Source organism: Alcaligenes phenolicus (genome assembly GCF_032063905.1).
In the GTDB taxonomy this organism is placed as follows: Bacteria; Pseudomonadota; Gammaproteobacteria; order Burkholderiales; family Burkholderiaceae_B; genus Alcaligenes; species Alcaligenes phenolicus.
In genome coordinates, this window is the sequence record NZ_DAMBOE010000003.1 from 403,512 (window position 1) to 461,182 (window position 57,671).

Below are 57,671 nucleotides of genomic sequence, written 5' to 3' on the forward strand. Positions count from 1 at the left end.
GCGAAGGTCGAGGGTTCAACTCCTTTAGCCGGCACCACGAATAAAACAAAACGCCAAGCTTTCAAAAGCTTGGCGTTTTGTTTTTCTGCTGTCGGAATCTTGCCTTTACTCTGGCGGGAATGCTTCGTACTGAGACAGATCATCAGTAATCTCATGCCAAGATGCTTTCGAACCTACGAACACATGACATGTCGGACGCGCACCAGGGTCATCATCCAATACACCTAGCGCCAAACCTAGCTCTCCGGGTTTCTGATCAAACTTGGTCAAAATATTTGATCCACACCGAGAACAAAAGCCACGGTGTTCCCCTGGCGAGGACTCATAAAAGCGCAACAGCTCCTGCCCGCGAAGCCAATGAAAGTCTTTAGTCTTTACCTTGCCCCGCGCCCTGAACGCAGAACCATGAGACTTGCGACACATACGGCAATGGCAATAGAGCAGATCCGTAATGGAGCCGGTGATATCAAAGACCACGCCTTGGCAAAGACAGCTTCCTTTCACAAATCCCCCCAGGTAAATTTCTCGATGCTGATTTCAGCCAGTGTCTGACACCTTAGTCGGTAGAGGATACAAGACATTGGGCCAAATCTGCCGGACATAAAGCCCCCAACAGAATCATCGTTCGCTCCAGTTCCTGGGCGATCAGGCTAAGCACTTGTGCAACACCCTGTTCGCCGCCTTGAGCCAAACCATAGGCCACGGCGCGCCCCAAGAATGCACCACTTGCTCCGCAAGCAATGGCTTTGGCGACATCCGAACCCCGCCGAAAACCACTATCAATAAACACCGGCATCTGCGTTTTGACGACATCCATGATTTGCGGGAGGACACTGATTGTTGAAGGTGCGCAGTCCAGTTGTCGACCTCCATGATTGGAAACGATCAGCCCATCTACTCCGTAGCGCAGGGCCTGCCGCGCGTCTTCAGGGTGCAGCACCCCCTTGATCAATAAGGGGCCATCCCATTTGGAACGCAACCAGGAAACATCGTCCCACACTAAACGGCGGTCCATGCTCCGAGCCAGCAGTGCCGCCTGCGCCTGGGCAGATGTGGCTCCTTCCGTAGGCATCAGGTTGACAAACTGGGGTTGCCCGGCCAAGGCCTGACGCCACAACCAGCGGGGCTGCGACGCCATATCCAGCAACAAGCGGGGACCGGGACGAAACGGCAATTTGAAGCCATGGCGTATGTCCTTTTCTCTATACCCACCTACGGGCACATCGACGGTCAAAACCAGGGCCTCGAATCCAACCTGGCGGGCACGATCCAGTATGGAATTGGCCATACCCCTGTCTTGCATCACATACAACTGCATCCAGCATGGGCCTTCGCAGACTTCACGCACTTGCTCCAAGGGGCTGTTGGAGGCTGTAGACAAGATGTACGGCAAGCCAGCCTTGCCTGCGGCACGCGCAGCGTGCAGATCTCCCCGAGGGCGCACGACATCGATCAGGCCAACGGGGGCTATACCAAAAGGCGCTGACCATCGTCGCCCAAAGACCTCTATCTCTGTTGAAAGTGCCGAGGTGTCACGCAAACTGCGCGGCGATAAAGTCAGAGCCTGCAAATCTGCCTGATTACGAGTCAAGCAAAGTTCGTCTTCTGCCCCGCCTGCAACATAGTCATAGACAAAACGAGGCAGGCCGCTTTGAGCCGCTAACTGAAAGTCCTGAATACTGAGCCGCATGATGCAATCTGTCTCCCCACCTGATGCCGGGCATTCAAGGCCCGATTCAATTTAATTGTTTAAGCATCAAGTATATGACTGAACGCATCGCTCCATACAAGGAAAATACACCTAATTGACGGGGAAGCTTGTGCCAAGACCAGGGGAACAGAGTAATACGCCATCACCCTGGTTGGCACCAGACGCCCTATCTACATACTCAGCATTGGGTCATCATCTGAAAGCAGAGTTATTGCTCCAAACCTGCCAATGCGTGGTCCTTTACGAACCCTAGAACCCTTATAGCCTCACCGGCGTCACCAGCTCCCCTTCCTTGACGAAGCGCTCCACATTCTTCAACACGAGCTCACACATGGCCGCCCGGGTTTCACGGGTTGCGCTCCCTACATGAGGCAATACCACAACCCGATCATTGCTCAGCAATTCGGCAGGCACTTCAGGTTCGTTCTCGAACACATCGAGCCCTGCTCCTGCCAACAGGCTGTTTTCAAGAGCGGCGACCAATGCTTTTTCGTCCACGACAGATCCACGGGCGACGTTGATGAGGTAACCATCAGGCCCAAGAGCGTTCAAGATCTCGGCAGACACCAGGTGATACGTTTCCGGGCTGCCGGGGCATGCCACGATGAGGAAATCGCACCATTGCGCCAAGGCCAGCAGCGAAGGCTCGTGCTGCCAAGGCAACTCGGGTTTGGCGCTACGTGTGTGATAGCGGATCTCCATGTCAAAGCCGATCGCACGACGTGCAATCACCTGTCCGACTCGGCCCATGCCCAACATGCCCAGACGCTTGCCGCTGACCCGCGTGCTTGGCATGGTGGGGCCGACACGCGGCCAGTCACCACGTCTAACGTGACGGTCGGAAGCAGAGATGCCCCGCACCGTATCGATTAGCAGACCCATGGCCAAGTCGGCCACGCAATCGTTTAGAACATCCGGCGTATTGCTCAGCATCACCCCACGCGCACGGACGGCATCCAGGTCGATGGCATCGTAGCCAACGCCCAGGCTACAAATCGCTTTCAGGTTTGGCAAGGCATCAATCAGTGCCTTGTCTGCGCCCTGCGTTCCGGTGGTGATCAGCACCGTGAATTCAGCTCCACGCTCACGCAAGAACGCCGCTTGATCAGGCGCATCGCTCAAGGTTTCGACGGGGCACAAGGCGGGCAGTTTGCCCGCCAGCGGTGGTGGCAAGGGGCAGGCTTGAAGAATTTTCTGGCTCATGGTCATCATTCGCTTGTAAAAACGTCGAAATCGACTTGTTTCAACAGTGCATTGCTCTGGCGTATGACATGCCCCGCAGCGGCGGCTTTACGGCGATAGGCCAACCAGCGGGGGTCAGCCTCCAAGGCATTACGACGGACTTCCCGGTCGGCCATATCTTCGTATGCCCACAGGTGCACCACCTGATTCAACTCGCCCACTTCCGTGGTGTAGTAACCGTGGCAAGGGCCCAAATGCTCAATCTGTACGGCACGTCCTTCCGTCGCATACAAGGACAGGAAATCGCGAAGCAGGCCGGTGGGAATGGTATAGGTTCTTTGGTCGATAATCATATTGCGAATCCGTTTTTATCCAAGGTATTTGGGCAAAAGCAGCGAGATGACCGGGAAGGCCAAAAGCACGGCCAGGCGGAAAACATCGGCTACCACGAAGGGAGTCACACCCCGATACAGCGTGCTCATCTTCACGTCGGGCAGCAGGCTTTTCAGGACCATCACGTTCATGCCCACGGGCGGGGTGATGAAGCTGATTTCCGTAACCACCACCACGATGATGCCGAACCAGATCAGGTCAAAGCCCAGGTGCTGCACCAAGGGGTAGAAAATAGGCACGGTCAGCAAGACCATGGACATGCTTTCCAACACACTGCCCAGCACGATGTAAATCGCACAAATCAGCAGAATCACCACGATCGGGCTCATGTCAAACTGCTGCACCCAGTCCTGCAAATCACCGGGCATGGAGGTGAAGTTGATGAAGCTGGAAAACAGCAAGGCTCCGATCAGCACCATGAACAGCATCCCCGTGGTACGCGCCGACTCGACCAGCACGTTGGAAAGCACTTGCCAGGTCAAACGGCCACGCAACAGCGCGAACAGAAAGGCACCGCAAGCACCAATGCCCGCCGCTTCGGTAGAACTGAAGATCCCACCGTAGATACCGCCCATGACGATGATGAACAGCACCAGCACGCCCCAGACATCGCGCAACGCAAGCAAACGTTCTTTCCAGCTCATGCGCTCGCCGGGGGGGCCCGCATTGGGGTCACGCCAGATCGTCCAGCGCACCGCCAGAAGATAGAAAATAATGGCCAGCAGGCCCGGCAAAATACCGGCAGCAAACATCTTGCCTATGCTTTGCTCGGTCAAGATGGCATAGACCACCATGACAATCGAGGGCGGAATCAGAATACCCAGCGTGCCACCGGCAGCGATGGAGCCAGAAGCCAGCGCACGGCTATAGCCCAGTCGGCGCATTTCCGGATAAGCCACCTTGGACATGGTGGCCGCTGTTGCCAGGCTGGAGCCACACACGGCACCAAAGCCACCACAGGCCACCACCGTAGACATGGCCAAACCGCCTTTACGATGGCCCAGGAAGGCATACGCCGCGGCATACAGTTCTTTGGACAACTTGGCTTGAGTAATGAAGTTACCCATCAAGATGAACAGCGGCAGTACGGACAGCAAATACTGAAACCCGCTTTCACGCACGACCGCGCCGGTCATGGCATAGGCAGAAGGCCAATTGCGCATGATGCCAACGCCAATAAAGCCCACCAGGGCCATGGAAAACGCCACCGGCACCCGCAGGAAGATCAAGAGGAGCATGGCTGCAAAGCCAATCAGTGCTTCAGTCATTCTGTGCCTCTTCTTCCAGATGGGTGGTGTCTGCGTTCAGATCCCGGCGAAGCTGAGCCAGCTCCACGATGGTGTTGACGAACAGCATGATGCTCATGAAATAAACAACCGGAGCCAATGGCAGCCCCAGCAAGGTGGTCTGATCCAGGTATTCGGCCGCCGACTCGGCTTGTGTCCAGCTGACCATGGCCAGCAAGGCACTGACTCCAGCGGCCAGCAGATGGCTGGTGACATGGACGACACGGACACCCTTCTCCCCACCAGGAATAGGCACTAAATCAACAACAACGTGTTCGCGCGCCATGGTGGCAAACACGATGCCACAGAAAATGACACCTACCATCAGTATTTCGGTCAGCTCTACCGCCCCCATGACCGATACGTTGAAAATGTAGCGCCCCAATACATCAGCCAGAGTCAGCAAGGCCAGCGAGACCATGCATAACTCGGTCAAACGTCGAAGACCCGCTCTTGATAAAGAGAGAATGGAGTTCATGCTTTGTAGCTCCGGGACTGCTGGCGCACGAGGCGCACAGCAGGTTCAAGACAGTCTGCGTGTGCTGATCAATTCGCGCTTTCCCGCTGCTTCAGGTCGGCACGGAACTCGGCCAGTACAGCAGGCCCGTCTATGCCTTTGGCCTTGGCGGCATCCAGCCATGCCTGCTCGAAGGACGCTGTACGCTCTTTGACGGCGGCAATCAGCTCATCGCTGGCAGGGTGAAACTGCACCTTGTGCTCTTCCAGGATCTTCATGGCGGCCACGTCTGCATCACCCCAGGCCTTGCCGCCCAGCCGAGCAATATGCTCACCGGACAGGCTCATCAGGATCTCGCGGTCTTTTTCAGACAAACGATCAAAGGCGCTCGGGTTCATGATGATGCCGTGCAGATCCGCATAGAGGCCACCGGGGAAAACCGTGGCGTGCTTGACCACCGTATCCAGGCGGAAAGAAGCGACGGACTCGGGCGGGAACAGCACGCCGTCCACCACGCCGGTGCTCAGCAGCTCATACGATTCTGAGGCTGGCTTCACAACCGCGTTCACCTTCAGGGCCTTGGACAAGTCGGCCTGCATGCCACCACCAATGCGCAGCTTCAGGCCCTCGAAGTCGGCAATGTTCTGTACCTGCTTGTCAGTGGTGTAGACGCTGCCTGGGCCGTGACCATAAATGCCTAGCAATTTGATACCGCGATGCTCTTTGGCATCTTGCAGGTACTTGCTATAGATGTCCCAGGCCGCCAGCGAAGTAGACTCGGCGCTATTGCCCGAGAACGGCAGCATGGCAAATTTCATCAAATCGAAATTGCCGGGGTAATAGGAGTAGGAAATAAAGGCCAGATCCACAATCCCATTGCGTACCGCATCCAGGTGCCCAACCGGGTTGGTCACGGCCTTGGTCAGAAAGTTGATTTTGACGCGCCCTTCAGTGGCCTGCTCCACCTCTTTGGCCCAGGGCTTCATGAAGTTCGCCACCAGCACATGCGTTTGCGGAATCCAGGCAGAGAAAGTCAGCTCCACAGGCTTGTCCGCTTTTGCGGGACCAGCTGCCACTGCCAGGCTGGTTAAGGCCATACCCAACAGGCGAGAAATCCATCGGTTCTTCATGGGGAAATCCTTTTTTGGTGGTAGTTCGTTATAGGTATAGTTAGCCAGGCCCGTCAGGAGACAAGGGCCTGCTCAATCAAGGTTTCGGCATCGCCGTCATGATGCATACCCAACTGCGTGGCGATTGCCGTTGTCAAAGGCGGCCACTGGGCAAACTGCTGGTCAAACTGAGGGTTGGACTGAAAGCTCAATCCCGCATCGGCCCCCCGGCCATAGCGGGATTTGGCAGCCTGTACCAGCTCTGCCACCTGAAGACGCTGGGCGGGAAGATTCCACACCCGACCAGCAGGCAAGCGAGCCGCTTCCAGGCTCGCTGTTGTCAGAAGGTGCCGCACACAGGCGGGCAAGGAAAGCAGCCAGATCCACCCTTGCGGGCCGATGGGGCACTCGTAGGTGCTGCCCGCAGCCAAGGCATGGATCAAGGAGCTGGCAAAGGAAGACAGCGCCGTTTCGGCAGTCATGGGCCTGGCGACCACGGTAGGCAAGCGAACCGAGCGGCCATCCAGAAAACCCCGGCGGCTGTAATCGGCTAGCAGCAGCTCCACCATCCGCTTCTGCGTTCCATAACTTAAAGTAGGTGCGACGGGCGTGTTGTCATCCACCTGCTGGGGCAGTGGCGTACCAAAGACACCGATACTGCTGGCATACACCACAACGGGACACTGGCCTTGCTGTCGCAGATGCTCAAACAAGCCTATCGTGCCGTCTATATTGACGCGCAAACCCAGTGCAAAATTCTCTTCAGCCAGCCGACTGGTCACCGAGGCCAGATGGAAAACCGTGTCGGGTGCGGGCATCAGCACCGCCTCCAGCACGGCTTTATCAGACAAGTCACCACTAATGCAGCGCAGCCCAGGCAGGTGGTGATAGCCTTGCTCCTCAAAAGCCAGATCCGTCAGCGTCAGGCTTTGAATCTCGTTGGCTTCAAGCAGTTTGGCCGCCGCACGGGCAAGCGCTTGGCCGATGTAGCCGTTGGCGCCGGTAATCAAGACATGCTTCATGGCTTATCTCCCGGCAGCCTGCGTGCAAGCCGCATCACGGCGACGTGGCGCAGCCAGCACACCGCGATCCCGCAAAGGCTGACACCAGGCCAAACCTTCTGAGGGCAACCCACGAGGCTGATACTCGCAACCCAGCCAGTTGTCGTAAGCCAGGGCGGGCAAGACCGCCACGCCTGCCAGAAAATCATGTTGTGCAAGATCCGGCTCGTAGCGCCCATCGGCACCCGCGATCTGCACATAGCCGATCCACGGCGCACAGGCCGCCACACTGGAAGGGACGTCCAGGCTTTCTTTGACGCAGTGGTAGTAGTCAAACTGCAGACGCAGGCGCGGGGAGTTGAAATGCTGGAGCACCTCAATGACCTGCTCGGGCAAATAATAGAAGTACCCGGCCATATCGCTGCGGTTGAGCGCTTCCAGCGTCAGCACCAGATCATCCGCTTCAGCCAGGGCCAAAGCCTGTTCCAGATTGCCAAGCAGTGCAGCCCGGCAATCTTCCTGCGCGAAGGGGCTGACATCGCCCGCCATCACATGGATACGGCGGCAGCCGGTAGCCTGTGCCACAGCACGGGCGCGATCAAAAGCTTCCTGGAACTGTACCTGTGCGCCGGGAATGGCCGCCCAGCCCAAACGGCCTTGCCCCTCGCCTATCGGCGTATTGATCAGTGTCAGCTCCAGCTTGGCAGCTTGCAACTGACTGGCGTACCAGGCGGGTGCATAGTCATAGGGCAGTAAAATCTCGACGCCCTGAAAACCGTCAGCCGCTGCAGCCTCGAAGCGTTCGCTCCAGTCCAGATGCCGATACAACCAGCTGAGATTAGCGGATAGTTGCATGGGGCCGCCTGTCTTATGCGTCTATCTGTCTAAGGAAGGCGTCGCGCTGCTCGGGCAGAACGACGCTGACCACGGCAGACACTTCGGCCTGACCCAAACCCATGGCGCTTGCCACGCGCAACATTTGCTGCACGCTGGCCGCAACCGGCATAGGCGCACCGCTTTGTTGAGCATTGGCGATCAGGGTGTCGATATCCTTGAGCATGGTGGACAGCGCACCGATGCTTTTTGCCTGGGCTTCTATCATGCGCGAAGCAAAGATCTGCAAAGGCTTGGAATCCGCCCAACCGCCCGCCAGCGCGGGCGCCAGCTTGTCCACATTGATGTTATTGCGCTGGGCAAAGCCAATGGCTTCGGCCAGCGCCGCAATCGAGGTCGCCACGATGGCCTGGTTGCACAGCTTGGTCGCCTGCCCGGTACCGGAAGGCCCCATATGCGTAATATTGCCGGCATAGGCGCGCATGGCGGCCTCGGCTTCAGCCATATGGGTTTCACTGCCGCCCGTCATGATGGCCAGCGTACCGGCCTCCACACCTGGAATACCGCCGGACACCGGGGCATCAATCCAGTCAGCGCCGCAGCTTTCCAGCAAGCGGGCGGCCAATTTGCGTGTGGCCTCAGGGTCGATACTGGAATGATCCACCAGCCATTTAAGGCCCACCGCCTGAGCAATACCGTCCGCACCGAACACCACAGCCTCGGCAGCCTTGGCATCAAACAGGCATAACAAGACGCCGTCGGTGCCTTCAGCCGCTTCACGTGGCGTGTCCACAATCTGCGCACCGAGCGCTGCCAGCGGTTCGGCCTTTTCTCTGGAGCGATTCCAGATTTTGACCTCGTGACCCGCTTTCAGCAGGCGCTGCACCATGGCAGCCCCCATCAATCCCAAACCGCAAAAACCGAGTTTCATCTTATACGTCCTCAAGCTGTTCTTGCGGCCACTCGGCAGCACCCGAATGGGTCACTGCCCCTTCATTGGTCGGTCCAACCAGGCGTGCGTACTTCTCCAGCGCGCCAGCCAAACGATCTCGTACGTAGGGTTTCCATTGCTCTCTGCGTGCAGCCAGTTCCTCCTCGGACACATGCAGCTGCATGCTGCTTTGCGTGGCGTCGATGGTGATACGGTCGCCGTCTTTTACCAAACCGATGTTCCCACCGGCTGCTGCTTCAGGGCTGGCATAGCCGATACACATGCCGCGTGTCGCACCGGAGAAACGGCCATCCGTCAGCAGTGCCACTTTTTCGCCATTGCCATGACCATAAATAGCGGCAGTGACACTTAGCATCTCGCGCATACCGGGGCCGCCTTTAGGACCTTCGTTACGGATAATCAGTACGTCGCCAGCCTCATAGGCCTGCTTGGACACCACCGCCATGCAGTCTTCTTCGGTTTCAAAAACGCGAGCGCGGCCTTCAAAAACCAGAGACTTCAAGCCAGCAATCTTCAGCAAGGCACCATCGGGGCACAAATTGCCCTTGAGCACGACCAGGCCGCCCGACGCGTGAATGGGCTGATCGCTGCTGCGCACGATACGACCATCTACATCGGGAAAGTTTTCCAGAGCCTCGGCCAAGGTTTCGCCGGTAATGGTCAAGGCATCGCCGTGCAGGTGGCCGCTCTTCAAGAGGGCCTTGAGCACTACGGGCACCCCGCCGATCACGTCCAGATCACGAGCCAGATAACGGCCACCGGGCTGCAAGTCGGCAATCAACGGCGTGCGATTGAACACCTCGGCCATATCGTCCGTGGTGAAACGAATACCGACTTCGTGCGCAATGGCAGGAATATGCAAGGCCACATTGGTCGATCCGCCAGTCGCAGCAACAGCAGCAGTGGCATTTTCCAGGCTTTTACGGGTGATGAGATCACGCGGCAAAGGACCACCATGTTCCAGAATCTCCATCACGCGACGACCGGCGCGGCGAGCCAGCGCGTGTCGTTGGCTGTATACGGCGGGCGTGGTCGAAGAACCCAGAAAAGACAGGCCCAAAGCCTCTGCCACCATACCCATGGTATTGGCGGTGAACTGGCCCGGACAGGAGCCCACGGTCATGGCACAGGTGCGCTCAATGCCGTGCAGTTGCTCCAGGGAAATCGCACCAGTCTGATAACGACCCACACCCTCAATGGCAGTCAGCACCGTGTTTTCAGTGCCATCGGGCGAGTAGCCCGGCAACATGGAGCCACCGTAAATGAAAACCGAAGGGACATTGAGGCGCGCCATGGCCATCAGGGTGCCGGGCAGCGTCTTGTCGCAACCGCCCAAACCAACCAGAGCGTCATAGGCATGGCCACGCACGGCTATTTCCATGCTGTCGGCAATCATCTCGCGCGAGACCAGGCTCATGCGCATACCAGCGTGGTTCATGGAGGTGCCATCGGACACGGAAATCGTGTTCATCATGACGGGTACACCACCACCTTGGGCTACACCCAGGCGCACGCTGTCTGCTTGCGGGCCCAGCGATTTGGAACAGGGTGTGTTGTCTCCGGCGGTTCCAATGATGGCGACCATCGAACGGTCCAGATCATCATCGTCCAGGCCTGTTGCACGCAGAAAGGCTCGGTGTGGGGTGCGAGTCACGCCCTCGGTCACTGCTTTTGATCTATGTTTTTTTAGCATGGTCTTTGGTGGTGATGAGTAGTTGAGAGATCGACTTAATCGGCCAGGTCCAAGCGGTCGAAGATCCAGGAAACATCTTCCTGAATGTATTGGCGCGCCTGGGCAAACTTGCCCGCGCGCAGCGCTTTGACGGTGGATTCGTGCAGGTGATCGGCAGAGTCTTCGTTGTGCAGCTGCTCGCGGGTTTCACGCAAGTAAGCGCCCGACTGCAGCCACAGGCTCTCGATCATGGCGAGCATGACGGGAGACTGAGCGGCTCCGTAAATCGTGAAATGAAAGATCCGGTTTTTTTCCAGACTGCTGGCCACGCCTTTAGGCGTGCGGCGCTCTTGGGTGATTTCTTGCGCCAGTTGCTCCAGCTGATCCAGCAAGGACGGGGTAAGAAAAGGACCCGCCCATTCGGTGACGGTGCCTTCGATCAAAACACGGGCGCGGCGAATATCGCTCAGGCAAGCTTTGGTGATCAAAGGAACACGGGTGGTGCCATTAGGCAAAGGCTCCAGTCCCTGCTGTGCCACCAGACGGCGCAGTGCTTCGCGCACGGGCATGGTGCTGGTGCCCAGCGCATCGGCCAGGTACTGAATGCCAAGCACTTGGCCCGCACGGTACTCACCGTGCATCAGCTTGTTACGTAGGGCTTGATAGACCGCTTCGTTGACGGATTGCCGAACGATGGGTTGAAAAGCTTCGAGCGGAGCGCTTGTGCTTGCATCATCTGAATGTTTCATTAAATTCCGTCACAACGTGAATTCGAGCAAAGATTTGTGATTTTTGATCAATTCTAAGGACGGACTTCTACGGCAACAAATCAGAGCTAACCCTTAGCCACCTGATTCGTGATGTGCGACTCGACAGGCATGATGAGCGAGCAGCGCATCAAGTTTTGCAGGATACGTAATTAGGCTGCAGGGCCGGCCATTGCTGGGATTGGCAGCTCGTTAAGGCCCTTGAATTCCTGCAAGGAAAAACTGGTCTGCGCTTGCCGAACACCCGGTAAACGATGCAATTTTCGTTGCAACAATTCCGAATAGCTGTCCAGATCCTTGGCCACGACCATCAGCAAAAAATCCGCCGGACCGGCAATGCCGTGGCACATCACCACCTCCGGAATATCACGCACGGCCTCTACAAACTGCACCGAACGTTCTTCATTTTGAAAGTCCACACTGATGCTGACGAAGGCCACCACGCCATAGCCCAGGCCACGACGATCCAGCCGGGCGTGGTAGCCTGAAATAAGCCCGGCTTCTTCCATGCGTCGAATCCGGCGCCAGCAGGGCGACTGCGATATGCCCACTTTTTGCGCCAGCTCGCTTGTTGTGAGCCGGGCGTTTCTTTGGAGCTCGGCCAGCAAACTGCAGTCCACCTCATCCAGTTCTATTTGCATAAAAAAACCCGTTTTTTAAGTTTTTCAGAAAAAGTTATGCTTCTATAAAAAACAGCTTGGCGCAAGACCCTTAAATCCATAAGATCAACGCATAAATTTAAGTGGGATGAAATCATGAAACCACAGAGAAATTTCAGCTTCACCCCTCTGCCCGCCCACTCGGGTGACCGCATCCTGCCGCTGATGGAGACCTTCGGGCAAGATGCATTGCAAGCTCCCCTCGGCGCGCAACGCGACTATGGTTTTCTATCGACCCACGCGACCTGTTTAACAGGTCGCACAGATCATTATTAACGTACCGGGAACAGAACAAATGAATGCTTCCAAAGCATCGGCTGACAAGGGAATCGGCGAGACAGAGCGCATTGTTTCGGAAGAAAAAGCGCAGTTGGATTTCAGCCAATCCATGAGCTATGGCGACTACTTGCACCTGGACGAGGTGCTGGGCGCTCAACACCCGCTCTCGCCTGCCCACGACGAAATGCTGTTCATCATTCAGCACCAGACCAGCGAACTCTGGATGAAACTGATGCTGCACGAACTGAATGCGGCCACCGCATCGGTCGCCGCCGACCGCTATGCCGACAGCTTCAAGATGCTGGCGCGTGTCTCGCGCATCATGGAGCAACTGGTCAGTGCATGGACTGTGCTGTCGACCATGACCCCGCCGGAATACACCGCCATGCGGCCTTATCTGGCCAGTTCCAGCGGCTTTCAAAGCGCGCAATATCGCTGCATTGAATTTGCTCTGGGCAACAAGAACGCCGCCATGCTCAAGCCACATGCACACCGCCCGGACCTGCTCCGCCAAGTGGAAGCGGCCTACCGTGCGCCTTCGCTGTACGACGAATCGCTGCGCCTGCTGGCCCGCCAAGGTTTCCACATTCCCGCTGACTATCTGGACCGTGACTGGACGCAGCCCTACGTGGCCAGCCCCGAGGTCGAAGCCGCCTGGTTGCAGGTTTACCGTGACCCGCATGCACATTGGGATTTGTACCAGCTGGGCGAGAAACTGACCGACATTGAGGACGCCTTCCGTCTTTGGCGTTTCCGCCATGTCACCACGGTTGAACGCGTTATTGGCTTCAAGCGCGGCACCGGTGGCACAGGCGGCGTCAGCTACCTGCGCAAGATGCTGGATGTGGTGCTGTTCCCCGAGATCTGGACTGTTCGGACAGCGCTGTAATGCAGTCTCCACACGACTTACTCTCCGCGCAGGAGCGCGAACGCGAATATTCGCCCAGCTCCTGTATAGGCGGAAACTATGCGCCCTATATCGAGGACTACGCCACGCTTAGCGCAGCGGCCTTGCAAAGCGGAGCTCGGCATGCCGAGCTTGCCTATGGCAGTGCCGCCGCGCATAAGCTTGACCTCTTTTTACCTACGCCCCGCGACTCGGAATCCCTCCCGCCGCTGCTACTGTTTATTCATGGCGGCTACTGGCAGGAACTTTCCAAGGCCTCCTCTTTATTCTCGGCCCCGGACTGCATCGAGGCCGGCATTGCCTTTGCCGCTATCGATTACACCTTGGCACCGCAAGCCTCTGTCCACGAGATGGTACTGGAATGCCGCCAGGCACTGCGTTGGCTGCACCAACACGGCGAAGAGCTGGGCTTTGACCCGCAACGTATCGTCGTGTCCGGCAGTTCTGCCGGCGCGCATCTGGCGGCCATGTGCTGCTTGCGTGGATGGAAAGATGATGCCGATTTACCCGTAGGGGCACCCGCAGCGGCGGTACTGGTTTCAGGCATTTACGACCTGCAGCCCCTGATTGGCACCAGCATCAATGAGGCACTGTCTCTGGACGTGGCGAGCGCACGGGCAATCAGCCCCCAACTCCTTGATCTGACAGGCTTTCCGCCCACCGTCATCAGCTGGGGAGAAATCGAAACCTCGGAGTTCAAACGCCAGAGTCAGGCTTTTGCCGATGCGCTGAATGCAGTGGGAGCCCGGTATCTGCCCCCCATCGAAATGCCAGCACGCAACCACTTCGATGTCATTCTTGACCAGGCTCGTCCCAACACCCGCTTGGGCGATGCCACGCACGCGCTCTTTGCGTCCTTGCCGGTCACCTCTACTCGGAGCAAGTGATGAAACAAGTTGTCGACGTCGGACTGCCACCCCTGAAGCAAGCATTTTCCTGGGCCGTCAAAGCCAAAGGGGAAATGCTGTTTACGGTGAACGGACCTGTGCGGCCGGACGGCAGCATTGATACGGGAAGCATCGAGCAGCAAGCTCGCCTGACCTTTGCCAATCTGCAACGGGCCACGCAAGCGGCCGGTGGCAGCCTGGACAATGTCACCCAGGTGCTGATCTACATGACCGATGTTGCCGACATGGACAGCATCGACAAGGTGTACAGAGAGTTTTTCTCCGCGCCCTTCCCCAACCGCGCCAGTGTTGGCGTTGCGGCCTTGGTGGAGCCGGGCATGAAGCTGGAAGTTCTGGCGTACGCGATGATCCCCTAAGGCCTGCAGAGGCGGACGAGCATCCAGCAAAGCCGCCCAAGCCTTGATCAACAAGCGTGTTGATTACAGCGAGTCAAACGGGTCTTGCGTGCTTGGCAAGCCGGTGTCGTCCCCCAGCACAAAGCGCGGGATGAATTGCAGCACATACTGCCGCATGGCTTCGACCAGGCGCTGCGCATCCGGACGCAGTTCGCGGGATCGCAAGGACACCACACCGACCATATAAGGCACGTGGATATCAATCGGGCGCAGCACGACGTTGGGCAGTGGCAGGCCGTGGGCGGTAAAGGGGTCAATCAAGGACACGCCTACCCCTTGGCTGGCCAGAACCAGACCCTCCAACGAGGAGGCAACCTCGATATGACGGATATCTTCCGGGGCTTCCGGACTGGCACGCAGCAAGGCGGTTGCCAGGGTATGGCGCAAGCGGTGGCGGTTCTGGATGGAAATCAGGGGGGTGCCCTGAATATCACTGAGACGCACCAGTTCCTGTTTGGCCAGGGGATGATTGACGGCCATGCCCAGCAGGCACGGGCTTTGACCTGACCAATGCAAGGTGCAGCCATCAATGTCCAGCGGCAAACTGGTCACCGCCAGATCGGCCCGTCCTTCGTCAATGGCTTGCACCACTTCTTCCGGCTTTACCGTATCAATAATCAGCTTTTGCTTGAAGGCCGGATCGTGCTGCTCCATGATGCCCAGCGCTTGCGGCACCAGGCCAATCGCCAAGGCGTGAGTAGTCACGATGCGCAGAGGTCGCAGGCCCCCACGGGCGATTTCCAGAGCGCGGCTTTGCAGCACCTCCAGATTCATCAAGACGGGCCGGGCTTCCAGATAGAACTCGCGCCCTTGTTCAGTCAAGGTGACCTGCGGACGGGTGCGGGTAAAAAGCCTGAAGCCCAGTTCCTGTTCCAGCTCCTGGATCTGGCGGCTAACCACTGGTTGAGAGCGGTCCAGCAGTCGGCCGGCAGCGGTAACACTGCCAGCAGACATCACCGCTGCAAAGGCTTCTAATTGGCGAATTTCCATGTCGTTCTATGTGAATGCCGCATTTATCAACACGGAATATTCTAATGCGGAATAGTTAGCCGGACTAGCGTTTCACACCGAAACATTGATCCAGCGTGGGGAAAGAACCATCACGCACTTCAGCCGCGTATTGACCGGCTGCCTGGGAGATCAAGGCGCCCACATCCGCGTAAGGTTTGGCGAATTTGGGGATCTTGCCATTGGTCAGACCCAGAATGTCTTCCGTCACCAGAACCTGGCCATCGCATGCGGGGGAAGCACCGATACCGATGGTCGGAATGGCGATGGTTTCAGTAATACGGCGACCCAGACCTTCTGCCACCCCTTCCAGCACCACACCCCAGGCACCCGCCTGTGCGTGAGCCACCGCGTCCTCCAGCACGCGCTGGGCAGCTGCATCTGTCATGCCTTGAGCCTTGTAACCGCCCATGGTGTTGACGTACTGGGGCATCAAACCCACGTGTGCCAGCACGGGCACGCCGCGCTCGACCAGGAAGCGCGTGGTTTCAGCCATGGCCTGACCACCCTCCAGCTTCACCGATTGGGCACCGCTGATGGCGAGCATACGCGATGCATTGGCAAATGCCTGCTGGGGTGATTCCTGATAGCTGCCAAACGGCATATCCACGACAATACAAGCATGTTGAGTCGCACGCACCACGGCAGCAGCATGGGCCGCCATCATATCGACCGTAATGCTTAAGGTATCGGGCATGGCATAGCCCACCATAGCGGTCGAATCGCCCACCAGAATCATATCCAGGTGCTCGTCCAGCATACGTGCGATAGGCGCGATGTAGGCTGTCAATGAAGCAATTTTTTGTTTGCCCTTGCAGGCGATCAAGGCGGGTACGCTAACGCGGACCTGCGTGGTATGTACGCTCATACTTACTCCAGCTGGAATCCCATAGAGCTAAAGCTTATATGGGATTATGAATGATGCAGATTGCAACATCTTAAGAAAAAATCCAGTCGACGCCTCTATAATCGCCGCAGGACAAAAAACAATAAGCTAATTTCCTGCCTACGTACAAGCTTCGCGTGTCCACCCCATGCGGATTCAGGTCCTTTTAAGGACTTTTGCTTTGACACCGCCTGTACTCTAGAGCCCGATCGTTCCCAATGCGCGGTGGTTTCATCAGCCATGTCCTGGCTGTTTTGCCGTGCACTCAACCGAGGAGAGACCTATGTCGACTACCCCCCCAACAATCACCTTCCACGACGATAACCGTGCGCCACAACTGGGCATGGGCGTGTGGCAGGTACCTGCCGAGCAAACGGCCGATGTGGTGTGCAGTGGCATCGAAGCAGGCTACCGCCTGATCGATACCGCCGCCATCTACGGTAACGAGGCCGAGGTGGGCCAAGGGATTCGTCAGTCCAAGGTGCCACGCGAAGAGCTGTTTGTGACCACCAAGCTGTGGAATGACATGCATGGCCACGACAACACCCGTGCTGGCTTTGAAGAAAGCATGGACAAGCTGCAGCTGGATTATGTGGATCTGTACCTGATTCACTGGCCCGTGCCCAAGAACCGCCAGTACATCCAGACTTGGGAGACACTGATCAATCTGCGCAATGAAGGTCGTGTGAAGTCGATTGGTGTGTGCAACTTCCTGCCCCAGCACCTGCAAACCTTGCTGGACAAGACAGGCGTGCTGCCCGTACTGAACCAGATTGAGTTGCACCCCGGCTTTCAGCAGGCGGAATCGCGTCATTACCACGAAGACCACGCCATCCAGACCCAAGCCTGGAGCCCGCTGGGATTGGGCACGCTGTGGGACAACCCGGTGTTGAACAAGATTGCCAAGGAACATGGCCGTTCCGTGGCGCAAATCATGCTGCGCTGGCAGATTCAGCTGGGCAATATGGTGATTACCAAGTCCAACTCCCCCGAGCGCCAGCGGGACAATATGGACATTTTCAGCTTTGAGCTAAGCGAAGCCGATATGGCCGCCATTGCCAGCCTGGATCAGGCCGACGGCCGTCTTGGCCCGGATCCAGAGCTGTTCCGCCTGCCCAAAAGCACCGTCCAGGACTAAGCCTTGGGGCGCACCCGACGCGCAGGCCCGGACAAGAAGGCTGCAAGAAGGGGCGCCAGGGCAAACAACCACAGCAGAGCCTGCGCCGACTGGCGTGCGCCCTGCACCCCACCGGGGTTCACAAAGCCCGAGGCTGTCGTGATGATTCCTGCCAAGGCCGCACCCAATGCCATCGTGAACAACTGCAAGGTGGTAATGGCGGCCGAGGCAATATTCTCCTGCCCCTTGGGCGCGGAATGAAATACCCGCGTCAGCAAATGCGGCCAGGCCAGGCCAATTCCCACTCCGACTCCCAATAAAGACAGGTACAAGGCCCAGGAATAATCCACGCCTTCACTCAAACCCTCCAACGGGATAAAGACACCCAGCGCAACCAGAGACAGGCCCGACAATACAGGCCCGGCAATAATCATGCGATCCCCGGTTTTCAGCCCCCGGCTGGAGCTGGCAATAGAACCCAGGGTCCAGCCGCCTGACATCAAGGCCGTCAGATAGCCTGCCTTCAGCGGGCTCATGTGGTGGATGATCTGCAGGAAATAGGGAATGAAAATTTCCGTTGCCACGGCCACGCTGACCAGACCAATACCGGCATACAGGCTGCCCAAGGCCGTGCTGACGGAGTAAGTGCCCTGCGGAAACAGGCGGCTGGTGGACTTGCTGTCGGCACGCGCCATCAAATAAACCAGAACAGCCCCGCCCAGCACACCGGCCAGATTGATCATCCAGGACGTAGACAGGCTACCCGCCGACATGACCAGCACAGAAGCGGTCAGCAGCAATACCTTGCCCAAAGTGGAACCGGATTTACGGGTTTCAGGCGCACGCGCATCGCGCAATTGCGTCCAGACCAGAATAGCCAGCAAAGCAGCGCAAGGAAGGACACTCCAGAAAGCCAGACGCCACTGTCCCATCTGGGCAAAGACCCCACCAATCGCCGGGCCCGACAAAGTTGCTACGCCCCACATGCTGGACACCAAGGCCATGACGCGCGGCCAAAGTCGCTCTTCAAATACCAGCCGGATCGAAGAATAGCTCAGACCCAGCAGCAAGCCGCCACCCAAACCTTGAATCGTGCGGGCAAAGAGCAGGAAAGGCATGGAAGGCGCTGCCGCGCACAGAGTCGTGCCAATGGCAAAGAACAGCAAGGACATCAAGAAGCTGTGCCGCAGACCCAGTTTTTCCAGAACTTGTGGCGACAGGGCCGAGCCCAGAATCGAGGCCACCACGAACAAGGTCGTATTCCAGGCGTAGTATTCCAGCCCGCCAATATCCTCCACCACCGAAGGCAGGATCGTGGTCGCCACGTACACGTTGATCGCATGAACGGCCACGCCCCCGGCCAAGGCCAGTGAGCGCAAGCCATTACGACCAGACAGGAGTTCAGACCAAGATGCTTCTTGGGTATTTGCCATTTTTCTTTATCCAAACAAAAAGCCGGCAACAGTGCCGGCCCTTCAAACACAGCAGTGCGCCAGTTGCACAGGGCACAACTGACGCACTGTTGGGCGTGCATGCACACGCCTGGGCCTGCTACGGGGCTTACGCCTTCAACAAGCCCCGCAAAACGTACTGCATGATACCGCCGTGACGGTAGTAATGCGCTTCGCTAGGCGTATCAATTCGGACCAGGGCCTCGAACTCGATATCGCCCGCACGCACTTTGACCTTCTCGGGAATCTTGTCCTGATTCAGGGCGGTAATGCCTTCGATATCAAAGACTTCATTCCCCGCCAGGCCCAAGGTTTCGGCGTTTTGACCGGCTGGGAACTGCAAAGGCATCACGCCCATGCCCAGCAGGTTGCTGCGGTGAATACGCTCGTAGGACTCGGCAATGACGGCACGCACGCCCAAGAGCACCGTGCCTTTGGCCGCCCAGTCACGCGAAGAGCCCGAACCGTATTCCTTGCCGGCCAGAATCACCAGCGGGACAGCGGCATTCAAGTAATTGCGCGAGGCATCGTAAATCGTGGCCACTGGTGCGCCATCTTGCGTGAAGTCGCGTGTATAGCCGCCTTCTGTACCCGGAGCCAATTGGTTGCGCAGACGCACGTTGGCGAAAGTGCCGCGAATCATGACTTCATGGTTACCACGACGCGAACCGTAGGAGTTGAAATCCTGCGGTTTGACGTCGTGATCCATCAAGTACGTTGCCGCAGGCGAGGTACGCGCAATCGAACCGGCGGGACTGATGTGGTCGGTTGTCACCGAATCGCCCAGCTTGGCCAGCACGCGCGCACCGCGAATGTCCGAGACGGGGCTTGGATCGCGCATCAGATCAATGAAGTAAGGCGGTTTGCGCACGTAGGTGGAATCATCCTGCCACTCGAAACGATCCCCTTTGGGGGTAGGCAGAGAGCGCCAACGCTCGTCACCGGCGAACACATCGGCATAACCATCACGGTACATATCCGAGGCAATCGCCTTGCTGATCACATCCTGCACTTCAGCGGCAGACGGCCAGATGTCTTTCAGGAATACATCCTTGCCATCGCTGCCCTGCCCCAAAGGCTCGTGGTACAGGTCAATATCCATGGTGCCCGCCAAGGCGTAGGCGACCACCAGCGGTGGCGACATCAGGTAGTTCATCTTCACTTCGGGGTGAATACGGCCCTCGAAGTTGCGGTTACCGGACAGCGTGGACACCACGGCCAGATCGTTCTGGTTAATGGCCTGGCTGACTTCCGGAATCAAAGGACCAGAGTTACCGATACAAGTGGTGCACCCGTAGCCAACCAGATCAAAACCCAGCTTGTCCAGATAGGAAGTCAGGCCTGCACGCTGGTAGTAGTCCGTGACCACGCGCGACCCGGGGGCCAGACTGGTTTTCACCCAAGGCTTGCGGCTCAAGCCCTTTTCCACGGCTTTCTTGGCCAGCAGACCGGCGGCCATCATGACGCTGGGATTGGAGGTATTGGTACACGAAGTAATCGCGGCAATGACGACCGAGCCATGATCCAGCGTGCACTTGCTGCCATCGGCCAGCGTAAACTCCACCGCCGCTTTCCGGGGTGCTGGCGGTTTGTGCGAAGGCACGTCCGAGGCGGGGAAGCTTTCTTCCACGGCCTCATCGTAGGTCGCTACATCGTCGCCCAGCAAGTCGCGCACAGCGGTACGGAATGCAGGTTTGGACGAGGACAGCGCAATGCGGTCCTGGGGACGCTTGGGACCAGCAATCGAAGGAACAACGGTGGACAGATCCAGCTCCAGGCGCTCGGAATAACGAGGCTCGTGCTGAGGATCGTGCCACAGGCCCTGGGCCTTGGCGTAGGCGCGCACCAGTTCGATCTGCTCTTTGCTGCGGCCCGTCAGCTCCATATAACGCAGGGTTTCCTCGTCAATCGGGAACATGGAGATGGTGGAGCCGTATTCAGGGCTCATATTGCCGATAGTGGCACGGTTGGCCAAAGGCACAGCGCTGACGCCGGGGCCGTAGAACTCTACAAACTTGCCGACCACCCCATGCTGACGCAGCATATCGGTAATCGTCAGCACCAGGTCGGTCGCGGTGGTGCCTTCAGGCATTTGACCGGTCAGCTTGAAACCCACGACACGGGGAATCAGCATGGAAATGGGTTGACCCAGCATGGCGGCTTCGGCCTCGATACCGCCTACGCCCCAGGCCACCACGCCCAGACCGTTCACCATAGGCGTGTGCGAGTCCGTGCCCACACAGGTATCGGGATACGCCAGCTGACGGCCTTGTTCATCGCGCGTAAAGACCACGCGGGCCAAATGTTCCAGGTTCACCTGGTGAACAATACCGGTGCCCGGTGGCACGACCTTGAAGTTATCAAAAGCACTTTGGCCCCAGCGCAGGAACTGATAGCGCTCCATATTGCGCTCGTATTCGATTTCCACGTTGCGTTCAAACGAGCTGGGCTTGCCAAAGTCATCCACGATCACCGAGTGGTCAATAACCAGCTCCACCGGTGCCAGGGGGTTGATTTTCTGCGGGTCACCGCCCAAGGCCTGCATGGCTTCACGCATGGCGGCCAGGTCCACAACGGCTGGAACACCAGTAAAGTCCTGCAGCACAACGCGTGCGGGGGTAAAGGCGATTTCACGATCGGGCTCGGCAGCAGGGTCCCAGGCGGCCAGGGCGCGAATATCATCGGCCGTGACATCGCCACCATCTTCGGTGCGCAGCAAGTTTTCCAGCAGGATCTTCAAGCCATAAGGCAGGCTGGCAACATCCAGGCCATCTCCACGAACCGCATCTAACCGATAGTAGTCGTAGGACTGCCCGCCGACATCCAACTGGTGCAAAGCCTTAAAACTATCTACGCTTTTCATATCGGGATCTCCATGGAAAAGTGCCGGCCGATACCATCCAATCTACCCAGCCAGCGATACACATGTGGTAACTGTCTATTGGTCTAGACCATTCCATATCTTACACTCTGGCGTAATCCCCTGCCCTGCGCCGCGTCCCTCCTGTGGCCTTGGGTCACACCTCCTCAAACTCGGAAACATTCTTTACGTATAATGTTTTAGGCGTCTTACGACCGTCTGTTCGGCCTCCCCCGCCCCTCCCTTTACTTCGAGCATTCGCCCATCCTCATGTTTTTTGTTGATCTGCGCCGGCTGATTCTCCTGCTGGCGACTGCCAGCAGTCTGCTGACCATGGGCTACACCTTGTATGGAGCCTATTCAGCGGAACGTTCCTTGCTGATCGAGCAAGCTCTGGAAAAGAACCGCGCCTACGCGTTGAAACTGGCCAGCAGCACCGATGCCTTCATCGCCAATTTGCAACAGCAACTTCGTTATAGCGCCAACGAACTCTCCCGTTCCCTGAACCAGGGCAACGAGCCCATGCTACGTGACGAAGTCAGGCGCCTGAAAGAACAAAACAACAGCTTTAACTCGGTTTTGATTCTGAATACCGAGGGCCGGGTTCTGGCCAATGCTCCCCAACAGCTCAACCTGCTTGGCACGACACTGCGGGGGGAAGGCACGCAACTGGCACTGAAAACCAGGAAACCCGTGGTCAGCCCACCCTATCTGTCCGCCACCGGGCGCTTGCTGATCTTCCTGTCGCACCCGATTTTTGATGCAGAAGGCAATTACAAAGGCCTGGTAGGTGGTTCCATCTACCTGCACGAGCCCAATAGCCTGAACGCCTTGCTGGGCGAGCACTTTTACCGTGATGGTTCTTACATTTATGTAGTTGACCAGCACAAACGGCTGATTTTTCACCGTGACGTCGCCCGGATTGGCGAAGTCATACACGGCAACCCGGCCATTGACGCTGTCAGCCAGGGCGAGAGTGACGCCCTGTCCCTGCGCAACGTGAAGGGCGTAGACATGCTGGCCGGTTTCGCGCCCAGCAACGATGTGAAATGGGGAGTCGTAGTGCAAAGCCCCACCAAAGTGGTGCTGGATGAATTAACAGTCCTGCTGGGCAAGGTACTGCGCAATTCCATCCCCTTTTTCCTGGCCGTGCAGATCCTGATCTGGATGTTGGCCATGCTGATCGCCAAACCTTTGCGACAACTGGCTCGCCAGGCTCCGCACCTGGACTCAGCCAAGGCCAGTTCGCGCATCGAGCAAGTTCACGCCTGGTATTTTGAGTCCCGCCAGATCAAGCTGGCCATGTTACTGGGTTTGAAGCGCGTCAATCGCAAAATGGGCGTCATGGATGTGGAGCGCAATACCGACCCGCTGACCGGTCTGAATAACCGCCGGGGTATGGCTGTTGTGCTGCAACAATGGAAGGAAACGGACACCCCCTTTTCCTTACTGACGGTGGATATTGACCACTTCAAACGCGTGAACGACACCTACGGGCACGATGTGGGCGATCTGGTGCTGAGCTTTCTGGCCGACACCATGCGAGCCTGTACCCGCGATACCGATCTGATCTGTCGGGTCGGGGGTGAAGAGTTCTGTATTTTCCTGCCCGATCAGGATATAGACCAGGCCGTGCAACTGGCCGAGCGCCTGCGCATTCTGATCAGCGAAACCAATAGCCCAACTGGCTCGCCCATTACGATTTCCATTGGGCTGGCGCACTGGCCCTTGCATGCCCGAGAACACAGCACGGTGTTGAAACTGGCGGACGAAGCGCTTTACAAGGCCAAGCGCAATGGACGCAACCGCGTAGAAATTTGCGACCCTGCCGCCAGCGACGCTCAGAGCAGATCAGCTTAAAGACGACGCAAGACCTTGATACGCACATCCACCTGAAGATCCAGGCTCGTCAATTGACGAGCCTGCTCCAGCCCTTGCGCGCTGGCCCGGAACAAATGCGGCGTCATCAAGAGCAGATCGGCAATTTGCTCTTGTGAATCAAGGCTGATCTGACAACGAACACGTTCAACAGCTTCCAGACTGAAACCGGCCGGGGACTGCGGAGTCTCGTCCTTATCGGCTTTCAAGGTCGGATAAATAATGCGGCGCAGTTCCAGCAAATGGTCTGGCCCCGCTTCCACCTGCACCCAGATACCGCCCGGCTTCAACGCCCGCAAGAACTCCTCGGGCACGGCAAAACCAAACATGCACAGCAAGGCATCCAAAGCACCATCCGGCACGGGCAATTGAGCATTGCTACCCACCAGCCAACGTATGTCCGAGGAACTGCGCGCCGCTGCCATGACGGCCCACTTGGAAATATCCAGACCAATCAGGGCCAACTGCCCATCCTGATCCTGCTGACGCAAATAACGCGGGTAATAGCCTTCGCCACAGCCCGCATCCAGACAGGCATAAGGCGCCTCCCCTTCCAGGCCATCCATCAAGGCACGCCACACGCCGGCGGCGATAGGCTCATACACCCCGGACTCCAGATAACGACGACGTGCGGCCACCATTTCCTTGCTGTCGCCCGGATCGCGTGAGCGCTTGTTTTGTACAGGAAGCAGATTGATATAGCCCTGGCTGGCCGTATCGAAACAATGGCCCGAGGGGCAGCGCCAGCTGGGAGCCTCAAACGAGAGCGGCAAGCCGTCCAAAGGACAGCACAGTTTCTCGAACAGGGGCGGGGAAAGGTCAGACATGAATGAATCGCTCTACGGCCACCGTGGCCAAGGCGATAGTGTAGCGCCCCGGCCTGTCTGTGCCGGGGCTCAGGATGAATTTACGACTCGGTCGCAAAGGCCAGCGCGTCGCGCAGCAAGGCCTCGATCAGGGGCTGGATGTTACGGGCCGCCTCTTCCTTGTACTCAAAGGGCCACTGCTCTTCCATATAGCAGCACTGTGCCATTTCCAGCTGCACAGCATGGATGTTCTGCTCGGGACGGCCATAGTGGCGGGTAATGTAGCCACCTTTGAAACGACCATTCAACACGCTGCTGTAATCTTTGTTGGCCGAGGCGGTTTTCATCAGACGTTCGCTCAAGGCTGGATCGCAACTCTGACCATTGGCGGTCCCGAAATTCAGATCCGGCAGACGGCCTTCAAAAAAGCGCGGCACGACCGAACGAATCGAATGCGCATCCCACAGGACCACACGGCCATGCAGGGCCAGCAAACGCGTCAGCTCTTCTTCCAGCTTCTGGTGATACGGCAACCAGATGGTCTCGCGACGCTGGGCAACCTCACGCTCGTCCGGCTCCTGGCCAGGCTGGTAGATGGGTTCATCGCCAAACGTGTCCACGGGACACAGGCTGGTGACACTTTGACCGGGATACAGGCTGGCATTGTCCGGCGGGCGGTTCTGATCCACCACAAAACGCGAATATGTCGCCACCAGCACGGACGCACCCAAGTTTTGGGCACATTCATACAAGCGTGGAATATGCCAATCCGTATCCGGCACCTGACGCGCTGACTCCGTAAAACGCGCCAGCAAGTCCGAAGGCACGTAGGTGCCCGAGTGGGGCATGGAAATCAACAAGGGGGCAGTGCCCGGATAAAACTCAAAGGCAGCAGGTACGGTCATGGCAGACTCCAGTCTGTTTCAGCACACAATCAAGAAGGAATAGGATACAGATCACCCCGGCGGTGCTGCCAGGCCGGAAGTGACTCACGCATGCGCTGCACGCGAGCGGGGTCAAGATCGGCGCAGATATAGCCTGGATGATCAGGCATACAGGCCAATACGGTGCCCCAAGGGTCAATAATCATGCTGCGGCCCAGGCAAGGCATGGCAGGACCGGGACCGCCGATCTGCGCGGCGGCCAGCACGTAACACTGATTTTCAATGGCTCGGGCCCGCAACAGCACTTCCCAGTGGTCACGGCCGGTATGCACATTAAAGGCAGCCGGCACTACCAGCACATTTGCGCCACGGGCACGCAAAGTACGAAACAGCTCGGCAAAGCGCATGTCGTAGCAAATGCTCAGGCCCAGATTCAGATCCCCGACCTGCACATTTTGCAGATGCTGGCCGTGGCAGAAATCGTCGGACTCGCGGTATTCCAGGCCGTTCACCACCGCATCGTACAAATGCACTTTGCGGTATTGCGCCACGATCTCGCCCTCTGGAGAGAACGTCACGCTCGTGTTGCCCAGCCGATGATCATCAGGACGACGCTCGTGCATGGAACCCAGATGAATCCAGGCACCGGTACGGCGCGCCAGGCTGGCCATGTGATCCGTCACCAGACCCGGAATAGGCGTGGCGTTTTGCTGCAACCATTCCGTATCACCACGTACATCGCTGTACTCGGGGGTCACAATCAATTGTGCCCCGTCCTTGGCGGCAGCCAGCACCCAATGTTCCAGCTGGTCCAGATTGGTTTGGCGGTCACGGCCGCTATCGAGTTGAACCAGGGCAACACGTGTCGTAGACATACTTTTATCCATTCGGACCGGCTCAGTACTGCAGGGCGCGGGCCGTTTCCAAGGCCAGACGGGACAAGACACCCGCCCCCTGGCCACCGTATAGAGAGGTGCTGGTGCGGCCATCGGTAAAGCCATCGGCCATCACAGCCAGCACCACACTGCGTTCGCCCATCGTCAAGATACCGGCGTCGTGACGCAAGCCGGGCAAGGAGCCGGTCTTGTGAGCCAGTTGAGCGATAGAAGGCAAAATTGCCGCAAAGTGACCTCGTTCGCGCTGATCGGCCAGCATGTCCAGCCCCTGCTGACGCAGGTTTTCGGGCAAGGCAGGCGAATGCAACAGGTACAGCAAGGTCGAGCAGGCATCCTGAACGGTCGTCCAGTTGTCTTTACCGGCCTCGCGCGCCTTCATGTCCATCATGTGGCGCTGCAAATCCGTATGCTGCAAACCGGCCTGGGCGCTCCAGGCGTTGATGTTATCCATGCCCAGCAAGTCGATCAGGGCATTGGTGGCGACGTTATCGCTCAGGATAATCATCAGCAGGGCCAGCTCGCGCAGGCTCAGGCTGGGCACGCCGGGCAGTTGGCTCAAGATGCCGGTGCCAGGGGTACGGTCGCCCTCGGGCAGAGGGTAAACCGTATCCAGCGATAGCTTGCCCTGGGCAACTTGCTCGAGCAGGCACAGGAGCATGGGCGTTTTGATCAGGCTGGCCGAGGGCATGACGCGCTGCGCATGCCACTCGAACAAGGAGGTACCGTCGGTAGCGTAGACCGCCATCGAAATACGGGCGGACTCCTGGGTCAGCAAAGGCTCCAGTCGTTCCTGCAGGCGCTCACGAACCAGTGGCGCATCCAGCAACTCGCTTCCTAAGGTAAACATACACACTCTCCTTCAGTACTCAGACCAAAATCATGAACAGACCGGCGAACATCAACAAGTTGATGATCATGACCGCCCAGCCGTTATACAACATGTATTTGAGCTGAGTGGAACGCGCCAGGCCCATCTGGCCGAACATGTCCGAAGAAGGGAAAGGACCAAACCAGTCAATCTGCGAGCTGCCCAGAATAACGGCAGCGGTAGCTGCAGGGCCCACACCAGCCGCAGCCAGAACGGGGCCAAAAATCTTGGCAGTAAAGGTCATCTGCGCGACGGCCGCACCCGGTATGTGACCGACCACGTTAAAGGCCACAATCAACATGCACAGCACGGCGCCACTAATACCCACCAGATACGGTTGTACCGAATCCAGCAAGGCGTGATAGGCGTTCAACTGATCCACCAGCACCAGCACCGGGTTGAACAGCCAGAACAGGAAGAAAATCCAGATCAGCTTGCCCGCACCGGCATACATGGCCTGCAAAATTTCACGTGGGTTCATGCCACCGGCCAGACCGGTTGCTGCACCCAGGGACACCATCACGATAATGGCGTAAGCAAAGCCGGCTTTGGAGGCGATACCCACTGCAGCCAGACCCACGATGGTGATGCAGAAGGCCCAGGCAGCACGCACAGCCTTGGGCGAAGCCTTGGCGTTCACGTCAAAAGCAGCCTGACCTTGGGAGGCTTCTTCGTACTGGAAATGATCCTTGGTCATCTTCTGAATACGACCGGACATGAACCAGCCCGTCAGCAAGGTAGCAGCGGCCATGGGCAGACCGGCAACCAGCAGGTAATCGGTGTAGCTCAGGCCAGTCAGACCCGTGACGGTCACCACGTTAGGGGTGAATGGGCCCAGCACCAGACCGGCGGAACCGGCGCTTTGGAACAAGGCAGCCACAGCGGGAGGGGACAGACGTACGGCCGCAGCAATTGGAATCACCACCGCAGCAATAATGGCGTTACCGCCAGCCAGCGTACCCAGAGCGCCACAGATCAGGGTGGAGGCCACCATGATGCCCAGACGCACACGCACCGGATTGGACAAGCCAATACGCTTCACAATGGCTCGCACCAATTGCTCGGCAGCACCTGTACGGGCGGCCACTTCACCCACCCCGGCGCCCAGCACAATAATCAAACCCACAACCGCAATAAACGAGCCCAGGGACTCGGCCAGCAGTTTGCCCATGGCAATGGGCGTCGTACTGGTCATGATGGCACCCAATACAATCGCACCAATCGTGGCCAGAACAATATCCACACCCAACAAGGCGATAAGCGCAAACACCACTACCGGCGTCAAGCCCCACAGGGAGCTTTCACCCGGCATGTAAAAGTGGGTGTACAAGGCAATCGCCATGCCAATTAAAAACACCACCATGGCAGCATTGCGCTTGCCCGTTGGCATTTGTTGCTGAATGACACTCATGTCGTCTCCTTAACGATCCTTCCTGGCCAGTTTTCAAAAACCGGCCTGCATGTGATGCAATCGCCCTGCCCTGGTTGACCACCCCAGATCACGGCGACTGTTTTCTTGTCCGACGCGCCGCTTATAGCGGGATAATCGGCGCATCCAGGCTTTGTGCCTGAGCGGCAAAGGCGCGATCAAGCACCTGGCCGGGCCGCTGCTCCGGGGCAACAGGGTGAACCTGTACGCCATTCACAAACACGGTCTGCACACCTTGAGACGGTAAGGTGGGCTCTTCCCAGGTGGCGCAATCTTGCACCGTTTCGGGATTAAACACCACCAGATCCGCCCAGGCGCCGACTTGCAACACGCCGCGGTTTTCAAGCCCGAAGACCGAGGCAGGCATGGCGGTCATTTTGGCAACCGCCTGCTCCAGGGACATCAGGCCATCTTCGCGTACGTACCGCCCTAAAATGCGCGTGAAACTCCCCCACAAACGAGGGTGGGGATGCGCATCCGCAGGCAATCCGTCCGAGCCCACCATGCAACATGGGTGGCTGAAAATGCGCTGGACTTCTTTCTCGTCCATCGCAAAATAAATCGCGCCAGCAGGCAGCAAACGCCGTGCGGCAGTTTCCCGGTCGCAGCCCCACTGCTCGGCAATCTCGGCCAGATACAGGCCATTGCACTCGGGGTGAGGCTCGGACCAGGTAATACGAATCTGGTCTATAGTGTGGGCGCGCTCGGGGATCAGGATCGTGGAGCTGCCCGAATAGGGATAAATATCCAGGGTGGCCTGCACGCCATCAGCGCGGGCCCGATCAATATTGGCCAAGGTATGGCTGCTGCGGCCCCAGTTGGCCGGCATCATGCACTTGTGGTGCGACACCAGGGTGGCGCACTGCGTCTGGCGGCCTACCGCCAGCACTTCTTCTACCGACTCCTGCACTGTGTCGCCTTCATTGCGAATATGGCTGGTGTGCAAGGAGCCCTTGGAAGCGGCAACACGGGCCAGACCTTCCAGTTCGGCCGGCTCGGCCATGCAGCCGGGCTCGTAAGCCAGGCCGGTACTAAAGCCCACGGCGCCTTCTTCCAAGGCCTTGGCCAGCAAGGCTTCCATGGCCTTTTGTTCATCGGCATTCGGCTGGGACAAGGGGTCCTGCATCACGGCCATGCGCAGATTCGCGTGACCGACCAGAGCCGCCACGTTGATCATGGGCTTGAGGTTTCGCACGGCTTGCACGTACTGCGCCATGTCTGCAAACAAGGGAGAATCGCCCAGCAAGGCCAAAGCCGCTGCCGAGTTGCCAGGCAAAGGAGCCGGGAAAGCGCTGACGCCACAATTGCCGACCACAACCGTCGTAATGCCCTGGCTGGTTTTCCAGTCCAGAACAGGCCGCTCGATGAACATCAAATCATCATGGCCGTGAGTATCAATAAATCCAGGAGCCACCACATGGCCGCTGGCGTCCACCGATTGATCGGCGTGCCAGGCGCTCAAGTCGCCCACGGCGACAATCCGTCCTTCTCGAATACCCACATCACCACGCCAACGCGGGGTGGCCAAGCCATCAATAATCCAGCCATTGCTGATCTTGACGTCCAGCCTGCGGTCGTCTGTCTGCATCTACGTCTCCACTAACCCTCCCACAAAAAGGGGAGTTGACCGCATTATCCAAAGGTATTATTAATATGAAAAATTGTTTAAGTTAATTGATTAATCAGAAAATGATATGGACAGACTTCCCAAGCACATCACGCTCAAGCACTTGAACGCGTTTGTCGCCGTGGCCCAGGAGGCCAGTTTCACCCATGCCGCGCGTCGTCTTTTTCAAACACAATCTTCGGTCACGGGCCTGATCCAGCAGTTGGAAGTTGCCCTGAATACCACCTTGTTCAACCGCACCAGTCGGCGTGTATCCCTGACGCCTATTGGTCAGGAGTTCCTGCCGCGCATCACCCGCCTGCTGGCAGATTTTGATGGCGCCATCAGCGATGTCATGCGTTATGGGGAATTGAAAAGCGGGCGGGTCAGTGTGGCCGCAGCGCCGTCGGCCATTACGGATTTGATAGCACCGGCAGCCGCCAATTTCTCTCAGCAGCATCCGGCGGTCCGCCTGTATTTACGAGATGACAACTCGGGACGCATTCAGCGCCAGATCGTGGCCGGGGAGATCGACTTTGGTCTGACCAGCCCCTGGGCGGATGTCCAAGGGCTGGACAGTCAACCCTTGCTGGAAGACCAGTTTGGCGTGCTCTATCGCAGCGACGACAAGCTGATCAAACCGGATGCCAACAACACGGTCAGTTGGTCTGCTCTGAATGAGCGCAAGCTGGTGGGCGTCGTAGACGAAACCGGCATCATGGCGGTGCTGCAGTCCCGCCCGGACCTGCCCATCGAAACCTCGGCCCCGTTTTATGAAGCGTCCAGCACCACCTCGCAAGCAGCGCTGGTGCAAAGTGGTCTGGCCATTGCCCTGCTGCCTGCCTTGGCGGCACAACGGGTCTTGATGCCCGGTCTGAGCTTCTCCTTGCTGCAGGCCCCCACGCTGGTACGTACCTTGTGCCTGATGTTTCACCAAGAACATGACTTGACGCCCGCGGCGGCGGCATTGGTCGATGAGGTGCGAGCCTACGTGAAAAAAGCTCCTTTACCGCCTGGATGCCGCGCTCTGTAAGCATGTGCAAATGTGGTGGGAGACAGGCTTGGGCTCAGTAACAATAAGGACGGCAAGTCGCGTCCCGTTTTCCTCGCGACTTGGCCCTGACTGCTCGACCCTTTCCCTTCGATAGACGAACAGCAAAGCTGGACGTAGAATCGCCTCCAAGCCTCGCCTGATCACAATGCCGTCATGCCAGTGCTCCTTCTCTGGGATCGACAGCACAAGGGCGAACCTGCAGGTCATTGTCCTGCTCTCCAGGAGAAGCCATATGACGCAGTCCTCCGCGGCATCCAGCAACGCCAAGCCGCTTCACATTGACGACATTACCGTCGTAGACAACAGCAAACTTAAAAAAGCCGTAACCGCCGCTGCCTTGGGCAACGCCATGGAATGGTTTGACTTTGGCGTTTACGGCTTTGTGGCCGCCACCTTGGGTAAAGTCTTTTTCCCCGATGCCTCTCCCGCAGTACAAACCATTGCCGCCCTGGGTACCTTCTCGGTGCCCTTTTTGGTGCGGCCTCTGGGCGGTGTGTTCTTTGGACTGATGGGAGACAAGTTCGGTCGTCAGAAAGTGCTATCCCTGACCATCATCATCATGGCGATCAGCACCTTCCTGATTGGTCTGATTCCCTCTTATCTATCCATCGGCATCTGGGCACCCATTTTGCTGCTGCTGTGCAAGCTGGCCCAAGGCTTTTCCGTAGGCGGTGAATACACTGGCGCGGCAGTTTTTGTGGCCGAATACGCCCCCGACCGGCAGCGCGGGTTCCTGGGTAGCTGGCTGGACTTTGGCTCTATCGCGGGCTTTGTGCTGGGCGCTGGTTTGGTCGTGCTGCTGCAAACGTCCCTGACCGAAGAGACCTTCCAGGATTGGGGCTGGCGCATTCCTTTCCTGATTGCCGGTCCTCTGGGGATTTTGGGCTTGTACCTGCGCCATGCCGCTGAAGAGACTCCCGCCTTTACCGAGCAACTGGAAAAGATGGAGAAAGAAGACCGCGCCGCCCTGACAGAACGCCCCACGGTTTCCTTTGGCGAAATCTTCTCCAAGTACCGCAAAGCCCTGCTGATCTGTATCGGCATGGTGCTGGTCACCAACATCACCTATTACATGTTGCTGACCTATATGCCTACCTATCTGTCCAGCAGCCTGGGCTATGCCGAAGAACATGGTGTCTTCATTATTGTGGTGGTGATGATAGGGATGCTGTTCGTGCAACCGGTGGTGGGTTTTGTCAGCGACAAGATAGGCCGCAAACCCTTTCTGATGGCCGGTAGTCTGGGCCTGTTGATTTTCGCGATTCCCGCCTTTCACTTTATTGGTAGCGACAGCAATGTGCAGATCTTCCTGGGGCTGCTGATTCTGGCCGTTTTGCTGAACTGCCTGACTGGAGTCATGGCCTCTACCCTGCCCGCCCTGTTCCCGACCCGGCTACGTTACAGCGCCTTGGCCGCCTCCTTTAACATCGCCATCATTGTGGCGGGCCTGACGCCTACGGTTGCGGCCTGGCTGGTGGAGCAGACCAACAACTTGCTGGTGCCTGCCTACTATTTGATGTTTGCCAGCGTCATCGGTTTGATTACCGCCCTGTTCCTGCCCGAAACGGCCAACCGCCCCTTGCGCGGCGATACACCTACCGCCTCCAACCGCAAGGAAGCCAAGGAACTGCTGCAGCAGGCTTATGACCACATCGAACAGAGTGTGCAGGATGTGGAAGAAGCTATTGCCAAGGCCGAGGAAGAACTGGAAGCCTTGAAGCAAAAACGCCAGCGTCTGGTGGACCGCCACCCCGAGCTGGATTAATGAAACAGTCCTCTCTATATAGAGGGTAGGTGCTGTCGGATTGGGGGCTGAAACGCCCCCTGCAACTTTCACAGCGACAACGCCAAACCGCTTATTCCCGTAGAAAAAGCCTGAATCTGATTTAAGTCAGATTCAGGCTTTTTTGTGGCGGCTCAGGATTCAAACAAGAATCCTCCAAACCATCGTTCAGAGCACGGTATTAAACCGTCAAACCGCCCGACACTTCCAGCGTCGTGCCATTGATGAAGCTGGCTTCATCCGAGGCCAAAAACGCATACACATTGGCGATCTCTTCAGGTTTGCCCATGCGGCGCAGCCAGCAATGATCACGAAAGCCTTGCAGCACTTTTTCCGGGATAGTTTTCAGAATGTCGGTCTCGATAAAACCGGGACAGACGGCATTGACGCGTATCCCCTTGGGGCCCAACTCCCTGGCCCAGGTTTTGGTAAAGCCTATCACCCCGAACTTGCTGGCCGCGTAATTGGTTTGACCATAATTGCCGTACAAACCCACCACGCTGGAAGCATTCAGAATTGAACCGCTTTCCTGCTCCAGCATCACCGCGGCCACGGCCTGAGTGAAGTTGAAAACCGCTTTCAGGTTTACATCAATCACATCATCAAATTGCTGCTCGGTCATGCGTACCAGCTTGGCGTCTTTAGTGATCCCGGCATTGTTCACCAGCACATCAATGCGGCCAAACTTTTGCTTCACATCCGCCACCATGGCGTCAATCTGTGCACGGTCCGTCACATCCACGGTGTAGCCTACGGCGGTAACGCCATTACCACTTAAAGACTGCGCGGCTTGATTGACGGCATCCGCATTACGATCGCACAACACCACAATCGCCCCTTCCTGGGCAAACTTCCTGGCCGTTGCCAAGCCAATTCCAGCTGCCGAACCGGTGACTATGGCCACTTTATCTTTCAATCGCATTCCAGCTACCTTTTAGAAATTGTTCAACGCTGTTGTGCAAACAAAAGGGCTTGACCGCAGCCGTACAGACCTTTTCCTGTGGACCTGCTTGCACCAGCACACTGTTTTGTACTCCGATCACAGGCAGACCGCCAGTCACGGTGGGCAAACTGTACACAGACACAATGGCCCCGAAAGGGGCCACTGGAACAAGGTGATGAAGGCGAAATTCACGGACTCCCTGGCCTTACGTCCAAACCAGTACAGACAGTCCAAAAAGCACGGCCTGCGTCATCGCAAAGGGCGATCAAGACAAGCAGCCGTAGCCGAAAACTACAGCTTTTCCCATGGCAGGTCCGGCGCAATCAAGGGTTCACCGTCATAGCCATGCACCACACCAAAGCGCTCATGGGCCGCACGCCAATCGCGTTGTGCCTGGCCGATCACGTCCTTGTTTTTACCAACAAAATTCCACCACAACACCAGTTCCTCGGTATACGGCTCGCCACCCAGCACAATGACTCGGCTGCCGGCGCTCAGACTCAAGCTCAACTGCGTCAGGCCACGGCCCACATAGGCCAATTCATTTGCCTCGAACTGCTCGGAGTGAATACCCAAGGCGCCTTGCACGACTAAAAAGCCATACTCAAACTCGGGGTTCAAATTCAGTCTCACTTCCCCAGCCTTGGAGCTGCTCAAATCCATCCCCACCATAGGCGAATACATTTTGCTGGGTGCCTGATGCTGTGCATAGGTACCGGCCAGCAGGGTAAAGTCGCACTCGCCCTCACGCCAATGAGGCAAGTCGGGATGGTGGTCAAAAGCGGGTTCACAGTCAGCGTCCTTGGACGGCAAGGCAATCCAGAGCTGAACCGCATGCAGCTTGTCCTCGCCGGGCAAGGACTCCTCGGTATGGCTGATACCGCGTCCTGCTGTCATCAAGTTCACCTGACCAGACTTGACCACTTGCACATGGCCCAAGCTGTCACGGTGAAGAACCTCGCCCTGAATCATCCAGGTAAAGGTTTGCAGACCAATATGCGGATGAGGGCCCACACGCAGGCCGGAGCCCGACGTGAACACGGCGGGCCCTGCATGATCCAGAAAGCACCAGGCACCCACCATACGCCGTTGCGAGGAAGGCAGAATCCGGCTGACGGTAATGCCCCCACCCACTTGTGCGCCGCGCCCGGCAACACGTTGAACACGTTTTTCGCCATTGATGTCTTCGGGACAATCAAAGGATGAAGAGACTTCGGAACTGTGTGTACTCATGGGTCGAACTCCTGAAAACAGATCTGGGGGCTGGGTTTCAAACAGCCAAAAGCGCTGGCCACTCAAGTGACCAGCGCAGCGCCGAAGCGATTTACTTACCGGATGTGAACTTGGTGTGGCTATTGATCAAGTTGCGGTAGTCGGGGATATGGTTGGAGAACAAGGCACCCAGACCTTCCACGTCGTTACGCCAGTCGCGGTGCAGTTCGCAAGCCACGCCAAACCAGGTCATTAGCTGGGCACCAGCCGAGGACATGCGATCCCATGCCGAGTGACGCGTCAGTTCATTGAATGTGCCCGACGCATCGGTGACCACGAACACATCAAAGCCTTCTTCCAGAGCCGACAGGGCCGGGAAAGCCACGCACACTTCAGTCACCACACCCGCAATAATCAGCTGCTTCTTGCCAGTGGCCTTGATGGCTTTGACGAAGTCTTCGTTATCCCAGGCGTTGATCTGGCCGGGACGAGCGATATAAGGCGCATCCGGGAAGGTTTCTTTCAGCTCGGGGACCAAAGGACCGTTAGGGCCTTCTTCAAAGCTGGTGGTCAGAATGGTGGGCAAGTTGAAGTACTTGGCCAGATCAGCCAGAGCCAGCACGTTGTTCTTGAACTTGTCTGGATCAATATCACGCACCAGAGACAGCAGCCCGGTTTGGTGATCTACCAGAAGTACAGCGGCTTGGTCTTTATCAAGACGTTTGTAAGGCGTAGTCATCTCAGTCTTCCTTAACGATGATTGAAAGGAGCGGGTGCAGGGGCTGCACCCGGTACTGCAAGAGCGCGGCGTTGATTAACGCTGCGAATCCAGCTGTTCCTGATTCTTGAGCACGTCCTGTGCTTTGGCATAGCTTTCGATCAGCAACTGATAGGCGGGGAAAATCCTGGTGTAGACCTGGGCCCATTCCTGGGCATCAGGGCGGTTCCAGGTTCTCTGTAATTCGGAGGCCACTGCGCCGGTATCGATAGGCACCACACCGGCCTGCATCATGCGAGCCAAGGTAATTTCCTCGGCCATCTTGGAGTAGGTGCCGGAGGCATCAATCACTACAAACACCTTGTAGCCTTCGGCCACCGCGCTGATCGCGGGGAAAGCCATGCACACGCTGGTAATGGTGCCGGCAATGATCAGGGTCTTGCGGCCGGTTGCCTTGACGGCGGCAACAAAGTCCTCGTTGTGCCAGGCATTGATCTCGCCCTTGCGTGCCACGTACTGGGCGTGGGGAGCATTCTGGTGAATCTCGGGAATCAGAGGACCGTTCGGGCCTTGTGGCACGGAAGCCGTGGTAATCACAGGCAGCTTGCTCAAGGTGGCGATTTTGGCCAGTGCTGCCGCATGGTCACGCAAGGTGGTCATGGGCATGTCCTTCACGGTCTGAAACAGGCCGCTTTGGTGGTCGATCAGCAGCATGACTGCGTCATCAGGATCAATTACCGGGGCGGCGCCATTGAAATTGGCTACATTGCTGGGGATAGTCATCATGTTTCTCCTGTGGATGAGGGACGGGGGCCACCTGAATGCGGCCCCCGCGGGCCTTGCACTACGATGCCGACCCTGGTGTCATCGCACCAAAGCGGCCACTGCTGAAGTCATCCATAGCCTGCAAGATCTCCTGCTTGCTATTCATGACGAAGGGGCCGTGTCCCACAATGGGCTCATCAATGGGTTCACCACTGATCAGCAAGACAACGGCGTCGTTATTGGCTTCCACGCTGAACTGGCTGCCTGTCCGATCCAGTACGACCAGTTGCCCTTCACGAGCCACGCTTTGGCCATTGACCAGTACGGTGCCTTGCAGCACCACCAAGGCGGCTGTCCAGCCTTCAGGGCTTTCCAGCTCGGCAATGCCACCCTGATTCAGACGCATATCCCATACATTCATGGGAGTGAAGGTCCTGGCAGGGCCAATGGCACCGTCCTTTTCTCCGGCGATCACACGCACCATGCCAGCAGCATCAGGCAGTGCGACCACAGGAATTTGCTGGTCGGTAATGGCCTGATAGCCAGCAGGAGCACTCTTGTCTTTGGCAGGCAGGTTGACCCACAGCTGCACCATTTCCAAAGTGCCGCCAGAACGAGCAAAAGCGTCGGAGTGATACTCCTCGTGCAAGATGCCCGAGCCGGCCGTCATCCACTGCACATCACCGGGGCCGATCGTGCCGCCCTGGCCAGTGGAGTCGTGGTGCGAAACCTCGCCCTTGTAGACGATGGTGACGGTTTCAAAACCCCGATGTGGGTGCTGGCCAACGCCGCGCTTGTGGTTGCTGGGAGCAAACTCGGCAGGGCCGGCATAGTCCAGCAGCAGGAAGGGGCTCAACTGTTTTGCGTGTGTGTGGTACGAAAACAGGGAGCGAACGGGGAAGCCGTCGCCCACCCAGTGAGGACGGGGAGCGCTATAGATACCAAGAATTTTCTTCATGTCCATCTCCTTGTTTCAACATAAGAGACAGAATAAACTCGGGACAACGAAGCCAGTAGCCCCCTAAATCGGCCATCTATGTTCCATTTATGGAACGATAAAACTGCCATGCAAGATTTAAACGACTTGTACTTCTACGTTCAGATTGTGGATCACGGCGGCTTTGCCCCGGCCGGTCGCGCACTGGGTCTACCCAAATCCACGCTTAGCCGCAGGCTGGCTGCACTGGAAGAACGCCTGGGAGTGCGGCTGATCCAGCGCTCCACCCGCCGCTTTACCGTGACCGAGATTGGCCAAACCTATTACGAGCACTGCAAGGCCATGCTGGTAGAGGCCGAAGCGGCACAGGCAGCCATCGAACTGACACGTGCCGAGCCACGCGGTGTGGTGCGCCTCAGTTGCCCCATCACCTTACTGAACGCCCATGTCAGTGATATGTTGGCCGACTTCATGGTCAGCTACCCGCATGTCACAGTGCAATTGGATGCCACCAACCGGCGCGTGGACCTGATCGGGGAAGCGCTGGATATGGCGATCCGCGTGCGCCCGCCACCATTGCAAGACAGCGATCTGGTGATGCGTGTTCTGTCCGACCGCAGCCAATGTTTGATAGCCAGCCCGGAGCTGATTGCCCGCCACGGGATGCCCGGCTCACCCGCTGATCTGGCGGACTATCCCAGCCTGGCATTGGGTCTGCCACAACAAAGCCATACCTGGACCTTGTATGGTCCCGATGGCGCACAAGCCGTGCTGCATCACACGCCCCGCCTGATTACCACCGATATGACGGCCTTGCGCTGCGCTGCACTAAAAGGCGTTGGTGTGGTGCAGTTGCCTACCCTGGTAGTCTGCGATCAATTGGCCGACGGCTCTTTGGTGAAATTGATTCCGGACTGGGCTCCACGTCGCGAAATCATTCATGCCGTGTTTTCCTCCCGCCGGGGGCAGATGCCAGCTGTGCGAGCATTGCTGGATTACCTGGTCGAACGCTACCAGCAAATGGATGAGGACTGACAGCAACCTTGCCAAGGCACAAAGAAAAACGCCCTGCATATGCAGGGCGTTTTGTAGTCCTGGGCAATCAAGCCAGGGGATCAGGCGCCGCCATTAAAGTCGCGAACTTGCTTTTCAGCTTCCTCACGCGCAATGCCGTAGCGCTCCTGAATTTTACCGACCAGATATTCGGTATTGCCTTCGGCAACATCAATATCGTCATTGGTCAGTTTTCCCCATTTGGCCTGAATCTTGCCAGACAGCTGTTTCCATTTACCTTTGATCGTATCTTCATTCATAGTCGTTCTCCTGTTTCAACGGGAATTCACAATTAGGATTGATGACGGAACTTTTATTCCGGTTTTACTTTCAATCCCGACGAATCGACTTTCACAACGCCTTTCACACTTTCCGTTGCAGCAACGGCTTTCTTGTGCTCAATTTCACTGGGCACGGTACCGGTCAATGTTGCGACGCCATTATTGGTCTCAACAGAGATATCCGTGCTCTTCAAATCCTTGGTGCTGGCCAGATCAGCCTTGATCTTGGTGGTGATCCAGGTATCGCTGACGGCTTCACCTGCGCTTGCCGAGTGATCCTGATTAACGGCTGGCTCATTAGCCATTGCGCCGCTTTGCAGACCAAAACTCAAAGCAGTAGTCATCAACACACTGGATAGGATGGCGGATTTTTTCATATATGCTCTCCAATATCAGAAAGGGAATTTTTAATTTCAAAAACCCTTTATCCCTGCTATTAAAAGGAGTCCAAATCAATCAACAAAAATTTCGTTGTTTGCGATGGATGGTTCTACCGTAACATTCCCGATCAGGCTGAAAACTACAAAATGCTACAAGCGTTTTCTTTATAAGTATTTTCTTCAAACTTCACACACCCCTATTCACCTCACTTATGGAAAGCGGCTTGTGACAGGCCTATCCTGGCCATCGTGCTGGCTAGATAAAATCCGCCCTGACAGGCAGCACGGCCGGCTTCCATACGTTTCTGACGAAGAAACTGAAGCCCCTTTGACGCGAAAAATTCTGGGCAAGAACAAAGCAGTCAAGCAGAGCCTCGCTCACTAGATAGAAGCCGATCAGGGCAGATACATAAAGTAAAAAATTTAGCAGGGCTGCTAACAAAACCACCGCCTTGGCCTCGATGCCTGCCACGCAAACACGCCCACCGCAGCTAACAAGCGACAAAAAAAGCCAGATCATCGAATTGATAATCTGGCCAAAATCAGAACAAGGTGCAGACTGCACACCCTCACCCAAGCAACAAAGTCGCTACCCGTCAACGCAGATGATGCACCTCCTGCATCCCGTAAACCTGCACCGGCAAGCCAGCCTGACGCGCTTTAAGCTGCAAGGCCAGATATTGGGAATAATGACGCGACTGATGCAAATTGCCGCCGTGGAACCACAAGTTCGGCTGTTGCGTTGGCTTCCACATATTGCGCTGCTCGCCCTCCCAGGGCCCTGGATCTTTGGTGGTCTCCGAGCCCAAACCCCAGCACTTGCCTACCCTATCCGCCATTTCCTGGCCTGCGAGATCGGCCACCCAGCCATTCATCGAGCCGTAGCCGGTGGCATACACCACCAGGTCCGCAGGCAATTCCGTGCCATCTGTCAGTACCACCGCGTTCTCGGTCAAATGGCTGATGTCGGTCCGGGACTTCAACTTGATGCTGCCATCAATAATCAGCTCGCAAGCGCCCACATCGATGTAGTAGCCCGAAGCACGACGCAGATACTTCATGAACAAACCGGAGCCATCGTCACCCCAATCCAGCATGAAGCCTGCCGCCTCCAGCTTCTGGTAGAACTGTGCATCGCGCTCGCGGATCTTGTCGTACACAGGGATCTGGAAGTCCGCCATGATGCGGTACGGCAGAGAGGCAAAGAGCAAATCTGCCTTGCGCGTTGTGACTCCCGATGCCAGTGCCCGTTCAGAATATAGATCTCCCAAGCCGATCTCCATCAAGGAGTCGGATCGCACAATATGCGTGGACGAACGCTGCACCATGGTGACATCTGCCCCCGCCTCCCACAGCGCCGCGCAAATATCGTGCGCCGAGTTATTGGCCCCGATCACCACTACTTTCTTGCCCGCATATGCTTCCGGTCCGGGATGCTGCGAGGAATGCTGCTGTTCACCCTTGAACACATCCTGCCCCTTCATGCTGGGCACGTTTGCCTTGCCGGACATGCCCGTGGCAAAAACCAATTGCTGTGGCCGTAACGTCATGGGCTTGCCATCACGTTCGATCTCCACTTCCCAGGTCTGGCTGGACTCGTCGTAGCGCACCTTCTTGCATACGGTGCTGCTCCAGTAATTCAACTCCATCACCTTGACGTACATTTCCAACCAGTCGCCAATCTTGTCCTTGGGTGCAAAGACAGGCCAGTTGTCGGGGAAAGGCATGTAAGGCAGGTGGTCGTACCAGACGGGGTCGTGCAGGCACAACGACTTGTAGCGTTTGCGCCAGCTATCGCCAGGGCGGGCATGTTGATCAATGATGAGCGCGGGTACGTTCAACTGCCGCAGGCGCGCCCCCAGCGCAATACCGCCCTGTCCGCCGCCGATCACCAGCACATAGGGCTGCTTGGTCGTGCCCAACTCAGCCTGCTCCTGTTGACGACGCTCCTGCCAGGTCTGACGCCCACGGCGAATGCCATGCTCGGCCCCCATGGGGCGGCGCACACCCAAAGGCTCCTCGTGCCCTTTCAATTCCGACATGGTGGTCAGGAAGGTCCAGATCTTGCCATCCTTTACGCGGATATGGCCGTAGCCACGCGCCACGTCAGTTTCCACACGAAACCAGCCCTCCACCAGACCTTGGCCGTCGTCACTGACCGGCTCGGCACTGTCGCGCTCGAACCTGGCTGACACGGCACCTTGTTGCTGCTGCGTCAGCATGTCGCGGATCTGGTCGCGCCCTTCCATGGTTCGGATATTCCAGGTGAACATGACCAGATCACGCCAAAAACATTCTTCGGCAAACAGGGCTGCCGCATCGTCCGGTGCATTGCTGGCAAGCGCATGGGTCAGCTGTTCAAGAACCGTGTCCAACTGTCGCGCAGACGGCTGCAGTTGCTGCTGTGTTTGCATGATTTGTCTCCATATCTTTTTAATGTTGCGCCGGGCTTTTGTTGCCCAGCTATGGAGTACATAGCAAACACCGTGCCAAACCGGGAGTGGCTTGTTTTAAAGGGGTGCCGCCTGTTTTAAGGCGGTGAAACTGTGCCAGCGGTGACACAGGTGATGCATCAGGTGTCGCAACCTGTGTCAGAGGGCGACTCTTGGCGAGCTACGCCTGCCCGTTTGATATAACGATGCAAGGTGGACCGGCTGATACCCAACTGCCGGGCCGCCGCACTCACGTTATCGCCACAGGCCCGCAAAACCTGCTGCCAGGACGATTCTCCGGCAGAGACGGCTGCGGCCGTTGGGCTGCCTGTAGATGTGGCCAGACGCCGCTCTCGCAAGGCCTCCGGCAAATCCTGCACCTCAATGCAGGAACCTTCCGCCAAGGCCAATGCCAGCACCAGCGCATTGTCCAGCTCGCGCAAATTACCCGGCCACTCGTAGGCTTGCAGCGCTTGCCAGGCCTCGGGAGACAAACCGGGCACATCGCCTTTATTACGCCGATGCAATATCTGCTGCACCAGCCATTCCAGATCACTACGCTGACGCAAAGCGGGCAAGGCCAGCACTGCCGCATTCAAGCGATACAGCAAATCCGCACGAAAGCGGCCTTGCTCTACCAAGGCACTTAAATCATGGTGGCTGGCTGAAATCACACGCAGATCTACACGCTTACCGGTGCGCGCGCCCAGTGGCATCACTTCGGACTCGGCCAGCACCCGCAGTAAACGGCTTTGCAGGGCCAGCGGCATATCGCCAATCTCGTCCAGGAACAGAGTGCCTCCATCAGCCGCTTCGATCAAACCCGTGCGACCGCGTGCAGCACCGCCGGTATACGTACCGGCCAAATAGCCAAACAATTCGCTTTCAATCAGGCTCTCGGGCAAGGCCGCACAATTGACGGCCACAAAATTCCCGCCACGACCGCTAGCCGTGTGAATCGCACGTGCCAAATACTCTTTGCCCGAACCTGTCTCGCCCTGCAACAACACCGGCATTTCCCGCGTCGCCAAACGCGCCGCTTTCAATAGCATGGACTGCATGGCCGCATCCGTGCCTGCCAAACCTCGCAAGGCCTGTGGCAAGGCGGCATCCACGGCTGCCCCATCCATCCCCACAGACCGATTGTTCAATACACGCCGTGGCTCAATGGCATGGGCAAACAGCACACTGCCATCACGTGCCATAACGACACGCTCCTGCGTGGGGCGATAGCGCATCAAGGTAGGCAACTGGTCCACTTCCAGATGCAGAAAGCGCATCAAGCTCTGCCCCAACAAGCCCGCAGGATTACGCCAATCCACCCCCGCCGCCCTCGCCAGAATGCGAGCACCCGTATGCGTCATGCCCTTGATACGGCCAGAGCCATCAATCGCAATAGCCGCTTCCGGATCAATATCCAGAAACTCCGGCGACTGCGACAAGCATAAAATCCATTCCTGACGGTGACAGGCCATCAAATTGGCCAGTTCAATACGGCGGGTCGCCGCATTGGCAAGGTGCAGGGCCAAACCTTGGCTGGCCTTGGCCTGCGGCGACTGCAGCAAGGATAAATCCAGCACCGCAGCCAGCTCGCCGTCGTAATGATAGATAGGCGCCGCCGTGCAAGACAGGGGCGCGTGCATATGATCGAAATGATCGTTTTGATGAATGGTCAGGGCCTCACCCGTGTGCAGGCAAGTACCCACCGCGCAGGTCCCTGCACGCTCTTCAGACCACTCCGAGCCCATATACAGACCGGCCTGCCGCAAGGCATCGCGTTGGCCATCCGAGCCCAGGAAATCTACCGTGACGCCCTTGTTATCGGACAGCAGCAGCACGTAATTCAGCCCGGAAACCTGCTGATAAAGACGCTCCAGCCCGGAGCGCGCGATATTGATCAGGGCTTCGGACTGCTGACGGTGCTCGCGCAACTGGGAGTCCGGCACGATATAGGCCTCGCAAGCCTGCGCCGGGTCCAGCCTGTGATGCTCAATGCACCGCCGCCAGCTATGGACCACAGCCTGATCGCGCCGGGACAGGCTGCCCTGCCAAACAGCCGTGATCTCTTGGACGTGTGCCACATGTGAAGACTGCATATCTGCGCTCATCCCGAAAACAGACCACCCCCGGGCGGGCGCGGCCTATCTTCCAGTGTGCCGCCATGCTTAGCCGCCGTACATGGAGGTTTTCCTTGAGATGCGGTGCAGCAAATCAGCTGCTTTGTGGAACTTCCCCGACATGTCCGAGTAGCTACATAATGCGCATGCGCCGCAGTCCTTCAGACAACCTCTTCTGCATGAGCCACTCTAGACGAGCTCCAAGCAGGAGACGCACCTGATCAAACTGCCCTGCTATCCTGTCCAGCAGCCGATCAAGCAGCTCCGCCGCCTCTTCATCGCCTGACAAGCCAAAGGCTTTGGCATCGTGTACCGCATTGGCTCGGCTGAATGGGAACAGAGCCACTCAGCGGTAAGTTCACTGGGTCAATTGACCATGGCAGACCTGCATCCTGATAGCTAGGCGCATACATGAATTGGCCAAGCTGAGCTGACGAGTCGTGGATAATACCGACCCACGGTCACCCATTGCCCCGTGTCAGGCCGCTGCAAATAGACGTATAAAGGCTTAGAAGTACTCATCGTCATCTCTGCCCACTCTTGCAGGCCCCTTCGTATCGCCGCTACTCCAATGAGCATCAGGCATTGGCACGATGGATTCGAGCAGACCAAGCGCTGCCAGGGCAGTCAAATAGCTCCCCATTGCCACCGCCGGGTCGCCTCGTTCCATTCGGCGTAATGTGCTTTCCGAGACCTCGACTCTTGAACTAAAGACTTGAGCTGTAATTTTCTGAGCGACACGTTGAGTACGAATGCAGCGCCCCCACACCAGAGCCCGTGACTCGACGGCTGGCAGGTAAAACGGAGTAGGAGCGAGTTTCTTGGACATGGTGCAGACAACAGTTATCGTTCATAGATAACCGTTTATCTCATATAAACTCTGATCTATGAACGTTTTTTAACTATCCCGCCTGACTTGCTAGTCCTCAAACAGCTTGAGAATCCTTAGCCAGCTCCGTCAAGTGTTGGGCAAACCCCCCTTCTGCCCCTGCGGCGTTCACATGGTCGAAGTACTCGTACCAACCGCTGGCTTTGATGCCAGCCAGCAAAGCCTGACAAGCTTGTTGATCAGGGAAGCGCCACACACCCATAAAGCGGTGCTCACTGGCCTGGTCAATATCGTGCTCGGTAGCGGTCAGAGCCAGCACCTCAATACCAAGGTTTGAGAGGCCTCCCATCGCCTCCTGAAGACCTGCCAGGAAGGACTGGCGCTGCTCGACGGGCAAGGCATTCCACTTGGCATTAGGCGTGTAAAGCTCGATCAAATAATGAGACATGGGCTGTTTTCCTTTCACTGAGGATACGTAATAGGGGCTGAAGAATTGGATATGTAGCGTTTACAGATGGGGCAACAAAGAAACTGCGTGCAGCGCAAGACTGCAGCACTGTTTCACCCTTTCCACATGGAACATGCCATTTGATTAGATATCTAATCTTATAGATGAAAAATAAATTTCGCAAGCAATCCATACGCGTAAAAAAGCCCGAGTTCAGCATGACGCCGAACCCGGGCTTTGGATCCCACCTTGTCAATCAATCAGGCTGCTTTGGCCTTTTAGAACTGGATGCGCACCATACGCTCTTTAGTCCCTTTTTCCTTGCTGTTGCCGTCGTTCTTCACCGACACATACAAGGCTTTTTCAGCGGGGATGTATTCCAGGCTGTTGGGGTGTGGAGCCAGCTCAATGGTTTGCAGCGGCTTGTAGTTCACCGTATCGAAAATACTGACCGAACCCTTGCCCTCTTTCTCGCGCACACCGCCTCGGTTAGCGACAAACAGACGCTGGGATTCGGCGTCAAAACGCACACCAATAGGCACTTCGCCGGTAGGCATGGTTGCCAGGGTTTTACCGTTGGATGCATCCAGCACAAACACTTGATGACCAGCGCTGCGGCGCTTGTATTCACGCTCCAGATGCAGGTTACGCGCGTCATCACGGTCAATCCCCTGGTCCACCCCGAACAATCGGTTCTGCGCCGGGTCATACGCCAGGTTCAGCAACTGGTCGGCTTCAATTTCCCAGACCTGATCGATGTTCAAGGTCTGGCTATTTACCACCATGATCTGGCCCTGCATATTGGAGACAAACAAGCGGTTATTGGCCTCGTCCAGGGTGATGCCCACGACGTTATAGCCAAAGCCGGGCAGCACTTTTTCCAATTCCATGGTCTGGGTATTCACCACGAGCAGCACGCTGTCAAAACCCAGGCCCAAGCCAGGCGCGAACACACGGTGGTTTTTCTTGTCCACGACCAGTTCACGCGTCTTGTACTGGAAGTCCTCGGTGATCTTGAAACGCTCCATCATCTTCAGCAAACCATCTTTACGTGCCTGGCCAAAATCAGCCGCATTGATGGTGTCCTGAAAATTGATTTTTTCCTGCACCCGAATGCGCTTGATTACCTCGTTCTTGACGGTATCAACCACGGCAATCGTGCCGTTGAAGCCTTGAGTCAGATACAGGCGGTTGGCGGCATCATCCAGGGCCACCCCAAAGCTCTTGGCCTCCATGGGAATCTCTTGCTTGATTTCCAGGGTCTTGGGGTCCAGCACCAGCGTGCGCGACAAGGTCTCGTCCTTCCAGTTGGGCGAGGACACGTACAAGCTGGATTGAGCGGGGCCGAAGACAATTTCCAGAACTTCAGCGGCAGTCGGTTTTTGCATGATCTGTGCTTGGGTAACGGCTTGGTAGCCCGCAGGGGCAGGAGTTTTGGCGTGTACGTAAGCGGCCGACAAGCTCATTGCAATAGCAAGGTACAGACCACGCACAAGATGGCGAGTAGTAGACGACGTCATAATTTAGGCTCGATAAAAGTGGGTGAAGGAATTACCACTGGTAATCAATGGACAGATGCACATTGCGCGGCGCGCCGTAACGTGCCCGGAAGATCACGAAGTTGTCGTAGTAGCGCTTGTCAAAGAGGTTATTGACGGTGAGCTTGGCATTCCAATGCTGGTTCACGCGGTAATTGGCGTGCAGGCCAACCAGGGCATAGCTGCTGTGGGTGTCTTCCAGCACCTTGCCATTGCTGGCGGTGTAAGGACGACCGGCCGTCCACAGATCACGCTTGCCAAACCAGTTCACGGTGGCACCGGCGCTCAGGCCCTGCAGTGCACCGGAGAATTGGTACATGGTGCCCAGACGGAAGGTTTGGCTTGGAATATAGGTGTTGATCCGCTCGCCTTCACCGTTCTTGGTGCTGGCGTAGCTATAGGAGGCAAACACGTTCCAGTTGTTGGTCAGCGCGCCGTTCAGCTCCACTTCAAAACCCTTGGTTTTATTGCCTGCACCCGAAGATACATAAGGGCGGCTGCCATCGGGCAAGAGGAAGTCATCCGGCACCGAAGGGTCCAGGACGGCCAGGTTGTTTTGACGGGTCTCGAAAGCAGCCAGGGAGAACTGCAGGGCCTCCTCCATCAAGCTGCCTTTCAGACCGATCTCACGGTTAACCCCGGTGATAGGATCCAGGAAATTCTCGTTGATGTCCTTGTAGCTTTGCGGCTGGAACAGACGGGTATAGCTGGCGTAAGCCGTCAGATTGGGGTTGATGTCGTACGTCACCCCAAAGTACGGCGTAATTTCATTGCGGTTGCGCAGCTCGTTGGACACACCGGTGAATTGGCCATCTTTACCGTAGTTGTCACGGTAGGTTTTATAGTCCGACAAGCGCAGGCCCATGATCACATTCAGCGGATCAATAATGTTCAAGCGCGTGCCTGCAAAAAAACCGTACTCGCGTGTGTGGACCCGGTTCCATTCACCCGTGCGGCTGACGCTGGGCTCGGGCATATAGCCGTCCCAGTCGTAAATATTGGGGATGAACCAGTTGCGGGTATCGCTGACCTGCATGGTGTACGTAGTGTCACGCTTGCGAGTGCCGTTAAAACCGAACATCAGCTGGTGCTCGCGGCCAAACAGCTCGAAAGGACCATTGGCCGACAACTCCAGGTTGTCCTGATGACGATAGCCGTTGGCGGCCAAGTTGGCGCGGATGCCAATACCGGATCCGTCCGGGCGAACCACCGGATTCACGCCCTGCCCCAGGCCTGTAATCAAGGCATCACCATCGTCACGCTGATGGCTGTAGCTGAGCTTGGCGTTCCACTTGTTTTCAAACTCGTGCTCGACCGAGAAGAAAGCGTTTTGATGCTTCTTGTCCCAGTAGGTCCAATCCGGCACCAGCGACATGGAACGCGACACGTCAATACGGTCGCCCTCGCTGGTGAACAAAGGCACGCCCATATTGCCTTCACCACGCAGCTTGGCGGTCTGGTAGTCGTAGCCCGCGGTCAGCAAGGTTCTGTCTGTCAGGTCAAATTCCAACATACCGGACAACAAATCGTTCTTGTGGTCCTGGCGATCCATGAAAGAATCCGCCTGCTTGCGCGAACCAATAACACGCATGCGTAAACGGCCATCGTCAGTGAGCGGGCCAGTCACATCTGCCGTCACACGCTTGTCGTTCCAGGAACCGTACTGAGCACTTAACTTGCCACCAAACTCGGCCTGAGGGCGTTTGCGGATCAGGTTGATCAAAGCGGAAGGCTCGCCCGTAGGAGACAGCAAGCCTGTCGCACCGCGCACCACTTCCACGCGGTCGTACAGATCCATATCCAGAGAAATGGGGTTGAACGCACCACGTCCGGCCGCCCGGTAGCTGCTTTGCACGCCATCTACCTGCACATTGCTGATATCAAAGCCACGAGCCTGAAACTGAAAGCCGCCACCCACCGCCGCCGTATTGGCCGTCACGCCGGTGGTGAAGTTCATCACATCATCAAAGCTGGTCAGGCCAAAATCATCCATTTGCTGACGCGTCATCACACTGACCGATTGCGGCGTGTGCTGCGTGTCCATATTCAATCGGGTGGCGGTGCTACTGGTGCCATTCAGTGTGTACAAGCCGGTGTCTTCAGTTGCGCGATTCAGGGTGCCTTTAACCTGCACAGGTTCCAGCTGAGTGGTTTCCGTGACCGGCCACAAGTTCACCGTATTGGCATCGCGCGAGTAGCGAATGCCCGTGCCTGCCAGCAGGGTATCCAAGGCCTGCGTCACGCTGTAATTGCCTTTCAGGCCCGCGCTTTGTTTGCCTTCGGCCACGCTGCCTGCGCCAACCAGATAGACCCCGCTTTCTTGCGAGAAACGCATCAGCACGCGGCTCAGGGGGCCGGCTGGAATGTCATAACGCTGGGTCTCGTCTGCCGTCGGGCTGTTTTGCGTGGCCGCCTGAGCAGGCTGGGTACTCACGACAAAGGCACTGCCGGCCATCAACACATACAGGGCCAAGGCCAGTGGACGCAAAGGGGCGCAATGCGATCCTGCATCCTTGGACAGGGAAAGGGGATCGGGGCGACGATGCATAAGGAGACATCCTTCAAAAACACGGGTCAGTCACAATAAAAACGATGAACCTGAACGATGTTCTTGCGTTGATGTTCAGTACTGAGCGGGCACTACGGCCCGCCTCCTGCTTCATTGGCCTCACGCCAATCAGGTCCTCTTACTGTCTAAAACCACCAAGTCTCCAAAACCCGGAACCTGCTTTTGCATTTTTTTCGGAATTCTTTGCCAGAAAACAGGCAAGCCTTTGAATTCAATCGGTTTTTATTTTTGTGATTTTTACGATGATTACTGCTGCAATGCCCTGTTCAATCAATCCAGAGCTTGTACATTCGTCCACCAGGGCATGGGCTGATCAATACGAATCGGCAATGCTGAAGCCAGCATTTTCAGCACACGGTCCGTGTCATGAATGGGGAAGCTGCCATAGACCTTCAGATCGGCCACGACATCATCTACACCTAGATAGCCTTTGCGGTAACGGCCCAATTCCTTGATCACGCTACGCAAGGCAATGTTGTCAGCCACCAGCACGCCTTGGGTCCAGGCTTCGCGCGCCTGATCGGCGTCCATGCTTTGCCGGATACGCTGCGCACTAAAGTGCACCTGCTTGCCCGCCTGTACCGTGGCGGTGTTTTGACCAGTGGCGGTAGACACCTGCACGGCCCCTTCGTAGACCGCCAGCTGCGTACAGTCCTTGTCCATACGCACATTGAATTGCGTGCCCAAGGCGCGCATATTGCCCTGCGGGGTTTGAACGGTAAAAGGTCTTTCCGTGTCGTCCTTGGCCGTCTGAATGAAGATCTCGCCGGAGATCAAAACAATATGGCGAGCCTGCACGGTGAACTGCACATCAATCGCAGAGGCGGTGTTCAGCCACAGCCGGGAGCCATCTGCCAGCACAATCTGGCTCTGCTCGCCGGTTTGTGTGGAATGGTCGGCGGCCAGGGCCAGAACACTGGATGGCAGCCAGGACTGACGCCAGCCCAGCCAACTTAGAACTCCGGTTCCTGCCAGCACAGCCACGCTGGCCAGAACGCGACGGCGCTGATGCAAACGCTCGTTGGCCGTGTGCAATTTCTCCACCACACGACGTGAGTCCGGCGCGGTACGCACTGGCTCGAAACTGCGGCTGACTTCCTCCACATATCGCCAGGCAGTGCTGTGCATCTCGTCCTGCTTGAGCCAGCTCTGCCAGGCAGAGCGCTGCGCCGCACTGGCTTTGCCATCGCGCAGGCAGGCATACCATTCGGCGGCTTGCATCAACACAGCATGGGGAGGCGTGGACGACGGAGAAAAGCTGGAACCGTGCTTCATGAGACTTAGTATTGGGGTTCCTGACGCAATTCGGCTACGGTCTGGCAGGCATGCAGGCTGATGCAGCCCAACATGGCTTGTGCCACGTACCTGCGCACCATGCGGCCGGAAATACCCATTTCCGCGCCGACCTCATCGTCTGTCATCTCGCAAATGACGGCCAGGGTAAAAGCCTTGGCCGCTTTGGGAGACAAGCTGCTAAGCATGACACTGATCTCTTCCAGAGCCTGCAAAATCATGGCCTGGCGTTCTGCCGAAGGGTAAAAGTTCTCGGGTGTAGCAGCCAGAATATCCAGCCAGGCCTGTTCAATTTCCTGACGTCGCCACAGATTGATGCACAGGTTTTGTGCCGTCTTGCGCAAGTAGGCGCGCGCCTCGCCAGGACTGGCAAATTGCCAGCGGGAACGGCTGCTTAACAAGCGTACAAAGGTGTCCTGCGCCAAGTCAGCCGCCTGGTCCGCGCCACCCAAACGGTGATGCAGCCAGCGCTGCAACCAACTATGGTGGTCGCAGTACAGTGACTCGACCGACTCGGCCGAATACACGCCTGACAAGGGAAGAACTGAAGATGACACGGGGGTACTCCGCACTACACATAATGAGAATCGTTATCAATTATATGGTGTGGGCTGCAAAATCCGCTAGCGGTGTGTATTTGGGACGACACATACACTGGCTTTCAGGCATGGTTCGCCCTCTTTCGCTGGGTTTATTTCTCTATAAGAACCACTCAAAAATTACCAAACGGCGAAGAATACAAAAAGAGCCGCTAAGCGGCTCTTTACGGTCGATATAGTCTGAAAGACTCATTCGACAGTCACACTCTTGGCCAGATTCCGTGGCTTATCCACGTCCGTGCCACGCGAGCAAGCGGTGTGATAGGCCAGCAATTGCAAGGTCACGGTGTGCAAGATGGGAGACAACTTGCCGTAGTGCTCTGGCATACGGATCACATGCACACGCTCGCTGCTGCCGATGCGGGTATCGGCGTCGGCAAACACGTACAGCTCCCCACCTCGTGCGTGGACTTCTTCGATATTAGATTTCAGCTTTTCCAGCAGTTCATCGCGTGGGGCGATAGTGACCACAGGCATGGCTTCGGTAACCAGGGCCAGAGGGCCGTGTTTCAGTTCACCAGCGGGATAGCCTTCAGCGTGGATGTAGCTGATTTCTTTCAGCTTCAACGCGCCTTCCATGGCGATGGGGTAATGCATGCCACGGCCCAGGAACAAGGCGTTTTCCTTGCTGGCAAAACGGTCGGCCCATGCCATGATCTGTGGCTCCAGAGCCAGCACGGCAGCGATAGCGGTAGGCAGATGGCGCAGGGCTTTCAGGTAGTCGCCTTCCTGCTCCTGATTCAGGTGACCTTTGACTTGAGCCAGTGCGATGGTCAGCAAGAATAAAGCGGTCAGTTGAGTGGTGAAGGCTTTGGTGGAAGCCACGCCAATTTCTACGCCAGCGCGGGTGATATAGGACAGCTTGCACTCACGCACCATGGCACTGGTGGCCACGTTGCAGATGGTCAGGGTCTGTTCCATGCCCAGGCTGCGGGCATGTTTCAAGGCGGCCAGAGTATCGGCGGTCTCGCCGGACTGGGAAATCGTCACCACCAAAGTGCGCGGGTTGGGCACGCTGTCGCGGTAGCGGTATTCGCTGGCAATTTCCACGTTGACGGGGATTTTGGCTAGGGACTCAATCCAGTAGCGGGCGGTCAGACCGGCGTAGTAGCTGGTGCCGCAAGCCAAAATCAGCACATTGTCGATGTCCTGAAAAACCTTGTAGGCCTGGTCGCCAAACAACTCGGGCGTGACGCTTTCAATGTCTTGCAAGGTATCGCCTACAGCGCGGGGCTGTTCGAAGATTTCCTTTTGCATGAAGTGGCGGTATGGGCCCAATTCAGCGGCTGCGGTGTGCAGATGTACGGTGTGTACCGGACGATCAACGGCGCGGCCATCCTTGTCCATGATCCACACATTATTGATCTGCAAATCAATCACATCACCGTCTTCCAGGTAGATGATTTGATCAGTCGTGCCGGCCAATGCCAAGGCATCCGAAGCCAGGAAGTTTTCGTTCTGACCCACACCCACAACCAGAGGCGAGCCATGGCGAGCACCCACTACACGGTGAGGCTCATCCTGACAGAACACGGCAATGGCGTAAGCCCCCGTCAAGCGACGAATGACCTGTTGCACGGCCTCGAACAGATCACCGTTGTACAGGTGGTCGATCAGGTGAGCGATCACTTCGGTGTCGGTTTGGCTCTCGAACACGTAGCCAATGCTTTGCAGCTCGGCGCGCAGTTCGTCGTGGTTTTCGATGATGCCGTTATGCACCAGGGCAATACGTGCTTTGCCCTTGCCGGAGAAATGCGGGTGTGCATTATGAGTAGCAGGCGCACCGTGCGTTGCCCAGCGCGTGTGAGCAATGCCGGTAAAGCCTTGCAGATGATCTGCCTTGACCTGTTCTTGCAGCTCGGCCACGCGCTGAGTACTGCGTGCCCGCAACAACTGGCCCTGCGCATGAACAGCAACACCGCAAGAATCGTAGCCCCGGTATTCCAGACGCTTCAAACCTTCCAGCAGCACGGGGACAATATCGCGTTGCGCTACCGCGCCAACAATTCCACACATAGCCAACTCCTGTTCATGGCCCTTTTCGGTGGGCCAACTAATCAATTCAATCCGCCTATTCTGATCTGAAACACGAAAAATATTATGTCTATTTTTTCTTCGAAATGAATTAAAATTTCATTTAATAAAGAATATGAAAGAAAAACAAAATTTATTTTATTTAACAGAATTTTATTTCATCATAGATAGATAAACATTGTCATGATTGAACTGGACGAGCTGGATTTACGCATTCTGGAGCAGCTGCAAAATGATGCTTCCATCAGCAATCAAGCGCTGGCTTTGCGCGTGCATGCCTCTCCCCCAACCTGCCTGCGGCGAGTACGTCGTTTAAGTGATCAAGGGGTAATTCGCAGGCAGGTTGCCTTGCTGGACCCGGAGCAACTGGGCCCCAGCTTGACGGCCATTGTGGAGATTACACTGGACCGTCAGGGTGAAGAATACCTGCAGCAATTCGAGCGTCTGATGGCCCCCGAAGCAGCGGTGACGCAATGCTATCGCGTCTCGACCGGGGTGGATTTCATTGTGATCTTGCAGGTCAGCGACATGACGGCGTATCACAAGCTGGCTCACTCTTTATTCACCAGTCAGGCGAATATCCGCAATATACGCAGTTTCTTCTCGATTCATCAGGCCAAGTTCGAGACGCGAGTTCCTTTACCTGCACCGAAGATATGAACCTGGCCAAGTCGTTGTGCCGGAACGCTATCGGCAATGAACAAGGCATGGGCTGTGGCTGTGGCTGCGGCTGCGGCTGTGGCTGTGGCTGTGGCTGTGGCTGTGGCTGTGGCTGTGGCTGTGGCAGGAATTAAAACACGCGTAAAAGCCAGCACAAGAGCAAAGAGTGAAACGCTCAGCAACCGAATAAAACAGCCGCGTTCAGGTTCGTACGCGCTGCTGTACCAGTTGCTGATACAGACGCAAGTAACGCTGCACCATGACAGCGGGGTCATGCTCCTGCTTCACCCAGCGATGCGCCAGCGCTGCCTGTTGCCGCGCTGCTGTCGGATTGCTCAAAGTCTCATCCAGAGCCTGTGCAATGGCTTGTGCATCCCCTACCGCGCATAACTTGCCACGGCCATTATCCAGCAGCTCACTCAAACCGCCCGCCATCGTGGCCGTAACGGGCACGCCGTACACGAACGCATCAAGAACGCTGGAGCCCAGGGCTTCATGCCGGGAACTCAAGACAAAGCCGTCCATCAAGCGATAAGCCTGTTCGGGGCGGGCTTCAAAACCAGCCAGCTTGTAGCAGTCTTCCAGCCCCAACTGCGCAATCAGTTCCTCTGCCGCCGAGGACTCGGAGCCAGGCGCACCGAAATGCAGAAACACAAAGTCCTGCCTACGCTGATACAGGGCGTGAACCGCGCGTATCAAAGTCTGGGGGTCTTTCTCGGACGTCAGTGCAGCCATCGTCCCCAGAACGTGCAAGCCCTGCGGATTCCAACGCAGCCGCAAGTGGTTCACATAAGCTTCATCCTGCTCGACGTACTCAATGGCACTAGGAATCACGTCTACGGAAAAACCCAGGCGACGCGGCTCTGCCGCTGCTGCCTGGCTGATCGCTACCAAACGATCCGCCTTGCGCCACTTCCAACGCGTGCGTCGTTCCTTGGAAGTCAAAGCGCTGTCTGGCTGCTGTCCGCTACGTTGCTCGACGCGTTTGCGGTCAATCGGAAAAGCCGTGCGACGCGTAAAGACCACCCGTTTTGGCAACCAGAAATGCAGCAAGGCCAGCCAGCTCATGCAGGACGCGGTTTGGGAATGGACGATATCAAAACCCCGGCCATGCACCAGTAAATAGCGCAGCGCGGCACCCACGGAGGCACATTCCACCACGCTCAAGCCCTGCTCTTTGGCACGCTTGGCCAGCTCTTCATCACGTCGAGCCAATAGACTGACCTGATGACCAGCCTGCTGCATCTGCTGGATGCTCAGCAAGGTTTGCCGCTCGCCACCGCGCCAGCCGCGCTCGAAATTAAGCTGCAGAATGCGCATGACGACGATCCAGAATCAGCCCATCCGGGCACTGTGTGCCACAAGAGCACGCAGCAATGCTCCCCTTGCGATGCAAAGGGAGGGATACCGAAGATGGGCTAACACACATCAAGATTTGCGAACCGGGCGCTTCCAGCCGGACACGCTGCGCTGGTCCGAACGCGACAAGGTCAGCTGATCATCCGGTGCATTGCGCACCAGGGTCGTACCCGCGCCAATCGTTGCGCCACGGCCTACTGTCACCGGAGCCACCAATTGGGTGTCCGAGCCGATGAAGGCATCGTCACCAATCACGGTGCGGAACTTGTTCACGCCGTCGTAATTGCAGGTGATGGTGCCTGCGCCAATGTTCACACGCTGCCCCACATCGGCATCACCGATATAGGCCAGGTGATTGGCTTTGGAACCTTCGCCCAGCTGGGTGTTCTTGATTTCCACGAAGTTGCCCACGTGGGTGTGATTGGCCAGAACAGCACCAGGACGCAGGCGAGCATAAGGGCCGACACGGGCTTCTTCACCAACCTGAGCTTGTTGCAGATGGCTGAAAGCTTCGATTTGCGTACCGGCACCAATCGTCACGTCACGCAGCACACTATGCGGGCCGACGCGCACACCGTCTTGCAACACGACCTTGCCTTCAAACACGCAACCCACATCAATGAACACATCACGGCCACACTCCAGTGTGCCGCGCAGATCAAAGCGGGCCGGGTCGGCCAAGGTCACGCCTTTTTCCAGCAGACGGCGAGCCTGTTCTGCTTGCCACAAACGCTCCAGCTCGGCCTGTTGAATGCGGCTGTTCACACCCAAAGTTTCCCAGCCAGCAGCCGGTTGAGCCGCTTGCACAGGCACGCCATCGGCAACCGCCAAGGCGATGATGTCGGTCAGGTAGTACTCGCCTTGCGCATTGTCGTTGGTGATGCGGGTCAACCAGTCTTTCAGACGGGCCGTAGGTGCAACCAGAATGCCGGTGTTCACTTCTTTCACGGCACGTTCGGCTTCGTTGGCATCTTTGTGCTCAACAATGCGTTGTACGGTGCCATCTGCACCGCGAATGATGCGTCCGTAGCCGGTGGAGTCCGCCAGTGTTTCGGTCAGCACGGCCACGCCTTGGCCGCGCGCTTGCAGCAAGCGGCGCAAGGTGTCAGCCTGGACCAGAGGGACGTCGCCATACAGAACCAGCGTGGCGTCATCTTCCTGGTCGCCACCGACCAGTTCAGGCACGGCCTGTTGCACTGCGTGGCCCGTACCATGCTGAGGTTGCTGCAAGGCAAAGGCCAGCTCGGCCTGTGCGAAGGTTTGCTGAACGCGCTCGGCGCCATGACCCACCACGACCACAACTTTTTCCGGCTCCAGTTCACGTGCGCTGTCGAGCACGTGGGCCAGCATGGATTTGCCGGCGATAGGATGCAGTACTTTGGGCAGGTCAGACTGCATACGCTTGCCCATGCCTGCTGCCAGAATCACGATATTAAGCATAAAAATTTACCTACTAGGTTGGTCGATCAGTTCTTTTTGGTACTGCTTTTGGTGCTGCGCGTGGCGGTCTTTTTAGCCGCCGTTTTGGTGGCCGCCTTGGCCGCGGTTTTAGCGGCTGCTTTCGCTGCCGTTCTTACCGGCTTGGCTGCTGCCGGAGCACTGGTCTTGGCCGAAGTCTGGGCATTGGCAGCTGCCGGTTTAGGGGTCTTAGTCGAGCCGGCTGCTTTAGCCTTGGTCGCCTGCTGGCGATAGTTTTCTACCTGCTGCATCGATGCGGCTGTGGCAGTCGCCATGGCATCAAATTGCTGTTGCAGCATGTTCCACCACGCTTGCGCAGCGGGATTGCCTGCACCGGCTTCCTGCTGAGCACCGGGCTGTTTATCTTTGGGGCCGTCCTGCTTGGCAGCCGCTTCGGGCTGTGGCGCAGCCTGTTGAGACTGTGGCGAGGGCTGAGCCGCTGCTGACTGGAATGCCGCATGCGCTGCCGCCTCCGGCTTGCTGGCCTGCGCCTTGGCACCTGCTGCACTATCTGCACCCGCTGCCATGGGATTGAAGGCCATAAAGGCTTCAAAGGGATTTTTCCCGCCCGCAGCCTGCGTACCTTGCTGTGCCATGGTCTTGATAGCCGCCAAGGTGGAGCGCTGAATCTCCAGACCCTGGATAGTCGTGCTTAGCATGGACAGGTTCAGCTGCAACCAGCTTTCCACGGCACGCAAGTCGCGAATACGACGATCCAGATCATCGGGGGACAAGCTGGGCATCATGCCCGAGCTCAAATCGCCCGCCCCGCCGCTGGCCATGTTTTTCCAGGCCTGCGCCATCATGTCCATGCTGCGCAGCAATGGATTGTTGCCGCCGCCCAGGGCATTGAAATCAGGTATACCAAAAGGATTCGGGTTCATGCGTAGCTCCCATCGGGTTGGTGCCTGCCCGGTGATTCCCAGGTTCAGGCCAGCTGTTCCAGATGCTGCTTGATGCTGTCGATCAGCACCACTTGCGCTTCCAGGGTGAACAAATCTGCTTCTA

53 protein-coding genes and 1 tRNA gene (2 of these 54 cut by a window edge) are annotated in these 57,671 nt (G+C 57.1%); 11 read left to right on the top strand and 43 right to left on the bottom strand.

All coding sequences use genetic code 11. The features are described from left to right. Window positions 1-37, top strand: a tRNA-Thr gene (locus U2949_RS08395) (it extends 39 nt beyond the left edge of the window). A gap of 68 nt (window positions 38-105) precedes the next feature. Here the strand turns inward: U2949_RS08395 and U2949_RS08400 are convergent. The 13 genes from U2949_RS08400 to U2949_RS08460 all read right to left on the bottom strand — a co-directional run bounded on the left by U2949_RS08400 (window position 106) and on the right by U2949_RS08460 (window position 12,005). Further along, window positions 106-504: a GFA family protein gene (locus U2949_RS08400; RefSeq protein WP_009455449.1), complete on the bottom strand. Its 399-nt coding sequence runs from the start codon at window positions 502-504 to the stop codon at window positions 106-108. A gap of 52 nt (window positions 505-556) precedes the next feature. Further along, window positions 557-1,690 (bottom strand): alpha-hydroxy acid oxidase, encoded by a 1,134-nt coding sequence (locus U2949_RS08405; RefSeq protein WP_321287143.1) that lies wholly within the window; start codon window positions 1,688-1,690, stop codon window positions 557-559. Between the two features lie 279 nt (window positions 1,691-1,969). Beyond that, on the bottom strand, window positions 1,970-2,920 hold the full coding sequence (locus tag U2949_RS08410; RefSeq protein WP_321287370.1) for a 2-hydroxyacid dehydrogenase: 951 nt from the start codon (window positions 2,918-2,920) through the stop codon (window positions 1,970-1,972). Continuing rightward, on the bottom strand, window positions 2,920-3,246 hold the full coding sequence (locus U2949_RS08415; RefSeq protein ID WP_026483627.1) for an NIPSNAP family protein: 327 nt from the start codon (window positions 3,244-3,246) through the stop codon (window positions 2,920-2,922). Before U2949_RS08415 ends, U2949_RS08410 begins: the two co-directional genes overlap by 1 nt. Window positions 3,247-3,261: 15 nt before the next feature. Then, window positions 3,262-4,554 carry a TRAP transporter large permease gene (locus U2949_RS08420; RefSeq protein ID WP_026483626.1) on the bottom strand — a complete coding sequence of 431 codons (1,293 nt, stop codon included), beginning with the start codon at window positions 4,552-4,554 and terminating at the stop codon, window positions 3,262-3,264. Beyond that, on the bottom strand, window positions 4,547-5,050 hold the full coding sequence (locus tag U2949_RS08425; RefSeq protein ID WP_321287147.1) for a TRAP transporter small permease: 504 nt from the start codon (window positions 5,048-5,050) through the stop codon (window positions 4,547-4,549). The genes U2949_RS08420 and U2949_RS08425 overlap by 8 nt, the downstream gene beginning before the upstream one ends. Before the next feature lie 68 nt (window positions 5,051-5,118). Continuing rightward, window positions 5,119-6,159 carry a TRAP transporter substrate-binding protein gene (locus tag U2949_RS08430; RefSeq protein ID WP_021447249.1) on the bottom strand — a complete coding sequence of 347 codons (1,041 nt, stop codon included), beginning with the start codon at window positions 6,157-6,159 and terminating at the stop codon, window positions 5,119-5,121. A 53-nt stretch (window positions 6,160-6,212) separates the two neighbouring features. Then, window positions 6,213-7,160, bottom strand: coding sequence for an NAD-dependent epimerase/dehydratase family protein (locus U2949_RS08435; RefSeq protein ID WP_321287150.1), 948 nt, complete (start codon window positions 7,158-7,160; stop codon window positions 6,213-6,215). A gap of 3 nt (window positions 7,161-7,163) precedes the next feature. Next, a complete protein-coding gene (locus U2949_RS08440) occupies window positions 7,164-7,994 on the bottom strand; it encodes a hydroxypyruvate isomerase family protein (protein ID WP_321287152.1) in 831 nt (276 codons plus the stop codon). A 13-nt stretch (window positions 7,995-8,007) separates the two neighbouring features. Beyond that, window positions 8,008-8,904, bottom strand: a complete 897-nt coding sequence (locus U2949_RS08445; protein ID WP_321287154.1) for an NAD(P)-dependent oxidoreductase — start codon at window positions 8,902-8,904, stop codon at window positions 8,008-8,010. Between the two features lies 1 nt (window position 8,905). After that, window positions 8,906-10,618, bottom strand: coding sequence for a dihydroxy-acid dehydratase (gene ilvD / locus U2949_RS08450; RefSeq protein WP_257722913.1), 1,713 nt, complete (start codon window positions 10,616-10,618; stop codon window positions 8,906-8,908). A 35-nt stretch (window positions 10,619-10,653) separates the two neighbouring features. Next, window positions 10,654-11,346: a GntR family transcriptional regulator gene (locus tag U2949_RS08455; protein ID WP_257722912.1), complete on the bottom strand. Its 693-nt coding sequence runs from the start codon at window positions 11,344-11,346 to the stop codon at window positions 10,654-10,656. A 170-nt stretch (window positions 11,347-11,516) separates the two neighbouring features. Further along, on the bottom strand, window positions 11,517-12,005 hold the full coding sequence (locus U2949_RS08460) for an Lrp/AsnC family transcriptional regulator (protein ID WP_257722911.1): 489 nt from the start codon (window positions 12,003-12,005) through the stop codon (window positions 11,517-11,519). A gap of 114 nt (window positions 12,006-12,119) precedes the next feature. On the opposite strand from U2949_RS08460, the gene U2949_RS08465 reads away from it, so the two are divergent. The 4 genes from U2949_RS08465 to U2949_RS08480 are packed head-to-tail and all read left to right on the top strand — an operon-like array spanning window position 12,120 to window position 14,473. Continuing rightward, window positions 12,120-12,299, top strand: coding sequence for a hypothetical protein (locus U2949_RS08465; RefSeq protein WP_257722910.1), 180 nt, complete (start codon window positions 12,120-12,122; stop codon window positions 12,297-12,299). 19 nt (window positions 12,300-12,318) lie between these two features. Further along, window positions 12,319-13,191 (top strand): tryptophan 2,3-dioxygenase, encoded by an 873-nt coding sequence (kynA, locus tag U2949_RS08470; protein WP_051316279.1) that lies wholly within the window; start codon window positions 12,319-12,321, stop codon window positions 13,189-13,191. Next, window positions 13,191-14,096: an alpha/beta hydrolase gene (locus U2949_RS08475; protein ID WP_321287158.1), complete on the top strand. Its 906-nt coding sequence runs from the start codon at window positions 13,191-13,193 to the stop codon at window positions 14,094-14,096. The genes kynA and U2949_RS08475 overlap by 1 nt, the downstream gene beginning before the upstream one ends. Further along, window positions 14,096-14,473, top strand: a complete 378-nt coding sequence (locus U2949_RS08480) for a RidA family protein (protein WP_257722907.1) — start codon at window positions 14,096-14,098, stop codon at window positions 14,471-14,473. Before U2949_RS08475 ends, U2949_RS08480 begins: the two co-directional genes overlap by 1 nt. A 63-nt stretch (window positions 14,474-14,536) precedes the next feature. Here the strand turns inward: U2949_RS08480 and U2949_RS08485 are convergent, their stop codons facing one another. Together U2949_RS08485 and panB are read right to left on the bottom strand one after the other, a co-directional pair. Next, a complete protein-coding gene (locus U2949_RS08485) occupies window positions 14,537-15,502 on the bottom strand; it encodes a LysR family transcriptional regulator (protein ID WP_009456820.1) in 966 nt (321 codons plus the stop codon). Window positions 15,503-15,566: 64 nt separating this feature from the next. Then, window positions 15,567-16,388, bottom strand: coding sequence for a 3-methyl-2-oxobutanoate hydroxymethyltransferase (gene panB / locus U2949_RS08490; protein ID WP_009456821.1), 822 nt, complete (start codon window positions 16,386-16,388; stop codon window positions 15,567-15,569). A 301-nt stretch (window positions 16,389-16,689) separates the two neighbouring features. Here panB and U2949_RS08495 point away from each other — a divergent pair, with 301 nt between their 5' ends. After that, window positions 16,690-17,544, top strand: a complete 855-nt coding sequence (locus tag U2949_RS08495; protein WP_022983645.1) for an aldo/keto reductase — start codon at window positions 16,690-16,692, stop codon at window positions 17,542-17,544. On the opposite strand, the gene U2949_RS08500 is transcribed toward U2949_RS08495, so the two are convergent. Both U2949_RS08500 and acnA read right to left on the bottom strand, forming a co-directional pair. Next, window positions 17,541-18,956: an MFS transporter gene (locus U2949_RS08500; RefSeq protein ID WP_321287163.1), complete on the bottom strand. Its 1,416-nt coding sequence runs from the start codon at window positions 18,954-18,956 to the stop codon at window positions 17,541-17,543. The two genes, U2949_RS08495 and U2949_RS08500, sit on opposite strands and share 4 nt — an antisense overlap. A 127-nt stretch (window positions 18,957-19,083) precedes the next feature. After that, window positions 19,084-21,837, bottom strand: a complete 2,754-nt coding sequence (gene acnA, locus U2949_RS08505) for an aconitate hydratase AcnA (protein ID WP_321287165.1) — start codon at window positions 21,835-21,837, stop codon at window positions 19,084-19,086. 267 nt (window positions 21,838-22,104) lie between these two features. On the opposite strand from acnA, the gene U2949_RS08510 reads away from it, so the two are divergent. After that, window positions 22,105-23,694 carry a sensor domain-containing diguanylate cyclase gene (locus U2949_RS08510; protein ID WP_257722904.1) on the top strand — a complete coding sequence of 530 codons (1,590 nt, stop codon included), beginning with the start codon at window positions 22,105-22,107 and terminating at the stop codon, window positions 23,692-23,694. On the opposite strand, the gene U2949_RS08515 is transcribed toward U2949_RS08510, so the two are convergent. The 6 genes from U2949_RS08515 to U2949_RS08540 form a co-directional block, all read right to left on the bottom strand. After that, entirely contained in the window at window positions 23,691-24,539 is an 849-nt protein-coding gene (locus U2949_RS08515) for a putative RNA methyltransferase (RefSeq protein ID WP_257722903.1), read from the bottom strand. The two genes, U2949_RS08510 and U2949_RS08515, sit on opposite strands and share 4 nt — an antisense overlap. Window positions 24,540-24,619: 80 nt before the next feature. Continuing rightward, the gene (gene hutG / locus U2949_RS08520) at window positions 24,620-25,423 is read right to left on the bottom strand and encodes an N-formylglutamate deformylase (protein ID WP_257722902.1); all 804 of its coding nucleotides are present in this window, start codon (window positions 25,421-25,423) and stop codon (window positions 24,620-24,622) included. 29 nt (window positions 25,424-25,452) lie between these two features. Then, complete coding sequence (locus U2949_RS08525; protein ID WP_026483610.1) at window positions 25,453-26,277, bottom strand: carbon-nitrogen hydrolase family protein; 825 nt, start codon at window positions 26,275-26,277, stop codon at window positions 25,453-25,455. Between the two features lie 22 nt (window positions 26,278-26,299). After that, the gene (locus tag U2949_RS08530; RefSeq protein ID WP_026483609.1) at window positions 26,300-27,145 is read right to left on the bottom strand and encodes a serine hydrolase; all 846 of its coding nucleotides are present in this window, start codon (window positions 27,143-27,145) and stop codon (window positions 26,300-26,302) included. A 19-nt stretch (window positions 27,146-27,164) separates the two neighbouring features. Then, window positions 27,165-28,577: a hypothetical protein gene (locus tag U2949_RS08535; protein WP_026483608.1), complete on the bottom strand. Its 1,413-nt coding sequence runs from the start codon at window positions 28,575-28,577 to the stop codon at window positions 27,165-27,167. A gap of 121 nt (window positions 28,578-28,698) precedes the next feature. Beyond that, the gene (locus tag U2949_RS08540) at window positions 28,699-30,183 is read right to left on the bottom strand and encodes an N-acyl-D-amino-acid deacylase family protein (RefSeq protein WP_321287169.1); all 1,485 of its coding nucleotides are present in this window, start codon (window positions 30,181-30,183) and stop codon (window positions 28,699-28,701) included. A gap of 106 nt (window positions 30,184-30,289) precedes the next feature. Here U2949_RS08540 and U2949_RS08545 point away from each other — a divergent pair, with 106 nt between their 5' ends. After that, entirely contained in the window at window positions 30,290-31,234 is a 945-nt protein-coding gene (locus tag U2949_RS08545; RefSeq protein WP_026483606.1) for a LysR family transcriptional regulator, read from the top strand. 253 nt (window positions 31,235-31,487) lie between these two features. After that, the gene (gene proP / locus U2949_RS08550) at window positions 31,488-33,020 is read left to right on the top strand and encodes a glycine betaine/L-proline transporter ProP (RefSeq protein WP_026483604.1); all 1,533 of its coding nucleotides are present in this window, start codon (window positions 31,488-31,490) and stop codon (window positions 33,018-33,020) included. A gap of 199 nt (window positions 33,021-33,219) precedes the next feature. Here the strand turns inward: proP and fabG are convergent, their stop codons facing one another. The 5 genes from fabG to U2949_RS08575 form a co-directional block, all read right to left on the bottom strand. Next, entirely contained in the window at window positions 33,220-33,960 is a 741-nt protein-coding gene (gene fabG / locus U2949_RS08555; protein ID WP_009456856.1) for a 3-oxoacyl-ACP reductase FabG, read from the bottom strand. A gap of 312 nt (window positions 33,961-34,272) precedes the next feature. Further along, entirely contained in the window at window positions 34,273-35,214 is a 942-nt protein-coding gene (locus U2949_RS08560; protein ID WP_321287173.1) for a pirin family protein, read from the bottom strand. 91 nt (window positions 35,215-35,305) lie between these two features. Then, a complete protein-coding gene (ycaC, locus tag U2949_RS08565) occupies window positions 35,306-35,932 on the bottom strand; it encodes an isochorismate family cysteine hydrolase YcaC (protein ID WP_026483600.1) in 627 nt (208 codons plus the stop codon). Between the two features lie 75 nt (window positions 35,933-36,007). Continuing rightward, window positions 36,008-36,694 carry a hydrolase gene (locus U2949_RS08570; RefSeq protein WP_026483599.1) on the bottom strand — a complete coding sequence of 229 codons (687 nt, stop codon included), beginning with the start codon at window positions 36,692-36,694 and terminating at the stop codon, window positions 36,008-36,010. Between the two features lie 61 nt (window positions 36,695-36,755). Continuing rightward, window positions 36,756-37,634 (bottom strand): pirin family protein, encoded by an 879-nt coding sequence (locus tag U2949_RS08575; protein ID WP_321287177.1) that lies wholly within the window; start codon window positions 37,632-37,634, stop codon window positions 36,756-36,758. Window positions 37,635-37,742: 108 nt separating this feature from the next. Between U2949_RS08575 and U2949_RS08580 the strand changes: the two genes are divergently transcribed. Then, a complete protein-coding gene (locus U2949_RS08580) occupies window positions 37,743-38,648 on the top strand; it encodes a LysR family transcriptional regulator (protein ID WP_009456866.1) in 906 nt (301 codons plus the stop codon). Window positions 38,649-38,728: 80 nt separating this feature from the next. Here U2949_RS08580 and U2949_RS08585 read toward each other — a convergent pair whose 3' ends face one another. The 11 genes from U2949_RS08585 to glmS form a co-directional block, all read right to left on the bottom strand. After that, complete coding sequence (locus U2949_RS08585; protein WP_009456875.1) at window positions 38,729-38,926, bottom strand: CsbD family protein; 198 nt, start codon at window positions 38,924-38,926, stop codon at window positions 38,729-38,731. A 53-nt stretch (window positions 38,927-38,979) separates the two neighbouring features. After that, window positions 38,980-39,324, bottom strand: a complete 345-nt coding sequence (locus U2949_RS08590) for a BON domain-containing protein (RefSeq protein WP_009456877.1) — start codon at window positions 39,322-39,324, stop codon at window positions 38,980-38,982. 259 nt (window positions 39,325-39,583) lie between these two features. Further along, complete coding sequence (locus U2949_RS08595; protein WP_257722899.1) at window positions 39,584-39,892, bottom strand: hypothetical protein; 309 nt, start codon at window positions 39,890-39,892, stop codon at window positions 39,584-39,586. Between the two features lie 31 nt (window positions 39,893-39,923). Beyond that, window positions 39,924-41,741, bottom strand: a complete 1,818-nt coding sequence (locus U2949_RS08600; RefSeq protein ID WP_321287180.1) for an NAD(P)/FAD-dependent oxidoreductase — start codon at window positions 41,739-41,741, stop codon at window positions 39,924-39,926. A gap of 158 nt (window positions 41,742-41,899) precedes the next feature. Next, complete coding sequence (locus tag U2949_RS08605; RefSeq protein WP_321287182.1) at window positions 41,900-43,855, bottom strand: sigma-54-dependent Fis family transcriptional regulator; 1,956 nt, start codon at window positions 43,853-43,855, stop codon at window positions 41,900-41,902. A gap of 947 nt (window positions 43,856-44,802) precedes the next feature. Further along, window positions 44,803-45,153, bottom strand: a complete 351-nt coding sequence (locus tag U2949_RS08610) for a DUF6616 family protein (protein ID WP_026483593.1) — start codon at window positions 45,151-45,153, stop codon at window positions 44,803-44,805. 278 nt (window positions 45,154-45,431) lie between these two features. Then, window positions 45,432-46,673, bottom strand: a complete 1,242-nt coding sequence (locus tag U2949_RS08615) for a YncE family protein (RefSeq protein WP_321287185.1) — start codon at window positions 46,671-46,673, stop codon at window positions 45,432-45,434. A 31-nt stretch (window positions 46,674-46,704) separates the two neighbouring features. Then, complete coding sequence (locus tag U2949_RS08620) at window positions 46,705-49,239, bottom strand: TonB-dependent siderophore receptor (RefSeq protein ID WP_321287187.1); 2,535 nt, start codon at window positions 49,237-49,239, stop codon at window positions 46,705-46,707. A gap of 291 nt (window positions 49,240-49,530) precedes the next feature. After that, on the bottom strand, window positions 49,531-50,535 hold the full coding sequence (locus U2949_RS08625) for a FecR domain-containing protein (RefSeq protein ID WP_321287189.1): 1,005 nt from the start codon (window positions 50,533-50,535) through the stop codon (window positions 49,531-49,533). 5 nt (window positions 50,536-50,540) lie between these two features. Next, on the bottom strand, window positions 50,541-51,110 hold the full coding sequence (locus tag U2949_RS08630; protein WP_321287191.1) for a sigma-70 family RNA polymerase sigma factor: 570 nt from the start codon (window positions 51,108-51,110) through the stop codon (window positions 50,541-50,543). A 231-nt stretch (window positions 51,111-51,341) separates the two neighbouring features. After that, complete coding sequence (gene glmS, locus U2949_RS08635; protein ID WP_026483588.1) at window positions 51,342-53,168, bottom strand: glutamine--fructose-6-phosphate transaminase (isomerizing); 1,827 nt, start codon at window positions 53,166-53,168, stop codon at window positions 51,342-51,344. Window positions 53,169-53,369: 201 nt separating this feature from the next. Between glmS and U2949_RS08640 the strand changes: the two genes are divergently transcribed. Beyond that, window positions 53,370-53,846 (top strand): Lrp/AsnC family transcriptional regulator, encoded by a 477-nt coding sequence (locus U2949_RS08640; protein WP_051316277.1) that lies wholly within the window; start codon window positions 53,370-53,372, stop codon window positions 53,844-53,846. A gap of 201 nt (window positions 53,847-54,047) precedes the next feature. Here the strand turns inward: U2949_RS08640 and U2949_RS08645 are convergent, their stop codons facing one another. The 4 genes from U2949_RS08645 to U2949_RS08660 form a co-directional block, all read right to left on the bottom strand. Next, on the bottom strand, window positions 54,048-55,166 hold the full coding sequence (locus U2949_RS08645; RefSeq protein WP_026483586.1) for a glycosyltransferase family 4 protein: 1,119 nt from the start codon (window positions 55,164-55,166) through the stop codon (window positions 54,048-54,050). Between the two features lie 108 nt (window positions 55,167-55,274). After that, window positions 55,275-56,645 (bottom strand): bifunctional UDP-N-acetylglucosamine diphosphorylase/glucosamine-1-phosphate N-acetyltransferase GlmU, encoded by a 1,371-nt coding sequence (gene glmU / locus U2949_RS08650; protein ID WP_321287194.1) that lies wholly within the window; start codon window positions 56,643-56,645, stop codon window positions 55,275-55,277. 26 nt (window positions 56,646-56,671) lie between these two features. Then, window positions 56,672-57,547 carry a PhaM family polyhydroxyalkanoate granule multifunctional regulatory protein gene (locus tag U2949_RS08655; protein WP_321287196.1) on the bottom strand — a complete coding sequence of 292 codons (876 nt, stop codon included), beginning with the start codon at window positions 57,545-57,547 and terminating at the stop codon, window positions 56,672-56,674. A 44-nt stretch (window positions 57,548-57,591) separates the two neighbouring features. After that, window positions 57,592-57,671: the 3' end of an NUDIX hydrolase gene (locus U2949_RS08660; protein ID WP_009457498.1), read on the bottom strand. The gene runs 748 nt beyond the window's last position; 80 of the gene's 828 nt are visible here — the last part of the coding sequence; its start codon lies off the right edge, out of view; the stop codon is at window positions 57,592-57,594.

Bases quoted from the DNA above. Each gene is read 5' to 3' on its own strand.
- U2949_RS08485 (WP_009456820.1), bottom strand. From the start codon at position 15,502: ATGGAAATTCGCCAATTAGAAGCCTTTGCAGCGGTGATGTCTGCTGGC.
- proP (WP_026483604.1), top strand. From the start codon at position 31,488: ATGACGCAGTCCTCCGCGGCATCCAGCAACGCCAAGCCGCTTCACATT.
- U2949_RS08535 (WP_026483608.1), bottom strand. From the start codon at position 28,577: ATGAGTGTCATTCAGCAACAAATGCCAACGGGCAAGCGCAATGCTGCC.
- U2949_RS08465 (WP_257722910.1), top strand. From the start codon at position 12,120: ATGAAACCACAGAGAAATTTCAGCTTCACCCCTCTGCCCGCCCACTCG.
- U2949_RS08425 (WP_321287147.1), bottom strand. From the start codon at position 5,050: ATGAACTCCATTCTCTCTTTATCAAGAGCGGGTCTTCGACGTTTGACC.
- U2949_RS08495 (WP_022983645.1), top strand. From the start codon at position 16,690: ATGTCGACTACCCCCCCAACAATCACCTTCCACGACGATAACCGTGCG.
- U2949_RS08475 (WP_321287158.1), top strand. From the start codon at position 13,191: ATGCAGTCTCCACACGACTTACTCTCCGCGCAGGAGCGCGAACGCGAA.
- U2949_RS08500 (WP_321287163.1), bottom strand. From the start codon at position 18,956: ATGGCAAATACCCAAGAAGCATCTTGGTCTGAACTCCTGTCTGGTCGT.
- U2949_RS08540 (WP_321287169.1), bottom strand. From the start codon at position 30,183: ATGCAGACAGACGACCGCAGGCTGGACGTCAAGATCAGCAATGGCTGG.
- U2949_RS08545 (WP_026483606.1), top strand. From the start codon at position 30,290: ATGGACAGACTTCCCAAGCACATCACGCTCAAGCACTTGAACGCGTTT.
- U2949_RS08600 (WP_321287180.1), bottom strand. From the start codon at position 41,741: ATGCAAACACAGCAGCAACTGCAGCCGTCTGCGCGACAGTTGGACACG.
- U2949_RS08440 (WP_321287152.1), bottom strand. From the start codon at position 7,994: ATGCAACTATCCGCTAATCTCAGCTGGTTGTATCGGCATCTGGACTGG.
- U2949_RS08405 (WP_321287143.1), bottom strand. From the start codon at position 1,690: ATGCGGCTCAGTATTCAGGACTTTCAGTTAGCGGCTCAAAGCGGCCTG.
- U2949_RS08570 (WP_026483599.1), bottom strand. From the start codon at position 36,694: ATGACTATCCCCAGCAATGTAGCCAATTTCAATGGCGCCGCCCCGGTA.
- U2949_RS08460 (WP_257722911.1), bottom strand. From the start codon at position 12,005: ATGCAAATAGAACTGGATGAGGTGGACTGCAGTTTGCTGGCCGAGCTC.
- U2949_RS08430 (WP_021447249.1), bottom strand. From the start codon at position 6,159: ATGAAGAACCGATGGATTTCTCGCCTGTTGGGTATGGCCTTAACCAGC.
- hutG (WP_257722902.1), bottom strand. From the start codon at position 25,423: ATGACCGTACCTGCTGCCTTTGAGTTTTATCCGGGCACTGCCCCCTTG.
- U2949_RS08415 (WP_026483627.1), bottom strand. From the start codon at position 3,246: ATGATTATCGACCAAAGAACCTATACCATTCCCACCGGCCTGCTTCGC.
- U2949_RS08640 (WP_051316277.1), top strand. From the start codon at position 53,370: ATGATTGAACTGGACGAGCTGGATTTACGCATTCTGGAGCAGCTGCAA.
- ilvD (WP_257722913.1), bottom strand. From the start codon at position 10,618: ATGCTAAAAAAACATAGATCAAAAGCAGTGACCGAGGGCGTGACTCGC.
- U2949_RS08625 (WP_321287189.1), bottom strand. From the start codon at position 50,535: ATGAAGCACGGTTCCAGCTTTTCTCCGTCGTCCACGCCTCCCCATGCT.
- U2949_RS08435 (WP_321287150.1), bottom strand. From the start codon at position 7,160: ATGAAGCATGTCTTGATTACCGGCGCCAACGGCTACATCGGCCAAGCG.
- U2949_RS08410 (WP_321287370.1), bottom strand. From the start codon at position 2,920: ATGACCATGAGCCAGAAAATTCTTCAAGCCTGCCCCTTGCCACCACCG.
- acnA (WP_321287165.1), bottom strand. From the start codon at position 21,837: ATGAAAAGCGTAGATAGTTTTAAGGCTTTGCACCAGTTGGATGTCGGC.
- glmS (WP_026483588.1), bottom strand. From the start codon at position 53,168: ATGTGTGGAATTGTTGGCGCGGTAGCGCAACGCGATATTGTCCCCGTG.
- U2949_RS08420 (WP_026483626.1), bottom strand. From the start codon at position 4,554: ATGACTGAAGCACTGATTGGCTTTGCAGCCATGCTCCTCTTGATCTTC.
- U2949_RS08515 (WP_257722903.1), bottom strand. From the start codon at position 24,539: ATGTCTGACCTTTCCCCGCCCCTGTTCGAGAAACTGTGCTGTCCTTTG.
- U2949_RS08530 (WP_026483609.1), bottom strand. From the start codon at position 27,145: ATGTTTACCTTAGGAAGCGAGTTGCTGGATGCGCCACTGGTTCGTGAG.
- U2949_RS08445 (WP_321287154.1), bottom strand. From the start codon at position 8,904: ATGAAACTCGGTTTTTGCGGTTTGGGATTGATGGGGGCTGCCATGGTG.
- U2949_RS08480 (WP_257722907.1), top strand. From the start codon at position 14,096: ATGAAACAAGTTGTCGACGTCGGACTGCCACCCCTGAAGCAAGCATTT.
- U2949_RS08610 (WP_026483593.1), bottom strand. From the start codon at position 45,153: ATGTCTCATTATTTGATCGAGCTTTACACGCCTAATGCCAAGTGGAAT.
- U2949_RS08620 (WP_321287187.1), bottom strand. From the start codon at position 49,239: ATGCATCGTCGCCCCGATCCCCTTTCCCTGTCCAAGGATGCAGGATCG.
- U2949_RS08510 (WP_257722904.1), top strand. From the start codon at position 22,105: ATGTTTTTTGTTGATCTGCGCCGGCTGATTCTCCTGCTGGCGACTGCC.
- glmU (WP_321287194.1), bottom strand. From the start codon at position 56,645: ATGCTTAATATCGTGATTCTGGCAGCAGGCATGGGCAAGCGTATGCAG.
- U2949_RS08585 (WP_009456875.1), bottom strand. From the start codon at position 38,926: ATGAATGAAGATACGATCAAAGGTAAATGGAAACAGCTGTCTGGCAAG.
- panB (WP_009456821.1), bottom strand. From the start codon at position 16,388: ATGAGCGTACATACCACGCAGGTCCGCGTTAGCGTACCCGCCTTGATC.
- U2949_RS08645 (WP_026483586.1), bottom strand. From the start codon at position 55,166: ATGCGCATTCTGCAGCTTAATTTCGAGCGCGGCTGGCGCGGTGGCGAG.
- U2949_RS08525 (WP_026483610.1), bottom strand. From the start codon at position 26,277: ATGTCTACGACACGTGTTGCCCTGGTTCAACTCGATAGCGGCCGTGAC.
- U2949_RS08580 (WP_009456866.1), top strand. From the start codon at position 37,743: ATGCAAGATTTAAACGACTTGTACTTCTACGTTCAGATTGTGGATCAC.
- U2949_RS08575 (WP_321287177.1), bottom strand. From the start codon at position 37,634: ATGAAGAAAATTCTTGGTATCTATAGCGCTCCCCGTCCTCACTGGGTG.
- U2949_RS08605 (WP_321287182.1), bottom strand. From the start codon at position 43,855: ATGCAGTCTTCACATGTGGCACACGTCCAAGAGATCACGGCTGTTTGG.
- ycaC (WP_026483600.1), bottom strand. From the start codon at position 35,932: ATGACTACGCCTTACAAACGTCTTGATAAAGACCAAGCCGCTGTACTT.
- U2949_RS08655 (WP_321287196.1), bottom strand. From the start codon at position 57,547: ATGAACCCGAATCCTTTTGGTATACCTGATTTCAATGCCCTGGGCGGC.
- U2949_RS08615 (WP_321287185.1), bottom strand. From the start codon at position 46,673: ATGACGTCGTCTACTACTCGCCATCTTGTGCGTGGTCTGTACCTTGCT.
- U2949_RS08560 (WP_321287173.1), bottom strand. From the start codon at position 35,214: ATGAGTACACACAGTTCCGAAGTCTCTTCATCCTTTGATTGTCCCGAA.
- U2949_RS08455 (WP_257722912.1), bottom strand. From the start codon at position 11,346: ATGAAACATTCAGATGATGCAAGCACAAGCGCTCCGCTCGAAGCTTTT.
- kynA (WP_051316279.1), top strand. From the start codon at position 12,319: ATGAATGCTTCCAAAGCATCGGCTGACAAGGGAATCGGCGAGACAGAG.
- U2949_RS08590 (WP_009456877.1), bottom strand. From the start codon at position 39,324: ATGAAAAAATCCGCCATCCTATCCAGTGTGTTGATGACTACTGCTTTG.
- fabG (WP_009456856.1), bottom strand. From the start codon at position 33,960: ATGCGATTGAAAGATAAAGTGGCCATAGTCACCGGTTCGGCAGCTGGA.